Source organism: Salegentibacter flavus, assembly GCF_900115145.1.
Taxonomy (GTDB): Bacteria; Bacteroidota; Bacteroidia; order Flavobacteriales; family Flavobacteriaceae; genus Salegentibacter; species Salegentibacter flavus.
Map to the genome: position 1 here is coordinate 1 of NZ_FOVL01000024.1, position 54,592 is coordinate 54,592.

At 38.0% G+C, this 54,592-nt stretch carries 48 protein-coding genes; 38 read left to right on the top strand and 10 right to left on the bottom strand.

All coding sequences use genetic code 11. The annotated features are described in order from the left end of the window. From BM266_RS14795 to BM266_RS14865, 14 genes are all read left to right on the top strand, one after another. Positions 1-261: ATP-binding protein (locus tag BM266_RS14795; RefSeq protein ID WP_175494818.1), on the top strand; the 261-nt coding region annotated here is incomplete at its 5' end. Between the two features lie 95 nt (positions 262-356). Further along, positions 357-2,735 carry an aminotransferase class I/II-fold pyridoxal phosphate-dependent enzyme gene (locus BM266_RS14800; RefSeq protein ID WP_093411069.1) on the top strand — a complete coding sequence of 793 codons (2,379 nt, stop codon included), beginning with the start codon at positions 357-359 and terminating at the stop codon, positions 2,733-2,735. 15 nt (positions 2,736-2,750) lie between these two features. Further along, on the top strand, positions 2,751-3,644 hold the full coding sequence (locus BM266_RS14805; protein ID WP_245760464.1) for an RteC domain-containing protein: 894 nt from the start codon (positions 2,751-2,753) through the stop codon (positions 3,642-3,644). Between the two features lie 265 nt (positions 3,645-3,909). Further along, positions 3,910-4,188 carry a helix-turn-helix domain-containing protein gene (locus BM266_RS14810; protein ID WP_093411073.1) on the top strand — a complete coding sequence of 93 codons (279 nt, stop codon included), beginning with the start codon at positions 3,910-3,912 and terminating at the stop codon, positions 4,186-4,188. 1 nt (position 4,189) lies between these two features. After that, positions 4,190-4,828 (top strand): hypothetical protein, encoded by a 639-nt coding sequence (locus BM266_RS14815; protein ID WP_093411075.1) that lies wholly within the window; start codon positions 4,190-4,192, stop codon positions 4,826-4,828. Beyond that, a complete protein-coding gene (locus tag BM266_RS14820; RefSeq protein ID WP_093411076.1) occupies positions 4,812-5,468 on the top strand; it encodes a P-loop NTPase family protein in 657 nt (218 codons plus the stop codon). The genes BM266_RS14815 and BM266_RS14820 overlap by 17 nt, the downstream gene beginning before the upstream one ends. Before the next feature lie 3 nt (positions 5,469-5,471). Beyond that, entirely contained in the window at positions 5,472-6,560 is a 1,089-nt protein-coding gene (locus BM266_RS14825) for an endonuclease/exonuclease/phosphatase family protein (protein WP_093411078.1), read from the top strand. Positions 6,561-6,705: 145 nt separating this feature from the next. Then, a complete protein-coding gene (locus tag BM266_RS14830; RefSeq protein ID WP_093411080.1) occupies positions 6,706-6,993 on the top strand; it encodes a hypothetical protein in 288 nt (95 codons plus the stop codon). A gap of 270 nt (positions 6,994-7,263) precedes the next feature. Further along, positions 7,264-9,663, top strand: a complete 2,400-nt coding sequence (locus tag BM266_RS14840; protein WP_093411083.1) for a TraG family conjugative transposon ATPase — start codon at positions 7,264-7,266, stop codon at positions 9,661-9,663. After that, a complete protein-coding gene (locus tag BM266_RS14845; protein WP_093411085.1) occupies positions 9,660-10,229 on the top strand; it encodes a conjugal transfer protein in 570 nt (189 codons plus the stop codon). Before BM266_RS14840 ends, BM266_RS14845 begins: the two co-directional genes overlap by 4 nt. A gap of 1 nt (position 10,230) precedes the next feature. Then, positions 10,231-11,049: a hypothetical protein gene (locus BM266_RS14850; RefSeq protein ID WP_093411087.1), complete on the top strand. Its 819-nt coding sequence runs from the start codon at positions 10,231-10,233 to the stop codon at positions 11,047-11,049. Between the two features lie 4 nt (positions 11,050-11,053). Further along, positions 11,054-11,659, top strand: a complete 606-nt coding sequence (locus BM266_RS14855; protein WP_093411089.1) for a conjugal transfer protein TraK — start codon at positions 11,054-11,056, stop codon at positions 11,657-11,659. Continuing rightward, the gene (gene traM / locus BM266_RS14860) at positions 11,656-12,522 is read left to right on the top strand and encodes a conjugative transposon protein TraM (RefSeq protein WP_093411091.1); all 867 of its coding nucleotides are present in this window, start codon (positions 11,656-11,658) and stop codon (positions 12,520-12,522) included. The genes BM266_RS14855 and traM overlap by 4 nt, the downstream gene beginning before the upstream one ends. Then, a complete protein-coding gene (locus BM266_RS14865) occupies positions 12,519-13,313 on the top strand; it encodes a DUF4138 domain-containing protein (protein ID WP_093411093.1) in 795 nt (264 codons plus the stop codon). Before traM ends, BM266_RS14865 begins: the two co-directional genes overlap by 4 nt. Here the strand turns inward: BM266_RS14865 and BM266_RS14870 are convergent. The 7 genes from BM266_RS14870 to BM266_RS14910 form a co-directional block, all read right to left on the bottom strand. After that, positions 13,306-14,853 (bottom strand): type IV secretory system conjugative DNA transfer family protein, encoded by a 1,548-nt coding sequence (locus tag BM266_RS14870; RefSeq protein WP_245760465.1) that lies wholly within the window; start codon positions 14,851-14,853, stop codon positions 13,306-13,308. The two genes, BM266_RS14865 and BM266_RS14870, sit on opposite strands and share 8 nt — an antisense overlap. After that, the gene (gene mobB / locus BM266_RS14875) at positions 14,853-15,878 is read right to left on the bottom strand and encodes a MobB family relaxase (RefSeq protein ID WP_093411095.1); all 1,026 of its coding nucleotides are present in this window, start codon (positions 15,876-15,878) and stop codon (positions 14,853-14,855) included. Before mobB ends, BM266_RS14870 begins: the two co-directional genes overlap by 1 nt. Next, the gene (locus BM266_RS14880; protein ID WP_093411097.1) at positions 15,868-16,521 is read right to left on the bottom strand and encodes a BfmA/BtgA family mobilization protein; all 654 of its coding nucleotides are present in this window, start codon (positions 16,519-16,521) and stop codon (positions 15,868-15,870) included. Before BM266_RS14880 ends, mobB begins: the two co-directional genes overlap by 11 nt. A 443-nt stretch (positions 16,522-16,964) precedes the next feature. Continuing rightward, on the bottom strand, positions 16,965-17,414 hold the full coding sequence (locus tag BM266_RS14885; protein ID WP_093411099.1) for a JAB domain-containing protein: 450 nt from the start codon (positions 17,412-17,414) through the stop codon (positions 16,965-16,967). A gap of 71 nt (positions 17,415-17,485) precedes the next feature. After that, positions 17,486-17,839 (bottom strand): single-stranded DNA-binding protein, encoded by a 354-nt coding sequence (locus BM266_RS14890; RefSeq protein WP_093411101.1) that lies wholly within the window; start codon positions 17,837-17,839, stop codon positions 17,486-17,488. Positions 17,840-18,586: 747 nt separating this feature from the next. Beyond that, on the bottom strand, positions 18,587-18,916 hold the full coding sequence (locus BM266_RS17615; RefSeq protein WP_093411154.1) for a BLUF domain-containing protein: 330 nt from the start codon (positions 18,914-18,916) through the stop codon (positions 18,587-18,589). 903 nt (positions 18,917-19,819) lie between these two features. Next, positions 19,820-20,905, bottom strand: a complete 1,086-nt coding sequence (locus BM266_RS14910) for a LacI family DNA-binding transcriptional regulator (protein WP_217648168.1) — start codon at positions 20,903-20,905, stop codon at positions 19,820-19,822. A gap of 294 nt (positions 20,906-21,199) precedes the next feature. Between BM266_RS14910 and BM266_RS14915 the strand changes: the two genes are divergently transcribed. The 9 genes from BM266_RS14915 (at position 21,200) to nagA (ending at position 34,851) form a co-directional block, all read left to right on the top strand. Further along, positions 21,200-24,415 carry a SusC/RagA family TonB-linked outer membrane protein gene (locus BM266_RS14915; protein ID WP_093411109.1) on the top strand — a complete coding sequence of 1,072 codons (3,216 nt, stop codon included), beginning with the start codon at positions 21,200-21,202 and terminating at the stop codon, positions 24,413-24,415. Between the two features lie 12 nt (positions 24,416-24,427). Continuing rightward, complete coding sequence (locus tag BM266_RS14920; protein ID WP_093411111.1) at positions 24,428-25,882, top strand: RagB/SusD family nutrient uptake outer membrane protein; 1,455 nt, start codon at positions 24,428-24,430, stop codon at positions 25,880-25,882. 38 nt (positions 25,883-25,920) lie between these two features. Beyond that, complete coding sequence (locus BM266_RS14925) at positions 25,921-27,303, top strand: 3-keto-disaccharide hydrolase (RefSeq protein ID WP_093411113.1); 1,383 nt, start codon at positions 25,921-25,923, stop codon at positions 27,301-27,303. A 14-nt stretch (positions 27,304-27,317) separates the two neighbouring features. Further along, positions 27,318-28,631, top strand: a complete 1,314-nt coding sequence (locus BM266_RS14930; protein WP_093411115.1) for a Gfo/Idh/MocA family protein — start codon at positions 27,318-27,320, stop codon at positions 28,629-28,631. A gap of 6 nt (positions 28,632-28,637) precedes the next feature. Next, entirely contained in the window at positions 28,638-29,876 is a 1,239-nt protein-coding gene (locus tag BM266_RS14935; protein WP_093411117.1) for a Gfo/Idh/MocA family protein, read from the top strand. Positions 29,877-29,979: 103 nt separating this feature from the next. After that, a complete protein-coding gene (locus BM266_RS14940; protein WP_093411118.1) occupies positions 29,980-30,720 on the top strand; it encodes a glucosamine-6-phosphate deaminase in 741 nt (246 codons plus the stop codon). A gap of 152 nt (positions 30,721-30,872) precedes the next feature. Next, positions 30,873-31,904 (top strand): Gfo/Idh/MocA family protein, encoded by a 1,032-nt coding sequence (locus BM266_RS14945; RefSeq protein WP_093411120.1) that lies wholly within the window; start codon positions 30,873-30,875, stop codon positions 31,902-31,904. Between the two features lie 144 nt (positions 31,905-32,048). Beyond that, positions 32,049-33,551 carry a sodium:solute symporter family protein gene (locus BM266_RS14950; protein ID WP_093411122.1) on the top strand — a complete coding sequence of 501 codons (1,503 nt, stop codon included), beginning with the start codon at positions 32,049-32,051 and terminating at the stop codon, positions 33,549-33,551. 115 nt (positions 33,552-33,666) lie between these two features. Further along, the gene (gene nagA, locus BM266_RS14955; RefSeq protein ID WP_093411124.1) at positions 33,667-34,851 is read left to right on the top strand and encodes an N-acetylglucosamine-6-phosphate deacetylase; all 1,185 of its coding nucleotides are present in this window, start codon (positions 33,667-33,669) and stop codon (positions 34,849-34,851) included. Between the two features lie 237 nt (positions 34,852-35,088). Here nagA and BM266_RS14960 read toward each other — a convergent pair whose 3' ends face one another. Beyond that, positions 35,089-36,123, bottom strand: coding sequence for a LacI family DNA-binding transcriptional regulator (locus BM266_RS14960; RefSeq protein WP_093411126.1), 1,035 nt, complete (start codon positions 36,121-36,123; stop codon positions 35,089-35,091). Positions 36,124-36,661: 538 nt separating this feature from the next. On the opposite strand from BM266_RS14960, the gene BM266_RS14965 reads away from it, so the two are divergent. From BM266_RS14965 to uxuA, 13 genes are all read left to right on the top strand, one after another. Then, the gene (locus BM266_RS14965; protein ID WP_093411128.1) at positions 36,662-38,047 is read left to right on the top strand and encodes a 3-keto-disaccharide hydrolase; all 1,386 of its coding nucleotides are present in this window, start codon (positions 36,662-36,664) and stop codon (positions 38,045-38,047) included. Continuing rightward, the gene (locus BM266_RS14970) at positions 38,037-39,377 is read left to right on the top strand and encodes a Gfo/Idh/MocA family protein (protein WP_093411130.1); all 1,341 of its coding nucleotides are present in this window, start codon (positions 38,037-38,039) and stop codon (positions 39,375-39,377) included. The genes BM266_RS14965 and BM266_RS14970 overlap by 11 nt, the downstream gene beginning before the upstream one ends. A gap of 2 nt (positions 39,378-39,379) precedes the next feature. Further along, the gene (locus tag BM266_RS17170; RefSeq protein WP_175494819.1) at positions 39,380-39,520 is read left to right on the top strand and encodes a hypothetical protein; all 141 of its coding nucleotides are present in this window, start codon (positions 39,380-39,382) and stop codon (positions 39,518-39,520) included. A gap of 439 nt (positions 39,521-39,959) precedes the next feature. Then, entirely contained in the window at positions 39,960-40,106 is a 147-nt protein-coding gene (locus BM266_RS17620) for a hypothetical protein (RefSeq protein ID WP_394333132.1), read from the top strand. A 429-nt stretch (positions 40,107-40,535) separates the two neighbouring features. Beyond that, positions 40,536-41,939 (top strand): glucuronate isomerase, encoded by a 1,404-nt coding sequence (gene uxaC / locus BM266_RS14975; RefSeq protein WP_093411132.1) that lies wholly within the window; start codon positions 40,536-40,538, stop codon positions 41,937-41,939. A 38-nt stretch (positions 41,940-41,977) separates the two neighbouring features. Next, positions 41,978-43,018, top strand: a complete 1,041-nt coding sequence (locus BM266_RS14980; protein ID WP_093411134.1) for a sugar kinase — start codon at positions 41,978-41,980, stop codon at positions 43,016-43,018. 16 nt (positions 43,019-43,034) lie between these two features. Further along, a complete protein-coding gene (locus BM266_RS14985) occupies positions 43,035-43,706 on the top strand; it encodes a bifunctional 4-hydroxy-2-oxoglutarate aldolase/2-dehydro-3-deoxy-phosphogluconate aldolase (protein ID WP_093411156.1) in 672 nt (223 codons plus the stop codon). Between the two features lie 21 nt (positions 43,707-43,727). Further along, positions 43,728-44,756 (top strand): sugar kinase, encoded by a 1,029-nt coding sequence (locus BM266_RS14990; RefSeq protein ID WP_093411136.1) that lies wholly within the window; start codon positions 43,728-43,730, stop codon positions 44,754-44,756. Between the two features lie 18 nt (positions 44,757-44,774). Beyond that, positions 44,775-45,770, top strand: a complete 996-nt coding sequence (locus BM266_RS14995; RefSeq protein ID WP_093411138.1) for a TRAP transporter substrate-binding protein — start codon at positions 44,775-44,777, stop codon at positions 45,768-45,770. Positions 45,771-45,776: 6 nt separating this feature from the next. Beyond that, positions 45,777-46,244, top strand: a complete 468-nt coding sequence (locus tag BM266_RS15000) for a TRAP transporter small permease (protein ID WP_093411139.1) — start codon at positions 45,777-45,779, stop codon at positions 46,242-46,244. Further along, entirely contained in the window at positions 46,244-47,530 is a 1,287-nt protein-coding gene (locus BM266_RS15005; RefSeq protein WP_093411141.1) for a TRAP transporter large permease, read from the top strand. The genes BM266_RS15000 and BM266_RS15005 overlap by 1 nt, the downstream gene beginning before the upstream one ends. 262 nt (positions 47,531-47,792) lie before the next feature. Then, positions 47,793-48,641 carry an SDR family oxidoreductase gene (locus BM266_RS15015; protein WP_093411145.1) on the top strand — a complete coding sequence of 283 codons (849 nt, stop codon included), beginning with the start codon at positions 47,793-47,795 and terminating at the stop codon, positions 48,639-48,641. A 19-nt stretch (positions 48,642-48,660) separates the two neighbouring features. Continuing rightward, the gene (gene uxuA / locus BM266_RS15020) at positions 48,661-49,842 is read left to right on the top strand and encodes a mannonate dehydratase (RefSeq protein WP_093411157.1); all 1,182 of its coding nucleotides are present in this window, start codon (positions 48,661-48,663) and stop codon (positions 49,840-49,842) included. A 1,334-nt stretch (positions 49,843-51,176) separates the two neighbouring features. Here uxuA and BM266_RS17175 read toward each other — a convergent pair. Both BM266_RS17175 and BM266_RS15025 read right to left on the bottom strand, forming a co-directional pair. Beyond that, on the bottom strand, positions 51,177-51,329 hold the full coding sequence (locus BM266_RS17175) for a hypothetical protein (RefSeq protein ID WP_175494820.1): 153 nt from the start codon (positions 51,327-51,329) through the stop codon (positions 51,177-51,179). Positions 51,330-51,343: 14 nt separating this feature from the next. Beyond that, positions 51,344-51,553, bottom strand: a complete 210-nt coding sequence (locus BM266_RS15025) for a hypothetical protein (protein WP_093411147.1) — start codon at positions 51,551-51,553, stop codon at positions 51,344-51,346. A 960-nt stretch (positions 51,554-52,513) separates the two neighbouring features. Between BM266_RS15025 and BM266_RS15035 the strand changes: the two genes are divergently transcribed. Beyond that, entirely contained in the window at positions 52,514-53,722 is a 1,209-nt protein-coding gene (locus tag BM266_RS15035) for a site-specific integrase (RefSeq protein WP_093411159.1), read from the top strand. Between the two features lie 331 nt (positions 53,723-54,053). Further along, entirely contained in the window at positions 54,054-54,482 is a 429-nt protein-coding gene (locus BM266_RS15040) for a hypothetical protein (protein WP_093411151.1), read from the top strand. Positions 54,483-54,592: the final 110 nt, after the last annotated feature.

Here is a 54,592-nt window from a genome sequence, read left to right on the forward strand (position 1 = left end):
GAAAAGCAGGATCTGCTCATACTTGACGATTTTGGACTTAAAGGTCTGGATAATATTAACAGGCACTCTCTTATGGAAATTATTGAAGATAGGCACGGAAAAAAATCTACCATCATTGCATCCCAATTACCCGTAGAGGCCTGGCACGAGATTATTGGGGAGCAGACTATTGCAGATGCCATATTGGATCGTCTAGTTCATACGGCTCACAGAATAGATATCAAAGGGGAATCAATGAGGAAAAAACTTAAAAATAAATAGTAAATTTAACCACAGTAGAATCGATTTTGCGCACTTAGTTTGCTATGCTCACTTTCATCCGGCGCACGTGGTTCACTTTGACCGGCTCATCCACCATGGCAAAGATCAAACACAATAATCCACTTGACACGATAGACGAAATTATTCAGGATGCAACCGATGAAGGTTTGCTCCATTTACATGCCGATGATAAGGAGTTTGAAGGCAGGTATATTAGCTTGAAGGGGAGAAAGCTTCTTCAGTTCGGGACTACCAGTTATTTGGGGCTGGGGCATGATCCACGATTAAAGCAAGCCGCCATAGAAGCCATAAAAAATTATGGTACACAATTTCCACTTTCGAAGACCTACATAAGTCATCCTCTTTACTCCCAATTAGAAACTTTGATTGAGGAAATCTATAAAGCTCCCATAATAATTACCAAGAATAGCACCCTGGGACACCTGGCAGTCATTCCCACAGCCGTTAGAGATAATGATGCCATAATTTTAGATCACCAGGTGCACTGGAGCGTACAGAATGCGGCTCAGATCTTAAAAACACGGGATGTTCCGGTAAGAATGATACGGCATAATGATCTAAATATGTTAGAGCATCAAATTAAGTGTTTAAAAGACAAGGTTAATAAAATATGGTATATGGCAGATGGGGTGTATTCTATGTATGGGGATTATGCACCATTTGAAGCGCTGGACGAGCTGTGTACTAAATATCCTCAGCTCCATCTTTATTATGACGATGTGCACGGAATGGGGTGGAAAGGTCCTCATGGAGGAGGAGCTATTTTGGATCACTACAAAGAGATTCCAGACCACATCCTGGTTTTTGGGACCCTGAGTAAAACCTTTGGGGCCAGTGGGGCCGTTCTGATTTGCCCGGATAAAGAACTCCACCGAAAGATTAAGAATTATGGTGGGCCTTTAACCTTTTCTGCCCAACTGGAACCAGCTTCTGTTGGGGCAGCAATCGCCGCTGCAAAAATTCATTTGTCTGATGAAATCTATACCAGGCAATTTCAATTACAGGAGCGAATTCAATACTTTAATAAGCTATTAAAGACCTCTGATCTGCTTCTGGTTCATTCCAATGATTCTCCGGTGTTCTTTATAGGGACCGGTACTCCGGCGACAGGTTACTACCTGGTCAGGAAATTAATGCAACATGGTTTTTTTGTAAATCTGGGACTATACCCTGCAGTTCCGGTTAAAAATACAGGCGTGAGGATTACCATTTCTTCAAAAAATAAGAAAAAGGATATTCTCCGCTTGTTTACGGCGTTGGAATCCATTTATCCGGAGGCGATAGAAAAGACCGGCACCAGTTTGGGAGCGGTAAAAAGTGCCTTTGGTTTAAAAAAATCAGGGGAGCGAGTGGTAAAAACCGGCAATTTTAAAGTAGAGCTATTTCGAAGTATCGACAAAATTTCAGAATCAGAATGGGATGGACGATTTAAAGGGAATGGGATCTTTGATTATAATGGCGTAAGGCTTTTGGAAGACAGTTTTAAAGGAAATCCAAAGCCTGAGGAGAATTGGGACTTCTATTACATTAGGCTCCTGGATAATAATAAACCGGTATTATTAAGTTTTTTCACTGGGGTCCTCTGGAAAAATGATATGTTGTTACCAGAGTATGTTTCCCAAAAGGTCGAAAGGATAAGGGCGGAAGATTATTATTATCAGACCTCCCGGGTGTTATGTATGGGGTCTTTAGTATCGGAAGGGGACCACCTTTGGGTTGATAGGGAATATTCAGGGTCGGAAAAGCTTTTGGAAGTCTTTCTCAAAACTGTAGAGAATATTAAAGATAAGATTCAGGCCGAAGCAATTGTCCTGAGGGATTTTGACCATGACTCCAACTTTGAGGCTCTCATAAAAAAATCAGGATATATCCCAATGGAAATGCCTGATTCCTGCATTCATAAACTGCATTGGGAGAAGGATGACTTTAAATCAATATTAAGTAAGCGCAACAGGCGCCATCTAAAAAATGATATTCTCAAATACCAGGATTTAATCAAAATAAAACACGCTGAAGTTTTAACCCCAATCGATCTGGAGCAAGCTTATAAACTTTATCAGCAGGTAAAAGATCAGAATCTTGCCCTAAATACTTTTTACTATCCATACAAATTCTTCGAAACACTCAACACGAATAAAAACTGGGAGTTTCTTGTGGTTTATCATCCTGCCAATGTAGATGAGCTTATTGGTGTGATGTTCAATTACAGGAATGGCAACACTTATATTCCTGCACTGGTAGGCCTTAATTATCGCTTTAACCAGGAATTTGCCTTATATCGCCAATTGCTATTCGCAACCTTGAAGGCAGCTAAAACCGGTGGATTTGAAAAAGTAGAGTTAGGCTTCAGCGCAAATTTCGAAAAACAAAAATTAGGTGCAGAACTAAATCACAAACTGGCCTTCATTCAAATGGATGACAATTATAAAATGGAGGCATTGCAGGCATTATAGCTGTAATTTCTACCGATGAAAACCAAACATTTGAAAATACGATTGCCCCATTATTATCTAATTTTTCAAGGTTATAATGATATGTATGATCAAATTATTGAAAAGTTTCGCAATTCTCTACAGACAATAGGGGAACATTCTAGTTGGTTGGAAAAAGCGGAAAAAGGAATAAAGATTTGTAACAAAACGATTTCCAAATTAAAGAAACTGGTTGAAAAGGAAGATTTTGAAAGTGTTACTGAAGAGATTTATTTTTTCAAGCACATCAAACCAATTCCGATGAGTTATCTTATTTTCTATTCTGAGGTAAGATCCTGCGAACATTTAAAACCAAAGGCAGGGAATAGTTTCCAGGTAAGATTTCTGGAAAAAGAATTGAAGAAGGTCAATAAATTCTTTCAAAAGAATAATGATTTTGTGATCTATATGGAACAGAATCACAATTATATAGATCATCAACTCTTTACCCGGGATCACAGTTCCAATTATCCATTTACTCCCATTCCCAATTATTATCAGTACCCTGAATTCTCCAGTAGCCATGGAATGCTTTGGGCAAAAGTTCAGGCTATGTATAAATATATTCACTACATCCGGGAATCCATTCAATGTCTTCAGCCCGGAAGCAAAAGTCTTTTCTCTGATAAAAAACATGCATTACTCAAATGGTCCGGATCAAAAACCTCGCTGGTTGAGCTTATCTATGCTTTATATTCCGTCGGATATCTTAATCATGGAACCGCAGACCTTAATATGATCGCCTCCTCGTTCGAAGACTACTTCAACATCAAACTCGATAATATATACAAGACCTATTCGGAGATAAAGGCACGCAAAGAAAATCGCACCAAATTCCTCACAGAACTTCAGGATCATTTAGAAAATAAGATGTGCCAGGAGGATCGGTAGTCCAGTCGTACTACGAATCCTAATTTGATATAGATACTTTTAAATTTCCACTGGTCTTACCGGCAATTATCCTTTCAATTATACTGTATTATTTCGAATTGATATAGGAATCCCACTTTGTTAAATCAATCGTAGTCAGCTTGATATATCGAAAAACTTCCCAGACTTCTTCACAGTTTTGTTATCAGAAAGTCAAACCAGCGGAGGATCCTGCCGTAAAAAAATATAACCGTGGCGGGGTCCTTTTTAAAAAAAAAAACAAATTATGCCAGTACATGTAGCAACCTGGGAAGATCTCCAGGAAATTAAAGAAGATTTTCTTAAGGAGATCAGTCAGTTAATTCAGGACCGAATTAAGCCCCCGAAAAAAACTTATTTAAAATCATCGGAAGTAAAATCCATGCTTAAGATAAGCACAGGGACTTTGCAAACTCTAAGAGTTAATGGAACCCTGCCCTTTAGTAAGGTTGGGGGGATAATTCTTTATGAAAAAGAAGATATCATAAAGATCATAGAGGAGAATCGTGTAACTAATAGTTATTAAAATGAATTATTTAAAACATCTAAATGCCATTTTTGAGAAGTTCAGGAAGGATTCCAGACCAAATTCCACCCATTTAAGTCTGTATTTTGCCTTGCTTCATCTTTGGAATTTACACCGATTTCCAGGAATGTTTTTTCTTCATAGACAAGACGTAATGGATCTGGCAAAGATAGGTTCTAAAACAACCTATCATCAATGTATTAAAGACCTGCATCATTGGGGCTATATGCATTATGCACCCTCTCATAATCCATTAAAGGGGAGCAGGGTAAGGATGTTCGATTTTGGCACTAGCTCCGGACAAGTTCCGGACAAGCAACAAACAAGTGATGAACAAGCAGTGGTACCTTTAATAAACAATAATAAACCTTTATTAAACACAAATAAACAGGGCAATAGCCCAAGTTTTGAAAATTTAGAAAAATATTTTGAAACCCAGGGCAGTGACCTTCGGGAAGCCAAAAAGTTTTTTGATTATTATCAAAAGGCCGGATGGAGAACTAAAGCAGGCACCCCGGTTAAGAATTGGAAACAACTGGTAAGAGCCTGGCTTCATAAAAATGCAAACGTCTACGCAGTGTCCGAAAATCGGGACAACCTCTATACCACTAAAAATAAGAATTATGGAAAGCCTCTATGAAATTAAGGAGGATGGCAAATCTCATATCCTGGGCAGGGTTAGAGATAGAAAAATTCATTATGATTTTGGAGCCATCTTAAAATATCTTGAATGGAAGGGCCAATCCCGGTATGGTCAGAAATTCGTATTAGATCCTATAGATAAGAGCACTGTCTTTAACTTATGCGCTTATACCGTAGCCGATAAAGAGCTATGTGAAAAGCTCGGCCTGGACCTTCGGAAGGGCATATTTTTATCGGGACCGGTGGGTTGCGGAAAAACCGCCCTGATCCAACTCTTAAGAAATCTTATTCCTCACCGCAAGACCTATCAGGTTATTCCGGCCCGCAATATAGTATTTGCGTTTAATCACCTGGGGTATAAAATAATCGCTGATTACGGAAACGCAGGGCCTATTTGCTTAGATGATATAGGAGTGGAACCAACCGGAAAATTCTTCGGCAGGGATTGTAATGTGATCGGAGAAATTCTGATCTCCAGGTATGACCGATATCCGCCAAGGATCCCACTAACACATATAACCACTAACCTCAATGCCGATGAAATAGAGGAGAGGTATGGTTCAAGAGTAAGAAGTCGCATGCGACAAATGTTTAACCTAATCGCTTTCCCAGGGGATAGCAAAGATAAAAGAATGTAAATTATGAAAATAGCAACCTGGAATATTGAAAACATATACTACAGGCATATCGACCTGGTAAGGAAGGAGTGGAGCTGGTCATTACAGCGATGGATGGAGGAATTTGAAAATATCCTGAGGCAAGATTCTAAATCAGAATCTCAAATCTCCCGGTTAAGAGAGCTCTCATTTTTAATGGGAATCAATAAAATTGCTTCCCGGCCTTATGCACTAATGCAGCGGCGTGGAGGGCGGCTCTTTGTAAAATCTTTCCATCGGGAACGCTTAACTGAGGTTAACAGTGATTTTCATTGGCAAGGTTGGATCAGAATTAACAATTATCCTATCTGTCAAGATGCAATTCAGCACAAGGTTAAAATGATCAGAGAGGAAGCTCCTGACATATTAATTCTGCAGCAAGTTGAAAACAGGGAGAACCTGAAGGATTTTGTGGAGACGTATCTTAAGGATAAGGGATATACCGGAGTTTATCATTTTGATACCAATACGGAAAAGGACTTAGGATTCGGATTGCTTTTAAAGGATCAAATTCGCTTAAGGTCCTTTCAAACTCACCTTGATCAAAAGGCTGATTTTTTCAAATTGTTTGAGAACGATCTTCAGCGGTATGAGCTGGAAACCCCATCAGGACCCCTTTTGATTTACAATACTGATTTCACCTCACATTATGATAAAAAATCACAGATTTTCCGGTCCCGGAAATCCCAGGCTCAGCGTATAGCTAATTGTCTGGAAAAGGAAAACCCAGAGGTACCGGTAATCTTTTTCGGATGTTTACAAACTCCAAGGTTCTGCGATTCCGTTCAGCCCATTACCCAATTAAGGGGGTATTCTTCCATTCTTAAACATTCGGGATTCCGGACAGAAAGAGATGGGAATTATCAATCCCTTGGAGCCTATGCTCGTGGGGTGAATTTGCGGCAAAGCATGTATGCCATAGTGAACTCAAAATGTTTTTCCCGAATGGAGGCATCTGGAATAAATAGAAAAGCCATTTATAATAAAGACAACAGGGTATTCACCTATGATAGCATCCGGGAAGAGAAGGATCAGGCAAGTAATCATCCTTTGCTATGGATGAGAATTCCGTAATTGTCCCGGAATAATTTCTTAAAATTTAATATAAATTATAAGAACCATAAAAATAAGGTCGCTCTTGCGTTAAAGCCACCTTATATCTACAATACTGATTTCATAATCGAATAAATTTCTTCTCAGAACCAAAAATTTAAATCTGATGAAGAAATCATTCTACCTCACACTTTTTTTGTCCCTGAGCTCTATCCCACTATTTGCACAAATTGGTGGGATAGAGAATTCAGTAGCCGATATGGCTGATACCGTAAGGGCTGTTTTCCCAGTAATCCTGGGGGTTATATTCCTGGTAGGTTTCCTTTTCAATGCCGGTCATTTTTTCGGAGAAAACAGTGATCTAAAAAAAGGGATTACCCGCGTTTTAGTCTTTGTGTTAATAGCCGGAGCAGTAGTTGGCATTTTCACCTATCTAATAGGAATTGTTGTATAATGGCAGCTTTTGAAATATACAGGCATATCCGCCAGAAGGCATTGATCTTTGGATTAACAGTAAATCTTTTTGCTGTTCAGATGCTAGCCATTCTACTAAGTTTATTAATGCTAATTTTTTCTTTCAGTTTAAGTCTTCTGGCAATTTTGCCCATAGTAAACAGCGGGCTTTACCTGCTCTTAAGGTACTTTTTAAATAACCCCGGTCTAAAGGGGTTACTACCGAAAGGAAAAAGAATTTATTCCGGTAAAAACATAACACCTATTTATTATGAGGAAGATTAATTTAAACGCTCATCCTCCATTGTGTTATGTAGATGGAAATTTCGCTATCGCTTCCAATGGAAATCTTATGATGGGCTATCAGCTGGAGCTTCCCGGGATATTTGGGTTGGACGAAAAGAATTTTGAGGAACTATTTGAAACCTGGTTTCAGGCGTTCAAGAATTTCCAGCCGGGAATAATTATTCAGCGCATAGATAGATTCGAAAGGATTCCCTTCCAGTTTAAGCATCACGAAAAGCCTACCACTTATCTCTCCAGGGCTACAAGAAATTATTTCACTGGGCGGGAATATTTAAAGCAAACCAGTTACCTGTTTTTTATTCAACCCAGACCCGGACAATCTCCAATTGATCGATGGAAAAATCCATTCAGGACCATATCGGAAAAGGAAGTTGAAAACCTGGAAGGGATTGCCAAAGGTTTTAGGGGGAGGATATCAGATTGCGAATTATTTCTTAATAACTCGGGAAAAATTAAACTTATTTCATTCTCATCTGATGATTGGAAGTCCTTTACAAGCGGTTATTTTAATTTATTTCAGCTGAATGCTACGGATGTAGAACCAGGAGCGGATTCTCTCAGCGTGGGTCAAAAAAGGCTAAGGTCCTTAATTATAAATAACGAAAGATGTTTTAAGGCTGCAGTGAAAACGCAAAAAGCTAATTCCGAGTTCAGCACTAATGAATTTTCCTTTCCACAGGGCTTTTTAGATGGTGTTGGGTTAAAGGCCTTTTTCGATCATATGGTTGTTCAAAGCATATTTCTGGATTCTAACAGGGCCTGGATAAAGACTTTAGAAAGTGGGCGGGAGGCCCTGAAGAAAAGTGTCCGCTTTGGGAGTATAAACCAGGTCAATCTGGAAAGAGTAGAAGAGCTCCTGCAGAAGATCAACCGGGATGAACAGGCGCGGATTGTCAGGGGCCATATGCAGGTTATACTCTGGGAAGATACCCAGCAGGCCCTTCAACAAAACATATCACAGATAAATAGTGTATTTAGGGAATTAGATATTGAAGCCTATCTTCCTGGCCCATCAGAGAATCTGCGATACTTCATTACCGGGTATCCCGGGAACCTCAATTCTTTGGAAGGGGAGGACTTTTATGTAACCGATCTAAAGCACTGTCTATGCCTGTATTTGAACTCCGGTAATTATAAGGTCGATCCTACGGGCATATATTTCAATGATCGTCTTCAGAACATCCCTATTCTCAAGGATGTCTGGGATGAAGACAAGAAGCGAATAAAAGCACGGAACTTTGCAATTTTTGCTCCTACCGGGGAGGGAAAGTCTTTTTTAGCAAATAATATTATAAGGCAATTATATGAGGCAGGTACCCGCCTGGTCATTATTGATCTTGGAGGCTCCTATGGAAAGCTCGCCAGGTTGTATCCGGAAGACTATATCATAATTAGATATCAGGAGGGCCAGGCTTTAGGTATAAATCCCTTTTATTTTGGACAAAGCGAACCTACTCCCGATCAGTTGGAGGAATTAGCTGATTTTCTATTTGAATTAACGGCCTGGCAAAGACCGGTATCCAAATCTCATAAGGTCTTACTCAAGAAGATCCTGCAGGAATTCTATACGGAATGTACTGCACCGGATCTGGAGGAATTCTATAAATATCTTCTAGCCACAAAGAAGGATCATTCTTTATCCGGTCCGGCTGATCATCGGTTGAACCTGGAACAGTTTATCCTTCAGTTATCCGAGTATACCGGAGACGGATTATATAGTTTTTTGTTTGCGAAGGGAGAGCAGCAGGAGTTGTTTAAACTGGCAGATAAGCGATTCATCATTTTTGAACTGGATGAGGTGAAAGATAATCAGGAGATCCTTTCTGTAATGCTTAAGCTTATTAAAACTGCGGTACAAAAAAGCATTTGGAGAAATCCGGAGGAACGCGGAGTAATCTTATTTGATGAATTTGCCAAGCAGTTGAAATTCGGTAATGTCCTGGAAAGTGTAGAGTTTTATTACCAGGCTATACGCAAACAAAACGGTGCCATAGGCATAGTACTACAATCTATTAATCAATTACCAGAGGGTTCAGTATCGGCCAGTATACTTGAGAATACACAAATAATTTACAGTCTCAGAAATGAGAAAGGCTATGACCAATTATGCCGGAGATTACATCTTAGTAATCATGATCATCATCTGCTGAAATCCATTCGAAACAATTTCAGGGGTCCCAGGAAATATACCGAAATCTTCATTAAAATAGGAAGTGAAAGCAACATCTATCGTCTTGAAGTTCCTCCCGAAGTATATGCTGCCTATCTCACCGACGGCAAGCACAACCAGCAAATATTAGAACTCCATAAGCAATGCGGAAATATGGAGAAAGCCATTCAACAATTTTTAAATCAACACTCATGAAAACAATTCTCAGTTTTATTTTAATTGTGATCCTTGCAAGTACTGGCATGCGGTCACAGGGGATGCCCGTGTACGATAACACTAATTTCATTGCTCTGGGCAAATCCCTGATAGAATCAGCCAAGCAGACTTCAGAGCTTCTAAAGACTGTCAAATTTCTAAAGGAACAGAAAGAGAAGATCGAGCAGGTTAATTCCGTATTGAAGCAGCTCAAAATGGTAAGAGAGATCACTCAGAATAATCAAAAACTATTTGAGATGGTACAAAATGATCTGAGGGAAATTATTAATTCCCCATTCATTAAAGCCGAGGAGATCAATACGATATCGGATTCCTTTAATAGTTTGGTCGACATAGCCCTGGAGGATCTGAATTTTATGCAGGGAATACTAACCAGCAATTTTTTAAATATGACAGATTCGGAGCGGATTCTTCTTTTGGAAGAACAAAAGCAGAGGTCCCGTCAAATGGTAGATGAATTGCAGCGTAAGAAACGAAGGTATGAGCAGGTCATAGAATTCAGGAAGCTCCACCAGAAAATCAATCAACGAGAAACCGGTTATTAGGATGGATCTCAGCCTGGAATACATCGACGCGATCTTCACCACAATCAAGGAAGCGGAATTCTCCCGGTACACTATTACCGGGGTAAAAGTCTTTGCCGTACTACTCTTTCTCGTCAATATTATTATGAAGTATGTGGAGGGCGCGGCAGACCGGAGGGGATATACCTGGGGACTATCTCCGGCCGACCTGATAAAGAACCTTGTTATTGTTCTTTTGGTAATTTATTCCACGCAAATTCTTTCAGCCTTTGACCAGCTATTGGTTGCTATCGAAACTGAGTTTGTAGATACTGCTCCTGCGCTGGTTCCATTACAATTACAGGATATCGAAATCGAACAGGATACCGGTTTTCTGGAAGCCGGAGGGAAGGCCTTAGGCATGTTATATGAATATCTGGTGACGCCGTTTTATCCCATGAAGGTCATTGCCTTTATAATCAGCTTATTTCTTTGGATACTGGATCTCTTTATTTACCCATTATTTCTAGCAGAGCGATTTTTCATATTGGGTTTAATGCAGGTGTTTTTTCCACTTATAATGAGCCTTGCAGTATTTGAGAAATTCCGGCAAACCGGTTATAACTTCTTCAAAATATATGCAGCGGTATATATGATCGTACCGGCATTTTTCCTGGTTAATATATTCATTAATAATCTGTACAAGGCGATCAATGCTGAATTCTGGCCAAATTTAACCGGTGGTGATCCCGGAGTGCTTGAACCTGTTGTGGAATTGGGCTCTATCGCTTTCATTGTCCTGTTGAAATTCAAATTATATAAAAGAGCGATTTCTTTCACTTTTAAACTTTTCAATAACTGATGCTATGTTACCGTATAAAAACATTTTTGAGAGCTTAAGGATCAACCGAATTATAACGATCAGTATTATCGGCTTTGCCGCTGTAATTTCCATTTTCTCTATTTATCAGGTCAGGAGAATTCATGAGGAATCACTTGATAAAGCCTTTGTGATCGATCCTCAGGGCTCCGTATTTCCTTTAAAGGAGGTATATCATAAGGAATATTTAGAAGTTGAATCCCGGGCTCACCTGGAACGATTTCTTTTCTTTTTCTATGAGCTAAACAGTATAAACTACAGGGATCGTCTTAGTAAAGCTTTATGGCTTGGGGACCAATCGGTGGATCAATTATATAAGCAAAAAAAGGAGGATGGTGTTTACAACAGGATTCTCCAGTATTCTTTGCTTCAGAAAATTGAACGCTCGGATTTTAATGTAAGGATCCAGGGTGATAAAATTCATTTTACGGCAGAGGTTATCTTAAAGATCACCCGGGGAGAGGTAAGCGACCGGTATAATTTAAGGGTAACCGGTCAGCTGATAAAGGTAGCCAGAAAATTCCCTGAAAATCCCCATGGCCTTTTGATCACTGATTATTACGAACAGCAATTAATAAAAATAGACCAATGAAAATAGATAAAAGAAAAATTGTGTTTGGAGGAGTCATTGTTTGCGTGGTGGGCTTTATCGTGCTTTACTCCTTATATGTTTTTGGAGAAGAAGAGCAGGGGTATACTATAAAAAACCCGATGCTGCCATCCATAGAGGTCACCAAGAAGGAGTATGACTCTAAGCTGGAGGCCATTGAAGACATACAACCTGAAAAAGAGCGACAAATTCCGGAATTGTATGAGCCCTGGGCTGAAGAAGAATTGTCCCGGGCTGGTGAGGAATATCAGGAAGATAATTTGGAATACTGGACGCAGGATAGCATAACGGAAGTCATCCAAAGTCCCTCCATAGACTCCCTTGCCACCTTAAAAACGGGGGAAACAGAAAAGGAAGAGGAACAACTGGAACCTGGATGGAATCACACGGAATTTTTTCTCAATTCCGGCGTAGAGGAAAAGCAAGATACGATGACCCTGAAATGTCGGGTGTATGGAGATCAGGTTTTAAAATCAGGAATGCGGGTCGTTCTTGAGTTATTAGCGGATACCGTAATAGAGAATCAAAAAATTGTAAAAAACACGCTGGTATATGGCCAGGTTTCCATGCAGCAAAACAGAGTAATGCTATCGGTAGATAGGATCGGGGATATAGAGGTGAGTCTGGAAGCCTTTGATCTTCAGGACAAGCAAAAGGGTATCTATATCGAAAACAGCTTCCGGGCTGAAGCTTCCAATGAGCTTATCGGGGATATGGTGGATGACATCAATATCAGTGGCATTCCGCAGGTCAGAGGCCTGAAGAATCTCTTCAGGCGTAGTAATCGTAACATAAAAGTACTTGTTCTAAACAATTATCAACTGCTATTAAAATCTAAAATATGAAAACGCTATTAGCTTTATGGGCATTTTTTCTCACAACTAATATGAATGCCCAGGAATATCCTAAACTCTTTGGAAATAACAGCGAAAATGTGGCTGTGGTATTTCCCGAACCCATTCGACAGGCGATTGTTGGAAACGATAATTTTGCATTTGGTTATAGCCCGGAGAAGCCGCAGCGTGTGGGGCTTTTAAAGGCTCAGCCGGGGATGGATAGTAACCTGATTGTCATAACAACCGATAATAGGTTATACACATTTCATCTGAAATATGCAAACAGTCTTCAAGCCTGGAATTATTTTATCGAAGCAAATTCCGGAAAAACATTAAAAGCAAAAGATACCATTATAAAAAAAGAAGTGAAGGTGAAATTCAAAGATCCGAAATTTGAATATATGGCAACCCACTTGCTTAAACCTGAATATAAAACCTTGCAATCCCGAACATCGAATGATATTCGGTTAGGAATAAACAAAGTGCTGTATTACAGCGATTATTTAATTTTAATCCTGGAGCTTGAAAACAAATCCGGGATAATATTTGAACCCGGAAAACTCAGGCTATTTTCAGAGTTAGGAAATAAAAGGAAGAAAGCCTCCTATCAAAAGGTGACGCTGGATCCTTTGTATATTTCTAAAGTTGATAAAACAGTTCTTAGTGGTCAGAAAGAGCGATTTGCAGTAATATTACCCAAATATATTCCCGGTAATAGCGAGCGGATATCCGTGCAAATCCAGGAAAAAACTACTTCCAGGAACGTCAGGTTAAAAATAAGGCGAGCACTATTTAAATAGGGGATTCCAGTGAGCTTATCTTTCCTAAAGATAATTTTGGTAATTCCCGTATAATCTTTGAGTTTTCAAAAACTATGGGATAGGCTTTTCCGTCAGCATAGCAAACGAACTCCCCTGGTTGGAGTCTAAAAAACAGGTCGGCCCTTAATTGGGCTACCTCTCTTTTACTTCGGGTAATTCTGGCATCAAAATCGAGATTTTGTCCTTCACTTATACTAATGCTATCTTTTTGGATCAATTCAAAGAAGCGTTCGAAGTATTTAGCGGTATCCGGGTCATTTACCTTTCCAAAGAACTGATACGATAAGTTACTCATAATCGCTCTGCTGGCCTTTTCCCCATAGACCAGATCTATTTGCGAGCGATCCTGCATTACATAGACCGTACAAATATTAAAACTCCGCAAGGTTGCCGGAACCCGATGCATATGTAATAATCTTATCGTAGGTGCTTCTTCCATTAGAAGAAAGGAAGGACAGCGGTCCCTTACACTCATTTGTTTGATTATAGTATGTATAATTGAAGAAATTACCGGCGTGTAGGCCGTTTCAAATTTCGGGTTATTCACAATACAGACCACTGCAGGATTATCCGGGTTATTAATATCCAGTGGTATTTCATCTTTTGAAAGCACATCGAAAATCCGATTTGAGGTAATTTTTTTAAAGGCATTGGACAAGGTACTTCTGGCAGCCGCAGTTTGGCGTTCAGATTCCAGTCCATTAAGGTAGGCTGCAGCCATGTTGCGTGAAACAGGATCGGAACTAAGATATTCGGCAAGGCTTTGATTATCCATGGCCTGGTAACAATTGATCAGGTAGGGGAGACTACAATTAAGAGGATCTTCGGTTTTAATTTTCCAGATCAATCCAGCGATTATTCCTTCAGCTACATCATGAAAAAACCTGAGGGTTCCAGAGGCCACCACGTCTCTTTGTTCGGTTAAATTCACCAGTAGGACCCGGGCCATTTCATTAATACTCTCCTGGTCTATCATATACCTGGGAGCAATAGGATTTACCCGATGAACACATTGGTCGAAGGAGATAATGTAAAAAGGAAGATCTCCATCTTTAAACAGGGGATAGGCCAGTTCAGTGAGTTCAAAATCTTTATAATCATGGATTAGCCCTGAAAAGGAATGTTTCCTGAAATGTTCCAGGGTATTGAAGACTACCGATTGGGTTTTTCCGCTCCCTGCAGCGCCGATAACAGAGATCCCTTTTCTGATATTCTCCAATTTTAATTTTCTGTTTTTCAAATTGAGTTTCAAGCAGAAGGTATGGTCCGTTACGTGGGGATGAGGTTCGGGCAGAAAAGCGAAAAGCAGGATATTGATGCCTGAAGCAGGTAGGGTTATTTTGAGTAAGAGTTCATAAATGCTCACTTGCTGGGGAAGGTATCCGAACAGAATCCAGCATATATATGAAATAAGAAGAACATTTATCCAAAACCCCTGTTTAGAGAAATAAATTACCAGCCCAAGTAGAAAGCTCAGCGAAAGGTGAAAGATCATCCATATGTAATAGGATTCCAGCATTAGTATTGAATAGATGAAGATTTTATGGCCAGGTCAGCAGCACGTTTGAAAATTTTGAGAAGGCGGTTAGCCTGAGCAGGACTTATATTGGCAACTTTGGGAATTAGACCAGCCTGTTGCATAAGTTTAAAAGCAAGTTTTCTTTCAGTAAGCGGAAGACCCATCATATGTCGGTAATAGGTAGCAGGATTCTTTTGCAAGGTCTTTCTGGCGGTGTAGCTTTCCACATAGTTTCTGTTATAGGCAAAAAGCTTATCGAATTGCAGTTCAGCCTTTTTATAAAAGAGATCTCTGTTAAAGCCGCGATGGACTTTTTTTCCATTTAGCATGGTAGTAGAATTTTTATACTTACTTCCAGGGGAAAGGCTATATCTATTAGTGGCATCCTTCCTGCTAACGATAATATGAATATGGGATTGTGGTCCAGGTTTCTGCACACCTACGTCTATTAGGGATCCATTTAGCTTGTGAGGTGCATTGTTGATTTCCTTCCGGATAAGTGCATTGGCTTTAGACATTGATTCCTGTAGTTCCCCTTTTTGAATTTTTACCAGGTCATGCTTTAGTTTGGCAATTCGTTTGAGATAGGGCATGTTCTCTCTGACCTGGAGGTCTTTTTCGGAATAGAACCGTGTATGTTCAATTTTCGCAAAATAAATAATATCGGATACCGAAACAGGTCTTCCATCAATTTCCCGGTTGAAACACCGGGCGTAGTCCTCCATAATTTTTCTGGTAAGAAGTTTAAGTTTTTCCGGATTCTCCTTAATGTGTCTTAATTCCCGTTGGCTGGGATTCAGCGTGACCGAATAGTATTTAGGTATTTTTTTACCCAGTTTGGCAGTGTTCGCATCAATTTTCTTAACCACTTCCTTATCCGTTATTTGATGCTCCTGATGATTAAAAAAATAGGTTTTTTGATCCAGGGATTTCCCTGAATTTTCTTTTTCCAGATAGCTTATAAAATCCTTAGCGCTTGAGCCGTAGTGGTCACCTAGTTTCTGAGGGCTAATACTAATGTACATCGGGAATGCTTTTTATTTTTATTTCAATGCGACGGAACTCTTCTCTTGTGATATCCAATATGAGTTCATTTTTACCAAAGACCGGATTTTTTGTTTTTACCCTGGAGACCAGATAATCAAGGATACCCTTCAACTCCTCCTTATTAAATAATTCCACTTCTTTTTGGGGATTGGTATGGGGTATGGGAGGGATCTTTGAATTTTGATTTTTATTACTTCTCTTAAAGTTTTTCTTTTCAGGGATTGATTCGGGAGAGGTTTTTATGTGATTATTACTACTCACTGAGCTGTCCTGTTGTTCCGGGATATTCGAAACAGTGGTATCCCCAAGTTTATAAGATGACACAGCGTTCTTCGGTGGCCCCTGAACCATCAGTGTTTCGAGAATTGCCAGGGTGGGTTGAGTTTGGGTTTTTTCAATATTTCTGATAATACTTATCGCGTTATTAATGCGCTTTAATAGTTTTTCTTCTCTTGCGGATAAGGATTCATCAAAATCAGCTAATGGGGACAGTTGATGACCAATAAAAAATTGTATCATATGATCCAGGAGTTCTGAATAGGAGCACTCATGGGTTTTAGCAAATTCTTTAAATTTCTTTGCAGTTTCTATTTTAAGACTTATGCTGATGTAGGAATTCATAAATTATTTATTAATATATTCTTTGAAGGAATCCGCTGTTTTAAAGGGCTCCACGTAAAGCTTACCTTAATATTTACCGGAACTATAATATTTTAAATTAAAATTATTAATTACAAACAACTGTAAAACAAGGCATTAGATTCGGATAATAATAATAACGACGCTTTAGCGCGTTACCCTCTTGCTTTTCCTTTTTGTGCGCAGCACAAAAAATCACAGCCCTGATTTTAAAATCAGTTAATTAAGTTGAGGTAGTCACCTCTATAGTGTAGAAAGTCAAATTGGAATTATTCGCGGAAAGTCATAAAGCGAACAATGTATTTTTAAAGATAAGAAATATGGAATAAAATTCTTTGGAAAAGGGTATAAAAAAAGCCCTGATAGCATTCAGGGCTTAAAAAACAAACTAAATTTACTTAACTTAATGGATGTAAGATAAATAATTAAATCAATCCTTCATCGGCAAAACTGAAGTAATCCCCATCAGGAGTCAGGATCAAGTGATCCAGTACCTTAATGTCAAAAAGTTCCCCGGCTTTTTTAATCTTTTCAGTAAGTAGTTTATCAGGTTGGCTGGGTTGCAGTGTTCCCGAGGGATGGTTATGGGCGAGGATTATAGCTGTGCTAACTGTTTTAAGGACTACTGCGAATACAATCCTAATATCTATTAAGGTTCCAGTGATACCTCCCGTAGAGAGCGTATAAATACCTTTTACCTTATTGGAATTATTAAGTAGCAGCATTTTAAAACTTTCGTAGAGTTCAATATTGTTTTTATCCCAGTGCTCAAACAGCATGGCTGAGGCATCCCGGGAAGAAGATATTTTAGGAAGTAATTTTGTCTTAATACTTCCGCTATACCTAATTGCGATTTCATTAACTTTGATTTCCATTACAATCTTATTTAAGGGTTGATAATGAAAGAGGGCGGAACTTTCATCGGAGACGCCCTCTTTGCTTTTAATTAGATAGTTTCTTGTTTAACAACTGAGGTTCCCAATAAAAGGATCTCATGCACCAATATTTCGGTGATGTATTGTTTCTCTCCGGCCTCATTTTCATAAGAGCGGTAAGTTAGTTTGCCTTTGATGGCGATTTCTTTTCCTTTAGAGATATACTTATTTGCAAGTTCTGCCTGCTTAGCCCAGGCCACAAGTTGGTGCCATTGCGTTTCCTGAACTTTCTCACCATCTTTAAAAAATTGTTCATTGGTTGCCAGAGAAAATCGGGTAACCAACATGCCATTTTCAAACCTGTGAGATTTAGGATCTTCCCCTACATGTCCAATTAATTGTACTGTGTTTCTAAGCGTTTTCATAACTAAAAGATTTAAAGGTTTATAATTGATTTTTAACTGATTTACTTATTGTATCCTGAGCGTTTTCCTTTTTTTGATTTTTTTAATTCCGCTTCCTTTTTGTGGATTTTGTATGATTTCATTTTTCAGTATTTAGATTTACTTCCCGTAGCGCCTTCACTGTTACCTTTTTTTGATGCTGATACACTTTCAAGATTTAGAATTAGGGAGGACTTATATATAGGGAGCGTAGGGACCGGCTTTATGCAGTCCGGACTAACTTCTAAATCTTGGTATTTTGCATTACAGAAAAAGGTAGTGGCAGTGGAGGCCAAGGGAGATTCTAATGAAAATGGAAGAATACAGATGGAACAGTAAGCGGAATTAATTTAATAATGAAAATCCTTTTAAGGACTTAAGTGGAAAACCAGAACCGGGAATGAAGCGTTTCCGCCATTTGTGTGGAAGAAGCGGAGTGGGAGGTGGCGGTTTTTTACTTGTGTCCGGTTCTTTTTATAATGAAGCCCTTTTCCCTGGAGGCACGGAAGGGGAATGTGCTGAATGGTGTGCTGGAAAGATCAGCTTTGAAAAAAATATCTACTTCCTAGTAATCTGGTGCGGTCTTGGTTTCAAGAAAGCTTTTTTCTTTATTTACATTTGTCTAAATCGTCTTATATTGTTTAGGGTTTCTAATCTATTCAATTGATGGTTATTTTCAAAGCCCTGGAAATAACCTTGATCTTTTTATAGTTTTATAGTTTCTCCAAACTAAAATCCTGATATAGATTCAATTACCTTATTGACCGCTTTTCTTGCTTTTGGCTCTAAAACCTCAGTATGTCTTAGATATTTTTTTAAGTCTGAATCATTGGTAGCGTCAGTAATAATTTTACTTATAAAACCATCAAATGCAGGTCGAATAACAGGCTTATCTACAAATTTTATAATATTTCTATGGCGCGGATCTTTTTCAATGCGAGAATAAAGATCTTTGATTTCTTTCTCTTCACCTTCTATTAGTTGAAAAAAATTTGTTTCAGAATAAAGAAGAACACCCGTTATATCATGACTGTTATTAAATTCATTACTTGCTTGAATAAATTAATAACCTCTTCCTTAGTAAGAGAAGAAGCAGAACTTACGTAGGAAATGGCTTGTCTCATTAAATGTTATTTAAAATTTGATTTATGGATTTTCCTTTAACTTTTAGCAATAATAAAATAAAAGGAAAATTGCTTAAACTAGCAATTATTTCTTTTTTACAACAGTAGTATTAGCCTTTTATAATTTAACTACTATAACTTACAATCTAACTTTTGCTGCTTCCTGAGATTGGCCCCTAAGTTTCAAAAATATGTTTAATCAAATACTTTTCCGCGCGAATATTTTATTTTACACCCTTTTGTATGCCTGTTATTCATTTTTAGATTGCCTTTTTAGTTTTTAAAATTGCTATATGCTAAGACTAAAAAATAAAGCAGTAAAAACAGAGAACCTGCAAAAAAATAATAATGGTAGGAAGTGCGAAAATCGAATACATCTAATGCGCAAAAGGTTGCTAATATATAGCATATCAAAAACAACCAGAACAGAGCGCGCCTCAAAAGAATTAAGGGATTCATAATTTTGTATAAATAGAATTAACGATTTAGGGGGGTAAGATGTATGCGGTATGAGCCAAGTTAAAATCCTCTTATCTTATGATTGTTTTTCCGGTGCGCACACGTTGTGATACGATTTTTTTAATTAAATATTAACAAAGGTTAACAGTTCGTTTTCTTATGGGAGGGGAAGATTAGTGTTTTGTTAAATCCAGTAGAATTATTAACACCATTTAAATTTAAAGATCAGCTCTAAGATATTTTTTAGACTGTTGGATTGAAAATTGGTTCCTAATTTGTTCCTTGCTGGTTGGGTTTTTTATGTACTTGATTTTAATATTAATTTCATTTTCTGTTTTTTTTTGAAATATTGGGAATATAATATAAAATAGTCTTGTTTTTATTTATGGGAATTAAAACTTTTGCTTGAATCACGAATAATTAGTTCTGTTTCTAGAACTACAGTTTCGGAAGAAATAATTTCGCTTTTTTCTTCAATCTGTCGTATAAGTAAGTTAGCGGCAGCTTGACCCATTTCAAATGCCCTGTCATTAATCGTTGTCAAGGTTGGTTCTATAATTCTTGAAATAGGGTAATTACTAAACCCAACAACAGAAATATCACCAGGAATCGAATAGTTAGCCTTTTTAAATACCTGTATGGTACTAACGGCCGTGTAATCGTTAGCGCAAAATATACCATCCGGTTTGTGTTCAAGGTTTAAAAATTTTTTTGCAGAATAGACACCTTCGTCGTAATTAAGATCTTTTGTATATTCAATCAGCTTTTCATCTAAAGGGATATTATGTTTCACCAAGGCCGCTTTATATCCTTTTAACCTTTCTTTATATATGCTGACTTCCGGGTTTCCAGATATATGAGCAATTCTTTTGCAGCCGGAAGAAATTAAATGTTCGGTGGCCTTATAGGCTGATTGGTAGTCGTTAATGACAATTTTGCTTGCCTCATAGTTTTCAGGAACCCGGTCATAAAATACAACTGGAACTTTATTATCTTTTAGTTGATTAAAGTGGTCATAATTGTTTGTTTCCAGGGCTAAACATACTATAATTCCATCTACCATTTTTGTTTGAAGAATCTTGGCAATTTCCTTCTCTCGATCTAAAGAGTCTTGCGACTGAAATATTGTAACATTATATTTTCTCATATAAGCCATTTCTTCAATCCCACTAATCACCAGTGAGTGGAAATGAATACCTATACGTGGAACTATTATTCCAATCGAAAGCATAGTATTTTTCCGGAAATTTGAGGCGATAGAGTTTTGAGTATAACCCAATTTTTTCACTGCTTTTTGGACTTCTTCCTTTGTTTTCTTGCTTATTCCCGGATGGTTATTTAGAGCCCTGGAAATAGTAGAAGGAGCATATCCTAATTCTCTGGCTAGATCCTTTATCGTAATTCTTTTTTTTAACATAATTTTTATACAATCGTTTGCATTGAATAATGCTAATTTAAAAATCAAAAATACATATTTTTCTTCTAATATAAGCTATTACTCTTCTAAATACAGGGTTATTTCCTGAATTTTTTTTATTTTATTATGCAAACGTTTGCATAGTTTAAAAACTTAACATAGTTTTGATTCAGTAATTTGTTTAACTAATTTTTTAACTAAACCTATGAAAGAAACCTGAAATATTTAACGTGCACACAAAAGAACGTGTACACAAAGCAAAACTTTTTTAAAACTTTTATTAATGGGCGAAAACGATTTAGTAAGAGAAATTATAAATGTTAACCAATTAAACAACCAAGTATGAAATTAATAAGACGATCTATTTTTAAGGGATCAATGAGTTTCGGGCGCTTTTTCCTGATAACGTTTTTTTCTTTAGGTGTATCCATATTTATGTATGGTAATCCAGAGACTAGTGCAGAACGCAGTTTATACCTTGAACTTGAAGCAGATTATAATGAGGGTAATTTTTTAAATGCTCAGGAATTTACAGTTACGGGAACTATTGTAGATAATTCTGGTCTTCCTATGCCTGGAGCTACTGTTTTGGAAAGAGGTACCAATAATGGAACGCAAACTGACTTTGATGGGAATTTCACTTTATCAGTCTCGGATGAAAATGCGGTTCTTGTGGTGTCTTTTGTGGGTTTCGTGACACAGGTAGTAGGGGTTGAAGGACGGCAAACTATAGACATAGCGCTCGTAGAAGATGCTGCTGCCTTAGATGAAGTTGTTGTTGTCGGGTATGGTACTCAGCAAAAGAGACACCTTACTGGATCGGTAGGTTCCATTGATATGGAGGAAATAAGTCGACCTGTAGGGGACTTTGGACAGGCTATGTATGGACAAGTTCCTGGAGTGAAGATTCAAAATACAAGTGGTGCCCCGGGGGCATCATCAAGAATTCAGATTCGGGGAATTACTTCTCTAAGCGGTAGTTCTGCACCCTTAATTGTTATTGACGGGGTGCCGATGCCTTCGATTGATCTAAATAACATAAATTCAGCGGATATTTCCTCAATAGAAATTTTGAAAGATGCTGCTTCGGCTGCTATTTACGGATCAAGAGCAGCTAATGGTGTCGTTTTGGTTACTACGAAACAGGGTAAGCCAGGGGAGCCTAATATAGCTGTTAATTACACCTATTCTATGCAAAATATAATGACAAAAGTTGACATGATGAACGGCCCTCAATATGCTCGAGCTTCTATTGATGCTGCTCAGAATGGATGGGTTGACAGTGGTGGTGATCCAAATGCTCCTAATACTATAGAAGCCCGGGGTGAATACAAATATACTTGGCCCGAAGCATTGGAGAATCCAGAATCATTATGGGATACGGATTGGGAAGAGCTTTACAGTCGTGTGGCACCCATGCATAAAGTAGACTTGAGTACCTCAGGAGGTAACGAAAAATCAAGATATTATTTATCCGCCGGAGTTCTTGATCAAGAAGGGATGATAGTAACTACAGATTATCAGAGATATACTCTGAATATGAATGCTGATACAAAAGTTAAAGAATGGTTGAAGGTGGGGGGGATGCTAAACGTTGCCTACGACAACCGAAGTGCATTAGAAGGTCGTGCAATGAACGCTATCCGTGAATATCCACAAATATATCCTGAGTTTGGGAATAATGGTTATTTGGGAGGTCCTATGTCCATTGATGGTTTTGAAAATCACTATAACATTTTAATGCGGGCCAATGCAGCAGGGCATCCTTATTGGCATCTTTACGGGTATGATGATGATCGACATAGTGTAACTACCTTAGGTAATTTATTTACGGAGATAGATTTATTACCAGGTTTAAAATTTAGGAGCTCACTGAATGCGTCTTATACGCGAAACGACCGGAAATTTGTGCAAAAAGTGGATGCGGGGGTAGAATCACTAAACAGAGGTAATGTGTCAAGTAATATGGACCGTACTTTGAATTACACACTTGAAAACCTATTTATGTATGATATGAGCTTTGGTGAGCATAATTTTGCTGCGGTGGCGGGTTATGAATTTAATCAACGCGACTATTATTATTTGCAGGGCCAGCGAAGTGATTATGATAACGATGAAGTGCCATATCTATCAGGTGGTGCAACAATAAACAATGCAACTGATAATGCATCTGAATATGCCTTAATGTCCATTTTAGGGCGTGTAAACTATAATTATAGTGGGAGATATCTGATTTCAGCTACTTTTCGTCGTGATGGTTCTTCTCGGTTTGGACCCGATAATAAATGGGGTAATTTCCCCTCGGTATCTGCGGGATGGATAATTAGTGAAGAAGGGTTTATGGAAAATTCCAGTGTAATAACTAATTTAAAATTCCGAGCAAGCTATGGTTTAACAGGTAATGACGGTTTTCCTGATTATGCGTGGGTGAGTCGGATGCAAATGACACCGCTGGCTATTGGAGATAATACATCTACATCATATTTCCCTTCAAGTGTGCAAAATCCTGATTTGGCATGGGAGCGAACAAGACAGGTTAATCTTGGTATTGATTTAGGAATTATGGATAACCGTTTTACACTTGAAGCAGATTATTTCGAATCAGTATCAGACGGATTACTTTTAAATGTCCCTATTCCTACTACCTCAGGTTTCGGTTCTATATTCAGAAATATTGGAGAACTGGAAAGTCATGGATTTGAATTAGGGGTTTCATCACGAAATCTCGTTAGCCTTGAAGATGGCCTAAATTGGACAACACATGCTACATTTTCAACGGAAAGAAGTCTTATAACGAAATTAGGTCCTAATGACGCTCCATTAACCCTTTCGAGAAGTAATATGAATATCCGTAATGCTATTGGTGAAGTTCCTTTTAGCTTTTTTGCTTATGATTATGACGGGGTTTATATGAATCAGGCTGAAATTGATGCTCATGGCGTTGAATACAATTTCCCAGTCCATCCGGGAGATGGAAGATATAAGGATGTAAATGGTGATGGCCGTATTACGGCAGATGACCGGACTATTGTTGGTAATAATCAACCAGATTTTATTTGGGGGTTAAATAATAATTTTCATTACAGGAACTTGGATTTCAGTTTTCAATTAGGAGGCCAGGTCGGCGGTGAAATATATAATGCTCATGCCCGTAGATCGATTTTTAATCATGAAGGGCGTAATTATTTCGCAATTCTTGAAAACCGTTGGAGATCTGAACAAGAACCTGGAGACGGCTACCACTATAAGCTCAATGTGGATATTGACGGTATGGAAAAACAACCATCAGATTATTGGTTAGTGAGTGCTACTTATTTGCGCTTAAGAGATGTAACTTTAGGCTATACCTTAGGTGATAATCATGCTCAGAGTTTGGGCGTGTCCAGTGCAAGAATATATTTAAACGGAGTAAACTTACTAAATTGGCAGGAGGCGGAAACCATTGGTGATCCGGAAAATACCACTGGATCTAATAGTGACGCTGCAGTTTCAGGAGTACAATTTAATTCTTATCCTACAGCGAGAACGATTTCACTTGGCTTGAATATTAACTTTTAAAATGAAATGATTATGAAATTAAATAAATATCTATTAATTGTTCCTTTCATCTTGTTCCTTAGTTCTTGTGATGAAGATCGTCTTGACCTTTATCCTTTAACGACCCTCTCAGAAGGAACATTTTACCAGGACTTATCTCAGATTGAATCGGCTGTGGATGATGTTTACCGTCAAATAGGACGGCTATATGATTCTCGTAGTATACCATCGCTTTATGGAATACTATATTCTGATAATGGAGAGGTCGTTGCTCAACTTGCTGGAACTCCTGTTTATCAACCAATTGATAACCATGAAATAACGGCAGATAATCCCTTAATAGAGGAGGCATGGGACGTTGCTTATAATGCGATTTTCATTACTAATAATCTAATCGAGCAGCTGGAAACCACTGAAGTGGAAATCAGTGAAGATTATAAAAAGAGAATGATCGCCGAAGTCAAATTAGTACGGTCACTTGCTTATTTTAACCTTGTTAGAGCTTTTGGTGCAGTACCTCTTATTACTGAGAGTATTTCCGCAGCTGAAGCTTATGATTATTTAAGGGAAGATCCTGATAAAGTATATGAACAAATAATAAACGATCTTACTTTAGCTAAAAATGATCTACCAGCAAACTATTCTGGTGGAGATGTTGGCCGAGTTACGCAATACAGTGCTGCTGCTGTTCTAGCAAAGATACATTTAACAAGAGGGGAAATTACGGCTGCACAAACGGAACTTGAATTTATAATTAACAGTGGAGAATTTTCTTTGGATGCTAATAATGATGGAACAGTGAATGTGGAAGATTATTTATATATCTTCAAATCAGATACCAAAAATAGTAAATCTTCAATTCTGGAAGCCCAATATATGTCTGGGGTAAATGCCGCTAATTCCAGACATCAAACGGATTTTTCACCTTATGCAGAGGATTGGAGGCATCCATGGATCGATGAAAGTATTGTTCGAGGAACGGGGTTTAATATCCCTACAGATGATTTAGCATCTGAATTTGAAAGTGGAGATCTAAGAGAGGAAATTACAGTAGTTCCTGGTTACGAAAATGCTTCAGGCATTTTTAGGGAGGATGCTTTTACCTTAAAATATTTTGATCCAAACTGGTGGAATCCCGGCCAAAACTTCGAAATTATCCGCTATGCTGATATTCTACTGATGTATGCTGAAGTTACAGGTGATCCCGAATACCTGAATATGGTCCGGGATAGGGTTGATTTGCCTCCTTATGGATCACCTGATTATCCTTCAGCTTTATATCCTACATTAGAATTGGCAATAGAACATGAAAGAAGAATGGAACTTGCCATGGAAATGCATCGTTTTTTCGACTTGGTTAGAACAGGACGTGCAGTTGAAGTGATGCAAGTTAAGGTGCCCAGTTTTGATAGTGACAAATTGTTATTTCCAATACCACTTTATGCAATTGATGTAAATCCGGGTCTGACACAAAACCCGGGATATTAAAAAATTTATTTTAAAGAAACTTAAAAATCGAAAATTTCATGAAATCAAAATATTCATTAATTCACAAAACAGGACTATTAGTTTTTATTTTGTGTTTTCTTATAAGTTGCAAAGAAACTTCGCCTGACGAGGGACCGTGGGTTGAATTATTCGACGGAGAAACTTTAGATGGCTGGTATACAAAAGGTGGAGATGCCTCTTATCGAATTGAAGATGGAGCTATAGTTGGTTCAACAGTATTTGATACGCAAAATACAAGTACTTTTTTAATAACTGAGAAGGAGTATGATGATTTTATTCTTGAACTTGATTATAAGGTGGATCCCAACATGAATTCAGGTATCCAGATTAGGAGCAACAGCCTTGAACATTATATGGATGGAAGAGTTCATGGTTATCAAATAGAAATTGATCCTTCAGAGAGGGCCTGGAGTTCTGGAATTTATGATTCAAGTAGGCGGGGCTGGTTATTTCCTTTAAGGGATAACCCTGAAGCTCGGGATGCTTTTAAGCAGAATGAATGGAATAATGTGAGGGTTGAGGCTATTGGTGATACTATTAAAACTTGGATTAATGGCGTGCCAGCCGCGCACCTGATTGATGATAAAACGAATAAAGGTTTTATTGCTCTTCAGGTACACGGTATTGGCGAAAATGATCCCGAAGGAACGGAGATCAGCTGGAAAAATATAAAGATACTTACAGAAAATCTTGATCAGTATTCTAAAGAAATGGCTGTAGAACCTGTTAACACCAAAAATCAATTGACCTATAATGAAGAGGAAAATGGATGGGAAATGCTTTGGGATGGTGAAACCACTAATGGCTGGCGTGGGGCACGGTTGGATGAATTTCCAGACAATGGATGGATTGTTAAAAATGGCGAGTTAGTGATACTTGCTAGTGGAGGAGAAGAATCTGCTGCGGGAGGGGATATCGTAACGACGGAACTTTATGGCGATTTTGAGTTGAAGATTGATTTTAAAATTTTTGAAGGATCCGCTAATAGTGGGATTAAATATTATGTGGATACAGATATCAACAAAGGACCCGGTTCTTCCATTGGTTTGGAATATCAAATACTGGGAGAAGATCACCCTGATTATGAAGAAGGAAGTCATCCCGGAAGTAGGAAGATGGCTTCTTTATATGACCTGATAGAAGCCGATCCTATTCCTGTTAATCCTGTTGGAGAGTGGAATACTGCACATATCATTTCAAAGGATAATTATGTGGAACATTGGCTGAATGGTGCGAAAGTTCTTGAATATGAGAGAGGAAGCAATGATTTTCGGAAATTAGTCCAAAATAGTAAATATGAAAAATGGCCTGAATTTGGAGAATTAGAAAAAGGCCGTATCCTTTTACAGGATCATGGGGACCACGTTGCTTTTAAAAATATTAAAATAAAAAAACTTTAAATTAAATTAATCCAATGACGACAAGAAGAAATTTTATTAAGAAGACCTCCCTTGGAGGTGCTGCGTTCACTTTACTTCCAGGAGTAGGATATTCAAATATCTTTGGAGCCAATGAACGTATTAATGTTGCAGTTGTAGGGGTTCATAGCAGAGCGAAGGCACTTATTGGGGGGATTAATGCTTATTCTAATGCGAAAATTATTTATAGTTGCGATGTTGACAGTGAAATATTAAAAGAACATAGTACGTGGTGCCAAGAGAATATAGGTTATATTCCTAAAGAGGAAAAGGACTTTAGAAAAATGCTTGAAGACAAGGATGTAGATGCTGTATTTATAGCCACACCCGATCATTGGCACGCGCCAATGGCCATTATGGCTTTACAAGCTGGGAAACATGTTTACGTTGAAAAGCCTTGCAGTCATAGCCCTTATGAAAATGATGTCTTGGTAGCCGCACAAAAAAGGTATGGAAAGAAAGTACAAATGGGAAACCAAACCCGCGCTAGCAGCCAACATAAATTAGCTGTTGAAGAAATCAATGATGGTATCATTGGAAAAGTTTACAAAGGTGAAGCGTACTATACCAATAACAGACCTTCAATAGGGAAAGGGAAAATAATTGAAGTGCCGAAAACATTGGATTGGGATTTATGGCAGGGGCCTGCCCCGAGAGAGGATTATAAGGACAACATTCATCCTTACAATTGGCATTGGTTTCGTAAGTGGGGCACGGGCGAAGTCGCAAATAACGGACTTCATGAAATTGATATTCTACGTTGGGCACTCGGAGTTGATTTACCGAAAAGTGTAACATCCTTTGGTGGTAAATATACCTATGATGATGATTGGGAATTTCCGGATAATCAGGAGGTAACCTACCAATTTGACAATGATAAGCTTATTACCTATAAAGGACATAGCCGTGGAAAAATAGTAGTGCCTGACCAACCCGAAGCTATAGTTTATGGAAGCAAAGGAGCTATAATTTTTGGCTCAAATGATTATACAGTACACGACCTTGACGGAAACTTAGTTAAAGGAAAAAATGAAATAGATAAAATGGATAGCACTGATACTATGGGAGGAGGATCTACTACTGTACTTCATGTAGCCAACTTTTTCGATGCTATCAGTAAAAATGAAGTTTTAAATTCACCTATTGTTGATGGAGCTATTTCGACCATGCTTACTCATTATGGGAATATAGCCCAATTTACGGGCCGTACTATTAGAATAGATCAATCAACAGGTAAAATAGTAGAGGATGCTGAAGCTATGTCACATTGGAAGAGAGAATATGCTGAAGGATGGGAACCAAAATTATAGAAAAAAATGAAGAGAAGGGAATTTGTGATAAAAGGAAGTATGGCATCATTGGCAGTGGCATCTTCAACTTCCATGTTAGGGAATTTTTATTCCTCTAAAGGTTCCAAAGATGTTGTGAATATTGGCATAATCGGCACGGGAAGCAGAGGTGGAGGTTTAATCCCTTTTATTGAGGAAGTTGAAAATTTAAACCTGGTAGCGCTCTGTGATAATCTCCCGTTCAGATTGGAGGATGGCCTCAAAAGGGCGAATCGGAAAGTTACCGGCTATTTAGAATACCGGAAGATGCTTGAAAACAAAGATATTGATGCGGTTTTGGTCGCGACCCCTTTTTATTCTCATTCTAAAATAGAGATTGATGCATTGCAGGCGGGGAAACATGTCTATGGAGAAAAAACCCTGGCAAAAGGCTATAAGGAAATCAAAGATTTACTGCTGCAAGCTAAAGCTTCGCCCATGGTATTTCAGACAGGGCATCAGCTGCGTAGTTCGCAGCTCTATGTCCACGTGGTGGATCTAATAAAAGATGGGAAAATTGGACAAGTTGAGGCTATTGAATGCCAATACAACCGGGATAGTAGTTGGAGAAGACCTGTGCCGAGTCCTGAACTGGAGAAAGCTATCAACTGGAGAATGTACAGGGAGTTTTCTGGCGGACTTGTAGCTGAACTTTCTTCCCATCAGATTGATTTTGCCAACTGGTTACTGGATTCCACTCCCACCCAGGTTATGGGGACAGGAGGATTAGATTACTGGAAAGATGGCCGAGAAATATATGACAATGTTCATCTTATCTATAGTTATCCAAATGGAGTAGAGGCTAAATTCACCTGTTTAAGTACCAACGCAAAAGATGGTTATCAGATTAAGGTTATCGGAGAAAAAGGCACAATACTATTAGGTTTTGCAGAGGCCTGGCTTTTTCCTGAAGGTCAACCTGAGAAAAAACATGGAGAAGTTGATGGTGTTTCTGGAGCAACCATTTCTTGGGAACAAGGTAAAGGGATACCCATTAAAATAAATCACAACGACCCCAGTAAGCAAGCTCTAATGGATTTCAGGGAAAGTATTGTAAATAAAAAAAATCCCATTTCTGATATTGTTTCTGGGGCTAAGACTGCTATCTGTGTTCAGATGGCTTTAGACGCAATGCACAATAATGAGATTGTTCATTGGAAGTCGGAATTCGATGATGTTTTAAAACATGTTCATAAACGTTCCTTATCTGGTGGACTTTCTAGATAAAAACCAATTCGGGTTTTTACTAAAATATTTTATCACTTCAGGTATTGTTTAGAATTGAGTTTGATAATTCGATAACAACAATCAGAGTAAATTTTAATTTTATATGACAATAAATATAAGTGAAAATCCTGCGGAACTCGGAAAATTAGCAGGGAGTTCTGCAGCAGATTTTATTCGTGCATCTATTGACAAGAGGGGTGCCTGTAATATAATATTGGCTACAGGTACCAGTCAATTTGAAACCTTAAATCAGCTATTAGAGGAGCCTGATATTAATTGGAGTAAGGTAGTGGTGTTTCATTTGGATGAGTATATAGACCTACCAATAACACATCCTGCCAGTTTCAGGAAGTATCTAAAAGAAAGATTTGTAGAAAAAGTTGACACCTTGCAATCTGTTTTTTTTATTGATGGAGAAGTCGACCCTAAAGATGAATGCAAACGTTTAGGGGAGGCCATTCACAAACATCCTATTGATGTTGCTCTAATTGGGATTGGAGAAAACGGACATTTAGCTTTCAATGACCCACCTGCCGATTTTGAAACCGATGATCCGTTCATTGTAGTGGAATTGGATGAAGAATGTAGGAAGCAACAATTTAATGAAGGCTGGTTTCCAAACATTGAAGCAGTGCCTCGGAAGGCTATCAGCATGTCTATCAAGCAGATATTGAAATCAAGGCATATTTTCTGCTCTGTGCCAGATAGACGAAAAGCCAAGGCAGTTAAAGATTGTTTGGAAAAAGAAGTGAGTAACTTTCATCCGGCGAGTATTTTACAGCAACACCCAAATTGCCGCATTTTTTTAGATACGGCTTCGGCTGCATTATTAACAATTAAATAAATAAGATTTTAAGACAATGAAAATTCCTTTTGTAGACTATGACTCCATGGTTAGCAGCAAAGCATTTAGAATTTCAGCTATTAAAAGAAATTTATAAAATCATCCTATTTTTTTGACCCTTAGAGTCACATCGCCATTTTAGTAAATTAATTATGAAGAAAATAAAGCTTGGTTTTGGTATAATCGGAACAGGTTCTATTGCATCTCACCATGTGAAAAGTCTTGAGGAAATTGAAAATTGTGAATTAGTTGCAGTTTGTAGTTCTACAACCGAAAGAGCAAAAATAGCTTCTGAAAGGTTTGGAGTTCCGGCATATTCAAATATTGATAATTTCCTGTTAAGGGAAGATTTAGATATAGTATCTGTTTGTACTCAGAGTGGAAACCACATGGAACCTATAATTGCTGCAGCTATGGCAGGAAAACATATTATAACAGAAAAACCTCTGGAGGTAAGCCTAAAGAGGGCTAACCGAATCATATCTGTTTGTAAATCACAGGGTGTAAAATTAAGTGTTATTTTTCAAAATAGGTTCAATCCAGGTTATCTGCAATTGAAACAAATTGTTCAACAGGGTTCTTTGGGTAAATTGATTTTAGGGAATGCTTATATCAAATGGTATAGACAGGAAGATTATTACAACAAGAGCAACTGGAAGGGAACCGTTAAAGGAGATGGGGGTGCAGCTTTAATCAACCAGGGCATTCATACAATAGATCTATTGCTGGATATTATGCAAGATGTACAAAACGTATTTGGACAGGTAAAGACGATGGTACACGATATTGAAGGAGAAGATATTGGAATTGCTTTATTAAACTTTAAAAATGGAGCTATGGGAACTATTGAAGGAGGCACATCACTGTATCCCGGTTACGAGGAACGTTTGGAAATCTTTGGTGAATATGGAAGTATTATTTATGAAGGGGGTAAAATAGTTAATTGCGATTTTAAAGGAAAAGAAGATTCAGCGATTGACCCTTCAAAATTTTCATCAAGTGGGGCTTCAAATCCTATGTCTGTGGATTATCGATTGCATAAGTTACAAATAGAGGAGATGGTGGACGCAATTCACAATGACCGAGAACCTTTGGTAAATGGTGAAACTGCCATTAAATCTTTGGAATTGATATCAGCAATCTATCAATCTTCTAAAGAGAAAAAATTAATCGATCTAAAATGAAAGGATTATGCTCCTAGTTAATAGAAGTGTATTAAGGTAAAAACTCATAAAGGCCGCCAGCATTTCGTGCATCAAACATAGAAATACCATCCTCTGTAAGCAAAAGTAAAAGTGGATAATTTAGTAACAATAAATGATTAAACAATGGAGGTAAACAATATCGATATTATAGTAATTTTTATTTTCTTTTTAGCAATGATCATCATCGGGATTTATGCTTATTTTAAAAACCAAAGTTCTGAAGATTTTTTTATTGCAGGGGGAGATCTGCCTTGGTGGTTATCTGGAATTTCTCACCATGTTTCAGGTTATAGTGGTGCTGTTTTTGTGGCTTATGCAGCGCTTGCCTATACTCATGGATTTTCTTTATATGTATGGTGGGCATTTACTATAGGAGTGGCAATAATAGCAACTGCTAAAATTTTCCCTGTCTATTGGGTTCGTTTACGAAAAAAATTTCAAATTCAGTCCCCACTGGAATATTTAGCTATTCGGTATAATGTGTTAACTCAGCAGATTATAGCGTGGGTTGGTGTTACACTTAAGCTTTTTGATGTTGGAGCCAAATGGGCTGCAATTGCCATTCTTCTAAACGTCACTACAGGAATTCCATTCGAATATGGGATATTAATATCAGGCGGTATTTCCCTGATTTACATAACTATAGGTGGACTTTGGGCTGTGATTTTTACAGATCTGGCGCAATTTCTTGTGCAGCTTATAGCGGGTATCACGATGTTTGTTGTGGTGGTAACCAGATTTGGAGGATGGAGTTCCATTACCGGAATTTGGGACCAGCTTCCCTCTGAAAATAGCCAGTTATTTAATGATCCTTATACTATAAGTTTTGCTGTGGTTTTTCTATTCATTAACTTTTTGAGTTATAATGGGGGTAGCTGGCCTCTTGCAACGCGGTACATTTCATCTAATACCGAGAAGGCTGCTTCAAAAGCAGCTTATCTCTCAGGGATACTTTATTTGATATGGCCCCTGATCTTGTTTTTTCCTATGTGGGCAGCTCCTCTTATTTTACCTGATATGGAGGATCCCTCGCAATCTTATGGTGTTTTGATTGAAGAACTTTTGCCACATGGACTAATTGGTTTAGTTATCGCTTCTTTATTTGCCAATACTATGTCGATGACTTCGTCAGATATTAATACTATCTCTGCTGTCATTACACGAGACATACTTCCCGTCGTATCTGATAAATTCAAAAATAAAAGAACATCATTATTAACAGCCCGAATCACAACTTTTGTGTTTACTTTTTTGACAATTGTAATTGCCTTTCAGTATGAATATTTTGGGGGAGTATTAGGACTTATTGTTACATGGTTCGGGGCGTTAATTGGGCCTATAGCTGTGCCATTATTGTTTGGTTTGATTCCTTTTTTTAGAAATTGTGGTCCGGTTGCAGCTATTTCTTCCGTGGCGGCGGGATTAGTTACCTTTAGTATAACAAAAATTTTAACCATGGATGGTATAACAGAAATTTTAGCAGTGGAAAGTATGGCACTAGAGATAGGTTTGCCGGTGATTATTAGTATGATTGTCTATTCTTTCGTTGGGTGGATGAGAAGAAAGCCTGTGACAAAAGAGGTAAAGGATTTAGAGGCTGCAATAGCTGTGAAATCAGATGGTTAATTAATATTGAAACCAGAATATAATAGTGTTTCGAAAGAAAAATTATTTGTGCCATTTTAATTATGGTTTTAAATAAGGGAAAATAACCCGTAGACTTAAGTTTTATAAAACACATATGAAAAAGATAGTTATAACCAATGGAAAGATTATTACCCCGTTTAGAATAATCCCTGAAGGAACAGTGGTTATAACAGGAAGTAAAATTACCACTGTTTGCGAGGGAAAGCTTGACGTTGGTAATGCTAATATAATTGATGCAAAGGGACATTATGTTTCACCGGGTTTTATAGATATTCATGTTCATGGTGGTGGAGGTTTTGATTTTATGGACGGGGACGAGCTAGGATTTTTAAAGATAGCAGAATTGCATGCAAAATATGGTACAACTGCAATGGTTCCTACCACATTGACTAGTGAAAAGGAGCATTTGATTAAAACTTTAGACATCTATGAGCAAGCTCACAAAAATAATAAAAATGGTGCAGAATTTTTGGGGCTTCACTTAGAAGGACCGTATTTTGCTATGAATCAAAGAGGGGCTCAGGATCCCCGTTATATTAGGGATCCGGACCCTCAAGAATATATGGAAATTCTTCAACGATCAAATCTAATTGCCCGGTGGAGTGCAGCACCTGAAAGAAATGGAGCAATGGCTTTTGGACGTCATCTTCAAGAAAAAGGTGTATTGGCAGCTATTGCTCATACAGATGCTGTGTATGAAGAAGTTGTGGAGGCGGTTGAAAATGGCTATTCTCTCTCTACTCACCTCTATTCTGGTATGTCTGGAGTAAGTCGCAAGAATGCTTTTCGATATGCTGGGGTGATAGAGAGTTCCCTGTTAATGGATGAATTAGATGTAGAAATCATCGCTGATGGTATTCATTTACCTGCTCCTTTGCTAAAATTGATTTACAAAGTGAAGGGGCCATATAAAATTGCACTTATTACCGATGCTATGCGGGCAGCGGGCAATCCACCAGGAGAAAGTATATTGGGTAATAAACAAAATGGCTTAAAAGTTATTGTCGAAGATGATGTGGCCAAGCTTCCAGATCGAACTGCTTTTGCAGGCAGTGTTTCTACTGCAGATAGATTGGTTCGGAATATGATCGAAATGGCCGATGTTCCATTGCGAGATGCTATTTTAATGATGAGTACAACCCCCGCAAGAATAATGGGAATTCAAGATAGAAAAGGAAGTTTATTAACAGGAAAAGATGCAGATATTGTCATATTTGATCGAAACATACAAATTCAGGAAACCATTATTGGAGGAAAGAGAGTATATAAAAAATCTTAATTAAAGTAAAAATAGTTTCTATAAAAACAGAAATAATGCTTTTTAGGGATATCTTTCTATCAAATTAGGCTGCTTTTATATCTAATTATTAATCCAATTGAAGGCGATAGTCAGCACTTTTCCCATAATGTCGGTGCTATAACAACCTTCTTTGTTCGGAAATTTAAGACCCACATCGTATTTTATTTGTGGTTGCTATAAGTACTATTTATTTATTTTTTATTTTCGTTTCTTGTCTTAAGTTATTTTTACTGGTTTCTGACTAGATTTTCTTTCAATCAAATTAGGCTGTAAGACAACAGTCCTATATTGCCATGGATTTTTCCCCTTTGCATTTATATTCTCTATTAGTAGTTCACATGCCTTTTTCCCCATTTCGAATCCAAACTGGTCCACGGTGGACAACGGAGGATCTATCACTTCAGAAAGAGGATCATTACTAAAACCCACGAATGCAATATCGTTTGGAATTCTTTTGCCGATCCTTGATAGATATTTCATGGCACCGACTGCTGCAGCATCATTAGCAGAAAAAACGCCGTCAATATCATCAATTTTTTCCATAAGGCTTTTCATGCTTTCATAACCATAGTTTTTCATAAGGCTTGATTCCTGGACAAGTGCAGGATCAAATTTCATTTTGTTATTTTCTAAAGCCATTTTATAACCGTTTAAACGATTTTTATAAAGCTCAAGTGTTTGGGGACCGGCGAAATGTGCAATTTTTTTGCAACCTTTTTCTATTAGATGATTTGTTGCCTGATATGCTCCCTCATAATCGCCTGTAATAATTTTATTGGTATTTGTCATACTGGCGCAATGACGGTCAAAAAATACAAGAGGAATATTTAAATCCTGTAAATGTTTTAAATGTGTACAATTTTCAGTTTCCCAGGAAATCGAAATTAATACACCATCCACCCTGTTTGCGACAAAGTTGTTAATTATTTTTTTCTCCCGGTCCAACTGTTCGAGGGACTGGGAAATAATTACATTATATCCTTGGGTGAAAGCAGCTTCTTCTATACCGGCTATTGTGGTAGAAAAGAAAAATCTGGAGATCCTGGGAACAACAATTCCTATGGTGTTACTTTTATTTTGTCTCAGATTTGAGGCTAATAAATTAGTGCTATAACCCAATTCCTTAGCTTTTTTTAGAACTTTTTCTTTCGTATTTTTAGATACTCGAGGACTATCGTTTAATGCTCGGGATACAGTGGAGCTATCAATAGCCAAGGCGTTAGCAATTTCATAAATCGTTGTTTTTTTCATTCCATTAATTAACTGGGACAAATATCTGTTTTTTTAAGCTTTCTAAATGTTAGGAGGCTGAGAAATTTTAAACACATAATGTTTAATTAGGCAAGGTAATGATGATTTTCTGAGATTAAATACAATCGATTGTATAATTTTTATTAAGTTTGGAAAGAAAAGAGACCATAACAAAGTTCAAATTCCAAAAATCATTGAAATTATGACGAATTCAGTTCGCATCACCCTGATAAAGTTTAAACATATAATACTCAATAATTTAGGAGCCACTTTTAAATTTTGGAGCTATTTAAGGAAAATGAGATTAACTTAATCTTATGTATGCCCGATTTATAGCCGTACACGCTTTTCCGGTAGATAAAAATCAGAATTCCGGCAAGAAGATGGTCACCTTGAAAATTTTAAAAGAATAACTAAACTATTTGGCTCCGCTGCAGGTGGTTATATGAATGGCTCTTATGCTGGTTGACGGTTGCCGGATGGAAAGATAAACCATATTTATCCTATAATTTTAAAGCATTAACCTGAAATAAGTATTATGAATAAAATTATTGTACAATTTTCATTTTCTGTCTTTTTCGTTTTCTTAGTCATCGCTTGCGGGCAGAATGCTAAAGATAAAGATACGCCATGGCAGGACATCACTCCAGAAAAAGGACTAAAGGGCTGGGAAGTAAAAGGTGGTGAGGCGGAATACCGCCTGGAAAATAACACAGTGATCGGTAAAACTGTGCACGGGACGGCCAATACTTTTTTGAGTACCGAAAAGAATTATGATGATTTTATTTTAAAATTGGAATTTAAAGTTCACCCGAGTATGAATTCTGGAATTCAAATTCGCAGTAACAGCATTCATAGTTATATGGATGGTAGGGTTCACGGCTATCAAGTTGAAATCGATCCCAGTGATCGCGCCTGGAGTGGGGGAATTTACGATGAAGCCCGACGTGGCTGGCTGGTAAATTTAGAAGGGAATCCTGAAGCTCAACAGGCTTTCAAACAAGATGAATGGAATACCTATCGCGTTGAAGCCATCGGCGATACCATAAAAACCTGGGTAAACAGTGTACCGGCTGCTCATCTTATAGATGAGAAGACCGCCAGCGGATTTATTGCTCTACAGGTACACAGCATCAATGAAGATAGCGAAGAAGGTACTGAAATCAGCTGGCGAAATATTAAAATTTTGACGGAAGATTTGGAAGAATATTCAAAGGAAAGTCCACTCGAGCCTGTAATTACTAAAAACCAACTTACTAAATCGGAAGCCGAAGTTGGTTGGGAAATGCTTTGGAACGGGGAATCTACTGAAGGATGGCGTGGTGCGAAGCTTGAAGAATTTCCTGAAGAAGGCTGGGAAATAGAAAATGGCGTATTAACCGTTTTAGCCAGTGGCGGAGAAGAATCGGCGGCAGGTGGCGATATTGTGACTAAAAAACTGTATAGCGATTTTGAATTGAAACTAGATTTTAAAATCACCGAAGGTGCTAATAGCGGCATCAAATATTTTGTAGATACAGGACTCAATAAAGGTGAAGGCTCAGCTATCGGACTTGAATATCAGATTTTGGATGATGAGAGGCATCCCGATGCCAAAAAAGGTAACCACGAAGGTAGCCGAACTATGGCCTCCCTGTACGATTTAATTCAAGCCCATCCCGATAAGCCTGTAAATCCCATTAGGGAGTGGAATACAGCACGAATTATTTCAGAAGGAAATCACGTAGAACATTGGCTAAACGGTGAAAAAGTTCTGGAATATGAAAGAAAAACAGAAGAATTCAGAAAATTGATTGCTGAAAGTAAATACGAAGATTGGCCTAATTTCGGGGAACTGGAGGAGGGACACCTTCTTTTGCAGGATCACGGCAACCGCGTAAGTTTCAAAAATATAAAAATAAAAACATCTCAATATGAGCAGTAGAAGAGATTTTATCAAGAAAACAGGTTTGGCCGGAACAGGAATTGCCCTTAGCAGTTCGGCTATGGGAATGCCGGCGAGCATTTACCGGAATATTATAGGTTCAAACAATCGAATCAACATTGCCATTGCCGGTTTGGGGAGACGATTAGGTGCTTTTTTTGAACCAATTGCCGCAGAATCTTCCAATGTAAAACTACTTTATTTATGTGATGTGATGAAAAGTCAGCGGGAAAATGCACTGGAGCGTTTTTCGGGGCATATTGATTACAAGCCCAAACTGGAAACCGATTTCCGAAAAATTTTGGAAGATCAAGAAGTGGATATGTTAATCAATGCCACGCCCGATCACTGGCACACGCCGGGTTCGATTATGGCGTTACAGGCCGGAAAACATGTATATGTAGAAAAACCTTCCAGCCATAATATGGAAGAAAATGAATTGCTGATAGAAGCCCAGAAAAAATACGGAAAATTGGTGCAAATGGGCAACCAGCAACGCTCTTCGTTACATACTATTGAAATTATTAAAGATATCCATGAAGGAAAAATAGGAAAACCTTATAAAGCTGTCGCTTTTTATACTAATGCTCGGGGTGAAACTCCAATGCAGCAAAAGGCTCCAGTTCCCGATGGACTCGATTGGGAGTTATGGCAGGGGCCGGCACCAAGGAGGGAATACACCGCTGAAACCTGGGATTATAACTGGCATTGGTATGGCTGGGATCATGGTACGGCCGAAACCGGAAATAATGCCACTCACGAGTTTGATATTGCCCGGTGGGCTCTTCAGGTGGGATATCCGCAACGTGTAGAGGTAGAAGCTGCCAAACGACACTTTTTAAATGATGGCTGGGAAATGTACGATACCATGGAAGCCACTTTTAAATATGCTGATGATAAAATTATTCAGTGGGATGGCAAAAGTCGAAACGCTTATGACACATACGGCGGTGGCCGTGGAACGGTAATTTATGGTAGCGAAGGCGGGGTGTATGTAGACCGGCAACGTTACAAATTAACCGATCGCCAAGGAGAAGTAGTAAAAGAATTTAACTCGGAAAGTAACGAAGGCGGCACCGCCCTTGGGGGTGGGGGCAATATGTCGACCGCCCATGTAGTGAATCTTTTTGAAGGTATACGCGGAAAGTCAGAGCTTAATTCACCAATAGTAGATGCTAATATTAGTACGGCTATGGTACACTATTCCAACATTGCTGCTCGCCTAGGTAAAGGTTTTGATATAAATGAAAATACCGGTCGTATGTTCGACCGTGAGGCCATGGGCCTTTGGAGCCGGGAATATGAACCCGGGTGGAAGCCAAAAATTTAATTATGGAAAGAATAAGCGTTGTAATAAAAAGTGGGATAGGAGCTGTGGGAATGATATCTGCTAAGTATCCACTTAATTCCTTTTCTGGAAATGAGATTATAAATATAAAGAATAGGAGACCGTGGAAGTGGACTTATTCCTAATATTGAAAAATTGCCAAGTTTAATTTGATAGCCTGTTGTGATATACTATCCTTCCGACTTGAAAAGGCATTGTTCAAATCAAAGAAAAAGATAATAGTTATTACAGAGGAATTTGAGATGATAGAAATATAGATGCGGTTTTGGTAGTGATTCCTATCAATACCCTTGCTTCAATAAAAAATGGCGACCTGGATGCCGGTAAAACATGTTTATGAAGATAAGACTATGGCAAAGGGATTCGATAGAAAAAAAAATTAAGTTCCAAAGTTCATCAAGGAGGACATTATTATCATATTTATCATTTATAGACTCACATAATTGGTTTAAAGAAAGGAGGAAGGTGGAAAATATTACAGTTTTTGAATGTCAATAGAATTGATTTAGTGATTGGAGGAGGCCAGTTCCTCATTCAGATTTGGAAGGTTTGATTAACTGGAAAATGTATAAGGAATATTCTGGTGGACTTGTAGCTGAATTGTGTTCCCATCAGAGTGATGCAGTAAACTGGGTTTTAGATGACGTTCCCCAACAAGTTATAGAGGTTTGGGATCATAGATTATTGGAAGGATGGAACGGGGGTCTATGATAATATCCAACTTAATTATTTATATCCAAGCGGGATTAAATATAAATGACCCATTTAGAGCAGGTTATATGATTATCAAATTAAGGTTTTAGGTAATAAGGGAACTATTATTTTGGATTACGAAAAAGTGTGATTCTACCTACAAACTAAGAACGAAGAGAGAATAACATATGATTTTTGATAGTGTTTCCGTCGCAATAATGGCATGGGAAGAGGGCAAGGAAATTCTATTAGATTACAACATATACCTTCTTCAGAAAAAGCCCTGAAAGACTTTGCAGAAAGACTTCTAAATAACTCAACTCTTGCTTCAAATGTTTTAACTGGATAAAATCAGCTATATCGGTCCAGATGCTTTGCCTAGTGGAAACGTAATTAAATGGCAAAACGAATTTGATGGGTATTTTGCAATGAATTAATAATATTTATATGAAAAAAAATGTGTATTTAAATAGAAACTTTCTTCTCGAAAACAAATATTCAGAAGAACTTTTTCATAAGTATGCGGCCAACCAGCCTATTATAGATTATCACTGTCATTTATCTCCTAAGGAAATTGCCGAAGACCGGGTTTACGAGAATATAAGCCAGGTCTGGATTGCCGGAGATCATTACAAATGGCGTGCGATGCGCACCATGGGTGTCAATGAAAAATATATTACTGGCGATGCTTCCGATAAGGAAAAATTTATGGCCTGGGCCAAAACAGTGCCGCATACCCTAAGAAATCCTCTTTACCATTGGACGCACCTTGAACTAAAAAGATACTTCGGGATCGATGAATTGCTCAACGAGGATTCAGCAGAACGTATATACGAAGAAGTAAATAAACAGTTGCAACAACCTGAAAATTCTTGCCAAGGGTTGCTTAGGCAAATGAATGTTGAAACTGTTTGCACTACTGAAGACCCAACTGATACTCTGGAATATCACCAGCAACTTGAAAAAAGCGATTTCGAAATAAAAGTGAGTACAGCATTTCGCCCTGATAAGGCGATTCTTATTGAGGCCGAAACCTATAACGATTACCTGGACAAACTGGGAGAAGTAGCTGAAATTTCAATAAATTCTTATGAGGACCTTCGAAACGGCTTGCGAAAGCGTATTGAATATTTTGATTCCAACGGATGTAACTTATGTGATCACGGTTTGAGTTTTATTTCAGCAGAAGATTTTACCGAAAATGAAATTAACAAGATCTTCAGTAAAAAAAGAAAGGGAAAATCAATTTCAGATATGGAAGCTGAAAAATTTAAAAGTGCCATTTTATTATATCTTGGTGAAACTTACCATGAGTTTGGATGGGTGCAGCAGTTTCACCTCGGCGCCTTGCGTAATAATAATAAACGAATGCTAAAGCAATTAGGACCCGACACCGGTTGGGATTCCATTGGTGATTATAAGCAGGCAGAAAATCTCTCTAAATTCCTTGATAGACTTGACGGAAAGGATAAATTGACCAAAACCATCCTTTATAATTTGAATCCGGCAGATAATGAGATTTTTGCCAGCATGATAGGGAATTTTAACGATGGAAGTATTAAAGGAAAGGTTCAGTTTGGATCGGGTTGGTGGTTTTTAGATCAAAAAGACGGGATCATCAAACAACTTAACGCATTATCGAATATGGGACTGGTAAGTACATTTATTGGGATGTTGACCGATTCCAGGAGTTTTCTGTCGTATCCAAGACATGAATATTTTAGAAGAGTCTTGTGTAATTTGTTCGGCCAGGAAATCGCCAGTGGGGAATTACCAGGAGATTTAGATCTGGTAGGTAAGACCGTTTCGAATATTAGTTACCATAATGCTAAAGAATATTTTGAATTTTAGATTAAAAAATAATATAAATAATTGAATAACTATTAAATATGAAAAAAGTAGTAACATTTGGAGAGATCATGCTTCGGTTGGCCCCTCAGGAACATCTGAGGTTTTCCCAGGCCACCAGTTTTGATGTAGTCTATGGAGGTGGAGAATCTAATGTGGCAGTATCCCTTGCTAATTATGGCGTGCCTGTAGATTTTGTAACACGCTTACCTAAAAATGATATTGGTGACTGCGCACTAATGGAAATGCGTAAAAGAAACGTAGGTGTTGATAAAATTGTATTTGGAGGAGATCGTCTTGGGATTTATTTTTTGGAGACCGGAGCTGTAAGCCGTGGTAGTAAGGTTGTTTATGACCGTGCTCATTCTGCTATGTCCGAAATTGATGAGGGTATGGTAGACTGGGAAAAAGTTTTTGAAGGAACAGAATGGTTCCATTGGACCGGTATTACCCCTGCTATTTCCCAGGGAGCGGCAAATGCCTGCCTGGAAGCAGTAAAGGTGGCTAGGAAAATGGGAATTATCATTTCCACCGATCTTAATTATCGCGCTAAGTTATGGAAATACGGAGTAGAGCCGGAGGCTATAATGACCGAGCTTACTTCCTATTGTGATATCATTCTAGGAAATGAAGAGGATGCTGAAAAACATTTTGGAATAAAACCTGAAGGTCTGGATATTACCACCCAGGGTGAACATGTAAAAGCAGAAGCTTTTTTATCGGTTTGCCAACAAATGATGGAGAAATTTCCAAATGCTAAGAAAGTAATTACCACACTTCGGGGTTCACTTTCGGCTTCTCATAATACCTGGGCGGGAGTGTTGTATGATGGAGAAACCATGTTTACATCCCCGGAATATAATATCACCCATATCGTAGATAGAGTAGGTGGGGGAGATTCATTTATGGCTGGTTTGATCTATGGATTGTTGACCTATCCTGATGATGACCAGAATGCACTGAATTTTGCCGTAGCTGCTTCAGCTTTAAAGCATACCATAAAGGGAGATGCGAATTTGGTGACTATTGATGAAGTTAAAAAATTAATGGGCGGCGATGCTTCAGGGCGGGTTGCCAGATAACAAGAAAAAAGAAAAAATGGCTCAGTATTCAAGATTAGAAGTAGCATCTGTGATGCAGCAAGATGGGATGGTTCCCTTGTTCTTTCATTCAAATGTGGAATTGGGAAAAAAAGTTCTAAAGGCTTGCTATGATGGGGGCGGACGCATCCTAGAGTTTACTAGCAGAGGGGATTTTGCTTTTGAGATCTTCGGAGAGCTTAATAAATATGCTTTAAAGGATTTACCCGGAATGGTACTGGGGGTAGGATCTGTAACCGATGCTGCCGCTGCGTCTCTTTATATGCAACTGGGAGCGAATTTTATCGTTACCCCTGTCTTAAGAGAAGACATTGCTATTGTCTGTAATCGCCGCAAGGTGCTTTGGTCCCCGGGCTGTGGATCTCTTACAGAGATTGCCCGTGCCGAGGAACTGGGCTGTGAGATAGTAAAACTATTCCCAGGTGGAACTTACGGACCTTCCTTTGTTAAGGGAATTAAAGGGCCTCAACCCTGGACCAGCGTAATGCCCACCGGAGGGGTTTCTCCTACCGAGGACAACCTAAAAGGTTGGTTTGAAGCAGGTGTTACTTGTGTAGGAATGGGGTCAAAACTGATTTCCAAAGATATCCTAGAAAATAAAGATTTTGATCAGCTGAAAAAAACTGTTAGGGAAACCCTGTCGATGATTAAAACTCTTCGGAAGAAATGAGTGTAAAACCTGTATGCCAACATGAAAAGTAATCTCAATCAAAAAGCTAAAGTAGTCACCTTTGGAGAAGTTCTGATGCGTTTATCACCCTCAGATAACAGGAAGTTTCAACAGGCGCACCAATTGGATTTCTTTTTTGGAGGAACAGAAATGAATGTGGCAGCTTCATTGGCTTACTTTGGCCTTGAGGTGCAACACATTACAAATGTTTCAGATGATATTGTTGGAAATGCTGCCATGGCTAGCCTGAGAAAGTTTGGAATAGATATTTCAGCAGTAAACAAGGTTGCTCACCCATTGGGATTATACTTCTTGGAAGTTGGATCGGCTATGAGATCAAGTCAAATTGCATATAATCGGTTGCATAGTGCCTTTGCCAACATAACCCCCGGGCAGGTTGATTGGAATACTATTCTGGAAAATTGTGATTATCTACATTGGTCTGGAATCTCACCCGCTATTTCAGAGAGTGCATACTTAACCTTAAAAGAAGGCTTAGAGATCGCTCAGCAAAAAGGGATCCACGTTACGGCAGATCCCGCCTATCGTAGCAATCTATGGAAATATGGCAAAAGTGGTCCGGAGGTTTTAAAAAATTTAGTCGACCTGTCTAATATCTTTATTGGGGGAGTCAATGAAATAAATGAGATTCTGGACACCGATCATTCATCTGATGATAAGGGCTTTGTTAAAGCCAGTGAAAATTTGATAAGGGCCAGCCCTGGAATTACGAAGGTGTTTGATAAAGTTCGAAACGGTGTTAGTGCATCCTGGCAGAAGGTTTATGGGAGAGCCTGGACCGGGGAAAAGTTTATTACTACCAGCGAACTGGAGGTGACAGATGTAATAGACCGAATAGGAACTGGAGATGCCTTTGCCGCCGGACTTTTATACGGATTGCGGAATTTTGAGGATGATCTCCAGGTTTTGAATTTTTCCATTGCAGCTTGTGCCTTAAAACACACCCATGTGGGAGACGTAAACCTTGTGAATGTCGAAGAGGTTCAGGAAGTAGTTAACGGTAACGTGAGTGGAAGGATAAAGAGATAATTCAGTAAGAAAAGGATAATGATAAAAGCAGGTTATAATAGAATTATTGGTCTTGGGATATGTATAACTCTGATTTTTATTTTTACCGGATGTGGGGAGTTCATAGGTAATAAAACTGTAATTAAATTGGCCCATGGTCTCGACACTTCTCACCCTGTGCACGAGGCCATGCTCTTTATGGCAGAGCGCGCGAAAAAGAAGTCAAACGGGAGTTTAGAGATTGATATCTACCCGAATCAACAATTAGGTACTGAACGGGAGGCTTTGGAGCTTCTGCAGATTGGAAGCTTGGGAATGACAAAGGTATCTACAGGAGTCTTAGAGAATTTTGTACCCAGTTTAAAGGTTTTCGGACTTCCTTTTTTATTTCGGGATCGTGAGCATCGCTTTAAAGTTCTTGAGAGTGAATTAGGCGAAAAATTTTTAAATGATGGATTAGGTAAACGATTGAAAGGTCTCACGTTTTACGATGCCGGCAGTAGAAGCTTTTATGGTAAAAAACCAATGGACAGTCCGGAAGACCTGGAGGGCCTTAAACTACGGGTTATGGAAAGTAACACTGCAATGAATATGGTGCAAATGCTTGGCGGCTCCCCAACACCAATTGCCTGGGGCGAACTCTACACTGCCTTGCAACAGGGAATAGTAGATGGGGCCGAAAACAATTTGCCTAGTTTCTATTTGTCCAGGCATTATGAGGTGTGTAAATATTATATGGTAGATGAACATACCTCCCCTCCGGACGAGTTGCTTATAAGCACCCTTGTTTGGAATAAACTTTCAGAAAAGGAAAAAGAATGGCTCAAAGAGGCTGCTATGGAATCTTCGGAACATGAAAAAAAATTATGGCGCGAGGCTGAACTGGAAGCTTTGGAAGAAATTCAAAAAGCAGGTGTGAAGGTAACCTATCTTGACAAGGAAGATTTTAGGGAAATGGTTCAGCCTATGTATGAAGAATTTTCCAAAGACCCGGAAATGAAAAAAATCATTGATGCTATACAGGCTATAAAATAAAAGATTATGAAACCTATTCTGGATAAAATTTTGGGGATGCTCCTGGTTTTTTTAATGGTTGTAATGGTTACAGCCGTTTCCTGGCAGGTGTTTTCCAGATATATCCTACAAGCCTCGAGTTCTTATACTGAAGAAATAGCTCGATATCTATTAATATGGATAGGCATATTAGGAGCAGCCTATGTTTCTGGACAGCAGCAACATCTTTCTATAGATATTTTAGCGCCGGAATTAAAGCCGGAAAACCGAATTAAGCTTAGAATAGGGATTAATATTCTTATAATTCTTTTTTGTCTTGTAGTATTGGTAATTGGAGGTAGCAACCTGGTGTATTTAAATTATTTGCTGGGCCAAACCTCGGCTGCACTTAATATTCCACTGGGAGCTGTTTACATGGTAATGCCTATTAGCGGGGTGCTCGTGATCATCTACAAAATTAATGAGCTTTTGAACCCTAAACAGTATTTGGTATAATGTTAGAAATATTAATTCTGGTTGTTTCTTTTTTAATCCTGCTAAGTATTGGAGTGCCGGTCGCTTGGTCTATTGGAATTTCCTGTGTACTCACTATGTTGGTTTCCATAGATTCTATGGCGGCCTATACAACAGTAGCCCAGCGTATGGCCACAGGCTTAGATAGCTTTTCGTTGCTTGCCATTCCCTTTTTTATTCTTGCAGGACAGATTATGAATCAGGGCGGAATTGCTACAAAATTAATTGATTTTGCCAAAGCTTTGATCGGTGCACTGCCTGGAGGTTTGATTTATGTGAATGTAATTGCCGCGATGTTGTTTGGGGCTATTTCTGGTTCTGCAGTAGCAGCTACCTCGGCAATTGGAGGAATTTTAGGACCAAGAATGGAAAAAGAAAATTATTCCAGGGAATTTGGTGCTGCAATAAATGTAACAGCTTCCACTACTGGGTTGGTGATACCACCGTCCAATGTTCTTATTGTTTATTCCCTTGCCAGCGGAGGGGTTTCTATTGCTTCCCTTTTCCTTGCAGGTTATATTCCCGGTATTTTAATGGGCCTTGCCCTTATGCTTACCGCCGCTTTCTGGATTAAAAAGAAGAAATATCCTCAAGGAGAAAGCAGTAGTATTAAAAAAATTCTCTATACATTTTTTGACGCTTTCCCAAGTCTCTTCCTTTTGATCGTTGTAATTGGTGGGATCGTTTCAGGAATTTTTACGGCGACCGAAGCTTCTGCAATCGCCGTATTGTATACCCTGATTCTATCTGCCATTTACCGGCAGTTAACCTGGAAAAAACTTTACAAGGTATTCCTCAATTCCGTGGGTACTACAGCTATAGTATTGCTCCTAATTGCCACATCAATGAGTATGTCTTGGGTGATGTCTTTCGAGAATATTCCACAGTCCGTAAGTGAAGTGCTACTGGGGTTAAGTGATAATAAATTTATGATCCTACTTATTATTAATTTGTTGTTATTATTCGTTGGAACATTTATGGATATGACTCCTGCCGTCCTCATTTTTACTCCTATATTTTTACCGGTAATGCACAGTTTAGGGATCGACCCCGTGCATTTTGGGATTATCATGGTGATGAACTTGTGCGTGGGTCTTAGCACACCTCCAGTGGGCTCGGTGCTTTTCATTGGGGTTAGTGTAGCCAAAACTACCATACAGAAAGTGATTAAGCCTCTTCTGCCACTTTATGTAGTGATGGTAATCGTACTTTTATTGATAACCTTTATCCCAGCAATCAGTTTGTGGTTGCCAGGCCTTTTCGATTAAAAGAATTTTAAACAAAAAATTGTACAATCGATTGTATTAATAAAATTTTTCCTAATATTGTTACTTTAACGTTGTCCTTAATTATCATTTTGATCAGTAACGAATCAATTTATTTTGGCTGGGAACCGGAAAAAACGGATTGCCCTCACAAAAAGAATATGTGGCAAATAATGCTAAGCTTGAATAATTGGAGGAAGAAGGAGAATTATAATTTCAGCCTAATTTATTTATTATCAAAAAATCAAATAAAGAAAACTAACTAATGGAGCCTAAATTTACAGAATTAAAAAATAAAGTGGTTGTTGTAACAGGTGGAGGCGGAGTATTATGTAGTACCCTGGCCGAAGCTTTGGCAAGACAGGGAGCAAAACTAGCAATTGTGGATCTTAACTTAGATGCTGCGGAAACCGTGGTCTCGAACATTAAAGAAAAAGGTGGAAATGCCATAGCCTTTAGTGCTAATGTCCTAAAAAAGGATAGTTTGCAACAGGCACACCGCGATATCAATGAACATTTAGGGCCGTGCGATATTCTGATCAATGGTGCAGGAGGAAATCATCCTAAAGGAACAACATCCAAAACGCATTTATTTGAAGAGGATCTTAAAGCGGATGAAGAATTGAAGACTTTCTTTGATCTTGATTACGACAGTATTCAATTTGTTTTTAATCTTAATTTTCTTGGAACCTTGCTTCCCACCCAGATTTTCGCCAAAGATATGATAGGAAGAAAAGGATGCTCAGTGATCAATATTTCATCCATGAATGCCTTAAGACCTTTAACAAAAATTCCTGCCTACAGCGGTGCAAAAGCAGCGGTAAGCAACTTCACTCAATGGCTGTCGGTTCATTTTTCTAAAGTAGACATTCGAGTAAATGCCCTTGCACCGGGATTTTTCCTTACAGAACAAAATCGTAGTTTATTGACCAACGAAAATGGAGATCTTACTGAAAGAGGAAATATAATTATCGATCATACTCCAATGGGGAGATTTGGAGAACCCGAAGATCTTGAAGGAACTTTATTGTGGCTTTGTAGTAACGGATCCAAATTCGTCACAGGAATTGTTGTTCCTGTAGATGGAGGTTTTAGCAGCTTTAGCGGAGTATAAAATATTAAAACAAAAAATTATGGCACTAGAACAAACCTGGAGATGGTATGGACCTAAGGACCTGGTAAGTCTTCAAGATATAAAACAAGCTGGCGCTACAGGAATTGTTACCGCATTGCACCACATCCCTAATGGGGAAGTATGGACGGTAGAAGATATTAATAAACGAAAACAGGAGGTGAAAGCTTCTAGTTTATCCTGGTCTGTAGTTGAAAGTATTCCGGTGCATGAGGATATCAAAAAGCGTACAGGAAAATATCAGGAATACATAGAGAACTACAAACAAAGCATCAGGAATCTGGGTAGCTGCGGAATTGATACTGTATGTTACAATTTCATGCCGGTGTTGGACTGGACTCGTACAGATCTTGCTTTTGAAATGCCCGATGGTTCAAGAGCTTTGCGTTTTGATGCGGCTCAGTTTGCCGCATTTGAATTATTTCTTTTGAAAAGGCCCGGAGCAGAAAAGATGTATTCTGAGAAACAAAAGCAGGCCGCAAAGGCCGCTCTGGAGCAGTTATCTGAAAAGGAAAAAGATTTACTGGTAAATAATATAATAGCAGGTTTGCCGGGAGCAGAAGAAGGATATACCCTGGATCAGTTTCAGGCTGTGCTGGATCAATATCAGAATATAGGAGAACAGGAACTCAGAGAGAATCTTTATGCATTTTTAAAAGAAATTATTCCTACAGCTGAAGAAGCAGGAGTGCTTATGGCCATTCACCCCGATGATCCCCCATTCCCAATTTTGGGACTTCCCCGGGTTATAAGTACCGAAGCAGATGCAGAAATGCTGTTGGAAGCTTTTGACAGTCCTAACAATGGACTATGTTTTTGTACCGGATCCTACGGTGTAATAAAAGAGAATTATTTGCCCGGGATGATAGAAAGGCTTGGTAACCGTATTAATTTTATTCATTTGAGAAGTACCAGTAGGGACAAAGAAGGGAATTTTCATGAAGCTGATCATTTATATGGAGATGTAGATATGTATGCGGTAATGAAAGCTTTGATAAATGAACAACAGAAAAGAATTGGGAAGGGAAGAAAAGATCATCGGCTACCAATGCGTCCCGACCACGGGCATCAGATGCTGGATGATCTTAAAAAGAAAACAAATCCCGGCTATTCAGCTATAGGCAGATTAAGAGGGCTTGCAGAATTAAGAGGTCTGGAAATTGGAATCATCCGAAGCCATTAAATAAGACCAGGTATCTAAGAGAATGTAAGACAGGCCAAATGATAAAGTCATTTGGGGGATATTAAATTGCTAAAATGTTCTAAAAATAAGAATGTCCATGGTATTCAAGAGCGGTAATGCGAAGGAATTTAGAAAAGACAAAGGATTTTGCAAAAAGCATTAGATCCATTGTGGTTTGATAATGCAGAGTATCTCTTCTAAGTAATCTGCAGATAAACGCTATTTATAGCTAGGTTTCATTACTCTCATCTTGAAATCACTTAACAAGGCAGGAACGTTTATTTGGAAAACCGAAGGCCCTAAATTTGGAAAGACGCCAAAGGTATTTTTAGAAGCTCTTAAAAAGTTCTGCTAATTTTACTTTTACCCATATTAGGTGAACTTTGCCAGCATTTGAAAAGGTAAAAAAGCTGTTACAGGAGCCAGGTGAAGAATTCAGAAAATTCATCTCTAATGTAGTTCCCACTGATTCACTTTGAAATAGCAGCATATCATATTGGAAAAAGCTATGAAGCAATATGAAAATAGTTAGCTTTTAAAAGCATTTAATAATCATAAAATCAGCTGGACATTTTTTTACTGAGGCCGAGACACTGAATGATGAGGCTTTTCAACCGTTGACTATTGGAATGCTCTTCCTTGATTAGTGTTGACCGGTTTTAGATATTAATTTTCATTATTAAGAATAGTAATTACTGGTCTTTTCTCAGGTTTAAGAGTTAACCAATAATTGATAAATTCTTTCGGACTCTTTTTCCCTAAATAATAATGGGACCTTTTAATATTTGTTTGTGACGGCCTTTCTTACCTGAGTTTTTAAATGATTAAAAGTTTATGATTTCCAGTGATCCAAATATTCTTGTTTATTCTTTCTGCATTGGAATTATTCTGTGCGCTAAGAGCCATACTTATCGTTGTAGAATTAACTTTTAGTAAATCAGTACAGGGTTTGGTAATCACTGTCTGAATGATAAATTTCTAAAGCTTTGTGCCCTTTTAGAGCCATCCTAAGGGTGTAAGCTTTCCATCATGTGTTCTGACTTGGTAACCTACCACTTGTTGGGAGTAGACTTCAATGATAAATAAAGGAAAAAAACTTGTCTTTTACCCTATAATAAGTAATATCAGATTGCCACACTACGGAAAGGGCATTAATCTCCAGCCCTTTTATCTGGTCAGGATAATAGATCTTTTCTGCAATAATAGTTCGCCTATATTTCATTTCTTTAAGCGGTAGGCTAACTGTATAAAGGTTTCTACACTCTACTAAGATCATCGGTCTCTTCCAGCAACTGTATCAGTTGGTGATCAAAAACAGCTTGCCTACGAGCATATTACTGTAAAGCCTGTTTACTAATACCGGCACTTTTATAGAGCTGATTCATGGAATAATTTATTTTTTCTTTGTTTTCCCTGAACCAGTTGATTATGGAGTGTTGTAGTTTTTTAAAGTTGATGTCAAGATCAGTCTTAGCTAACTCGATCATTTTTTTGAAATAATCTACCTGGATTTGTTGCGGCCCAAGGCCGCTTCACTTACTTTCATCCGGGCTTCCATTTCTTTTATTTTTGCATAGCTACTGTCTTTCATTTCTAAAACTCTAAATCCTTTCTCGTTAAAGTCAGGAAATTCATAAATCCATCGATAGATATTATGGAGAGGCCATAATTCCGGAACACTGTATTTTTCACTCTTAAAATCTGCAACCATCTGTTGTTTGAATTTAGCAGAAAACTCCCTTTTTCTTCTTAATTAATTAAACGATTACTTTCATAAATAGTTGACTTTAGTATTCAACCTATATCAGGGATAGAAGGCTATGGAAGTTGCGGGAAAAACTTGGAAGAATTTGGAGGCATTGAAGGATTTTGATGAACGGTTTGGTTTCGAAAGACATTTGAATTGCCAGAGGATGTTACCTGGGATTCTCAACCCCATTCTGAGATTTCGGGTTTTTGATGCAGGAGGTATTGGCGGTTTTTCTACAAACGCATTTTGGGGTAACGAGTTTTTATAGGGAAATGGGAATATAGAAAGGGTACTACAATTGATGCTTCTATTTAAAGATCAAATTTCTTTTTGGATTAGCCTGTCTCCTGAATTGAAAATTTAGGTTACTTCAAATCAATGTTTTATTGAGGGATATTAGCGTGAAATTTTGATATCATTAAAAAATTATAGGTCAAGATTTTATTTTGGGGTATTCTATTCAGGCATTTTTTTATAGTTAATTGATATAAAATGGAATCAAATTATTGTAATACATTTTTGGCTTCAAATCAAATTTCACTTAAATTGATTATATTTATAGAGTGCGAAAACACATTGAAATTCAATAAGTTATCTAAAAGATGTTGAGTTAATCGGGAGTTAGTAAGTATTAAAAAGTGTTAAATCCCTTTAAACACGGGGTGTCCCAGACGGTGTTAAGTCGTCCTGTCATCCCGACTTTTGTTGTATCAAACAACATCAAATAACACTTAAATAAATGATTTTAAACACTTTAATGAAATTGGAAATCATTTATTGTTATTTAATATCAAATAAAAAGTGACCTATTCGGTTACCTAATCGGTTACCTTTTTTTTCTTACCTTTTCCCTAGCCTTGGGGCTTTAGCGTGATTTGACTTTCAACAATTATGTTAAACCGGTTACCTAAACGAAAGGCAATGAAAACAAAACCCACTTTTCGCATCTTGTTTTGGCTGAATATAGCAAAGACAAAAAACAATCTAGCACCTATTTATGCTAGGGTCACCATCAATGGGCGTAGGGCAGAAATAAGTTTAAGGAGACAATGCAATCCTGAATCATGGGATGATAGGGCTCACCGAATAAAAGGAAGAAATCCCGAGGCCACTATTCTAAACAACTATCTCGATGCTAAATATGCCAAATTACTTCAGTGTTACGAGGACCTGCTAAAAGAAGATTGTATTATTACAGCTCGGGCAATAAAATCTCGATTTCTGGGATCAGATGCTACCTCAAAATCTCTAAAAGATATTTTGGAATATCATAAAAACACCATGGTAGATATTCTCAAATACGGAACATTAAAAAATTATGGAGCTACTGAGAAATATTTATTGAACTACCTCGCCAGGGAACACAAGACTTCGGATATCTATTTAAAAAATATCTCTTTTCAATTTGTAACCGGTTTTGACAAATTTCTAAGGGTACAAAAAGATAAGACCGGCAAACAACAGCTACATAACAATGGAGTTATGAAGCATATGGAACGGTTTAAGAAACTTACCAACTTATCTATTAAATTAGGTTGGATAGACAAAGATCCTTTTCAGAATTATAAACTAAAATTTGAAAAATATGATCGACCGTATTTGAGTCAAAGAGAATTGGATTACATTCACGAAACCAAATTTTCCCGTGTAACTCTCGAGACTACTAAAAATGTTTTTCTTTTCTCCTGCTATACTGGTTTGCCTTACACAGATGTAAAAAAGCTAACCAAAGATAATATAATTAAAGGTGTGAATGGGAAAGACTGGATCTCTTGTAGACGTACAAAAAGCCAAATTCCAATGAAAATACCGCTTCTGGAAAAGGCTCGCAGCATACTGAATGCATATGAAAATCCAACCTCAGAATTTCTCTTACCGGTTTATAGTAACCAAAAGACAAACACCTACTTAAAGGAAATAGCAAATCAATGTAAAATTTATAAAAAACTCAGTTTTCACGTTGCAAGACATACGTTTGCTACTACTGTTACACTATCTAATGGAGTGCCAATAGAAACGGTTTCAAAGCTCCTGGGGCACACCAAATTGTCTACAACGCAAATCTATGCCAGAGTATTAGATCAAAAGATTGGAGATGATATGGATCTTCTTCAATCTAAATTGTCCTAATTTTTTTGGCAAAAAAAGAATCAAAATAAAGCAATTAAGTATGATTTTGGAGCGGATCGCGGTTTTTACTTTTCAGGTGAGAGCAAAGCTCCTGGATTTTTATAATTATCTACTTCGGGAAACAGATTCACAACTTGGACAGATCTTTTTTACCTGCTGTCTTTTCTTTTTGACCGCATTTCTATTTTGTGTCTGGATGACTCCATCCGACTTGTGGGTTAAAATAACTTATACTTTTATATAACTCGGTTCTTCTTTATTATGTGTTTCAGCCATTTATTTTATTATTAAAAGAAAACGAATCAGATCAAATACACTGGAGGTTTATACTTTGAATGACAATGAACCGGTAAGATTTCAGCAAATTAATCTTAATTCTATTCCGCTAACGGAAGTTCAGGCAAATGCTATTTTCAAAGCATTCTCAGGAAAATATCTTACCGGAAACTACCAAAGCTTCCAATCTTTAATTTTAATGGAACCCGTGCCAGCCAGGAACCGATTGGAATGGAAAGATTTATCTCCAAAAAGACCAAAGCAAGTAAACCGACAAACTTTGTTAGAATTTTTAAGCCATTTGCTGATCGGTTTTGAAAACCTGGATAATCATCAAATGATTCTGTTTGTTGAGCATTATTTTGCCCTTAAAAATCCCGCAGGTATCGAACAACATTTATCCAGCAAGAATATCTCCGACTGGCGAAATAACAAAGCCACTTATCTTAAAGAAATCTCCATTATTTTCAAGACCATCTTATAGGTAATTACCACTTGATTACCTGTTACCATATTGATTTACAAGGATTTTAATTAGTCATTTGTTTCTATAACCAGAAGACAACTGCAGTGTTGTTTTTGTAAATAATAGAA

Bases quoted from the DNA above. Each gene is read 5' to 3' on its own strand.
- BM266_RS14800 (WP_093411069.1), top strand. From the start codon at position 357: ATGGCAAAGATCAAACACAATAATCCACTTGACACGATAGACGAAATT.
- BM266_RS14805 (WP_245760464.1), top strand. From the start codon at position 2,751: ATGAAAACCAAACATTTGAAAATACGATTGCCCCATTATTATCTAATT.
- BM266_RS14810 (WP_093411073.1), top strand. From the start codon at position 3,910: ATGCCAGTACATGTAGCAACCTGGGAAGATCTCCAGGAAATTAAAGAA.
- BM266_RS14815 (WP_093411075.1), top strand. From the start codon at position 4,190: ATGAATTATTTAAAACATCTAAATGCCATTTTTGAGAAGTTCAGGAAG.
- BM266_RS14820 (WP_093411076.1), top strand. From the start codon at position 4,812: ATGGAAAGCCTCTATGAAATTAAGGAGGATGGCAAATCTCATATCCTG.
- BM266_RS14825 (WP_093411078.1), top strand. From the start codon at position 5,472: ATGAAAATAGCAACCTGGAATATTGAAAACATATACTACAGGCATATC.
- BM266_RS14830 (WP_093411080.1), top strand. From the start codon at position 6,706: ATGAAGAAATCATTCTACCTCACACTTTTTTTGTCCCTGAGCTCTATC.
- BM266_RS14840 (WP_093411083.1), top strand. From the start codon at position 7,264: ATGAGGAAGATTAATTTAAACGCTCATCCTCCATTGTGTTATGTAGAT.
- BM266_RS14845 (WP_093411085.1), top strand. From the start codon at position 9,660: ATGAAAACAATTCTCAGTTTTATTTTAATTGTGATCCTTGCAAGTACT.
- BM266_RS14850 (WP_093411087.1), top strand. From the start codon at position 10,231: ATGGATCTCAGCCTGGAATACATCGACGCGATCTTCACCACAATCAAG.
- BM266_RS14855 (WP_093411089.1), top strand. From the start codon at position 11,054: ATGTTACCGTATAAAAACATTTTTGAGAGCTTAAGGATCAACCGAATT.
- traM (WP_093411091.1), top strand. From the start codon at position 11,656: ATGAAAATAGATAAAAGAAAAATTGTGTTTGGAGGAGTCATTGTTTGC.
- BM266_RS14865 (WP_093411093.1), top strand. From the start codon at position 12,519: ATGAAAACGCTATTAGCTTTATGGGCATTTTTTCTCACAACTAATATG.
- BM266_RS14870 (WP_245760465.1), bottom strand. From the start codon at position 14,853: ATGCTGGAATCCTATTACATATGGATGATCTTTCACCTTTCGCTGAGC.
- mobB (WP_093411095.1), bottom strand. From the start codon at position 15,878: ATGTACATTAGTATTAGCCCTCAGAAACTAGGTGACCACTACGGCTCA.
- BM266_RS14880 (WP_093411097.1), bottom strand. From the start codon at position 16,521: ATGAATTCCTACATCAGCATAAGTCTTAAAATAGAAACTGCAAAGAAA.
- BM266_RS14885 (WP_093411099.1), bottom strand. From the start codon at position 17,414: ATGGAAATCAAAGTTAATGAAATCGCAATTAGGTATAGCGGAAGTATT.
- BM266_RS14890 (WP_093411101.1), bottom strand. From the start codon at position 17,839: ATGAAAACGCTTAGAAACACAGTACAATTAATTGGACATGTAGGGGAA.
- BM266_RS14915 (WP_093411109.1), top strand. From the start codon at position 21,200: ATGAAATTAATAAGACGATCTATTTTTAAGGGATCAATGAGTTTCGGG.
- BM266_RS14920 (WP_093411111.1), top strand. From the start codon at position 24,428: ATGAAATTAAATAAATATCTATTAATTGTTCCTTTCATCTTGTTCCTT.
- BM266_RS14925 (WP_093411113.1), top strand. From the start codon at position 25,921: ATGAAATCAAAATATTCATTAATTCACAAAACAGGACTATTAGTTTTT.
- BM266_RS14930 (WP_093411115.1), top strand. From the start codon at position 27,318: ATGACGACAAGAAGAAATTTTATTAAGAAGACCTCCCTTGGAGGTGCT.
- BM266_RS14935 (WP_093411117.1), top strand. From the start codon at position 28,638: ATGAAGAGAAGGGAATTTGTGATAAAAGGAAGTATGGCATCATTGGCA.
- BM266_RS14940 (WP_093411118.1), top strand. From the start codon at position 29,980: ATGACAATAAATATAAGTGAAAATCCTGCGGAACTCGGAAAATTAGCA.
- BM266_RS14945 (WP_093411120.1), top strand. From the start codon at position 30,873: ATGAAGAAAATAAAGCTTGGTTTTGGTATAATCGGAACAGGTTCTATT.
- BM266_RS14950 (WP_093411122.1), top strand. From the start codon at position 32,049: ATGGAGGTAAACAATATCGATATTATAGTAATTTTTATTTTCTTTTTA.
- nagA (WP_093411124.1), top strand. From the start codon at position 33,667: ATGAAAAAGATAGTTATAACCAATGGAAAGATTATTACCCCGTTTAGA.
- BM266_RS14960 (WP_093411126.1), bottom strand. From the start codon at position 36,123: ATGAAAAAAACAACGATTTATGAAATTGCTAACGCCTTGGCTATTGAT.
- BM266_RS14965 (WP_093411128.1), top strand. From the start codon at position 36,662: ATGAATAAAATTATTGTACAATTTTCATTTTCTGTCTTTTTCGTTTTC.
- BM266_RS14970 (WP_093411130.1), top strand. From the start codon at position 38,037: ATGAGCAGTAGAAGAGATTTTATCAAGAAAACAGGTTTGGCCGGAACA.
- BM266_RS17170 (WP_175494819.1), top strand. From the start codon at position 39,380: ATGGAAAGAATAAGCGTTGTAATAAAAAGTGGGATAGGAGCTGTGGGA.
- BM266_RS17620 (WP_394333132.1), top strand. From the start codon at position 39,960: ATGTATAAGGAATATTCTGGTGGACTTGTAGCTGAATTGTGTTCCCAT.
- uxaC (WP_093411132.1), top strand. From the start codon at position 40,536: ATGAAAAAAAATGTGTATTTAAATAGAAACTTTCTTCTCGAAAACAAA.
- BM266_RS14980 (WP_093411134.1), top strand. From the start codon at position 41,978: ATGAAAAAAGTAGTAACATTTGGAGAGATCATGCTTCGGTTGGCCCCT.
- BM266_RS14985 (WP_093411156.1), top strand. From the start codon at position 43,035: ATGGCTCAGTATTCAAGATTAGAAGTAGCATCTGTGATGCAGCAAGAT.
- BM266_RS14990 (WP_093411136.1), top strand. From the start codon at position 43,728: ATGAAAAGTAATCTCAATCAAAAAGCTAAAGTAGTCACCTTTGGAGAA.
- BM266_RS14995 (WP_093411138.1), top strand. From the start codon at position 44,775: ATGATAAAAGCAGGTTATAATAGAATTATTGGTCTTGGGATATGTATA.
- BM266_RS15000 (WP_093411139.1), top strand. From the start codon at position 45,777: ATGAAACCTATTCTGGATAAAATTTTGGGGATGCTCCTGGTTTTTTTA.
- BM266_RS15005 (WP_093411141.1), top strand. From the start codon at position 46,244: ATGTTAGAAATATTAATTCTGGTTGTTTCTTTTTTAATCCTGCTAAGT.
- BM266_RS15015 (WP_093411145.1), top strand. From the start codon at position 47,793: ATGGAGCCTAAATTTACAGAATTAAAAAATAAAGTGGTTGTTGTAACA.
- uxuA (WP_093411157.1), top strand. From the start codon at position 48,661: ATGGCACTAGAACAAACCTGGAGATGGTATGGACCTAAGGACCTGGTA.
- BM266_RS17175 (WP_175494820.1), bottom strand. From the start codon at position 51,329: ATGATCGAGTTAGCTAAGACTGATCTTGACATCAACTTTAAAAAACTA.
- BM266_RS15025 (WP_093411147.1), bottom strand. From the start codon at position 51,553: ATGGTTGCAGATTTTAAGAGTGAAAAATACAGTGTTCCGGAATTATGG.
- BM266_RS15035 (WP_093411159.1), top strand. From the start codon at position 52,514: ATGAAAACAAAACCCACTTTTCGCATCTTGTTTTGGCTGAATATAGCA.